The 55,941-nt window shown below is 67.5% G+C and carries 52 protein-coding genes (2 of these 52 only partly in view); 26 read left to right on the top strand and 26 right to left on the bottom strand.

Annotation, left to right across the window (positions count from 1 at the left end; translation table 11 throughout):
• The 3 genes from FHY06_RS11905 to FHY06_RS11895 form a co-directional block, all read left to right on the top strand.
• Window positions 1–830, top strand: the 3' portion of a protein-coding gene (locus FHY06_RS11905) for a magnesium and cobalt transport protein CorA (RefSeq protein WP_132750554.1). Its footprint begins 148 nt before the window's first position; only the last 830 of its 978 coding nucleotides appear in the window; the start codon falls outside the window, past its left edge; it ends in the stop codon at window positions 828–830.
• Window positions 831–902: 72 nt separating this feature from the next.
• Window positions 903–1,376 (top strand): MarR family winged helix-turn-helix transcriptional regulator, encoded by a 474-nt coding sequence (locus FHY06_RS11900; protein ID WP_019655039.1) that lies wholly within the window; start codon window positions 903–905, stop codon window positions 1,374–1,376.
• A complete protein-coding gene (locus tag FHY06_RS11895; RefSeq protein WP_019655040.1) occupies window positions 1,373–2,905 on the top strand; it encodes a DHA2 family efflux MFS transporter permease subunit in 1,533 nt (510 codons plus the stop codon). Before FHY06_RS11900 ends, FHY06_RS11895 begins: the two co-directional genes overlap by 4 nt.
• 127 nt (window positions 2,906–3,032) lie before the next feature.
• Here the strand turns inward: FHY06_RS11895 and FHY06_RS11890 are convergent, their stop codons facing one another.
• The 6 genes from FHY06_RS11890 to FHY06_RS11865 form a co-directional block, all read right to left on the bottom strand.
• Window positions 3,033–3,869: a siderophore-interacting protein gene (locus tag FHY06_RS11890; RefSeq protein ID WP_184605233.1), complete on the bottom strand. Its 837-nt coding sequence runs from the start codon at window positions 3,867–3,869 to the stop codon at window positions 3,033–3,035.
• A 58-nt stretch (window positions 3,870–3,927) separates the two neighbouring features.
• Complete coding sequence (locus FHY06_RS11885) at window positions 3,928–4,503, bottom strand: PadR family transcriptional regulator (protein WP_026346414.1); 576 nt, start codon at window positions 4,501–4,503, stop codon at window positions 3,928–3,930.
• A 95-nt stretch (window positions 4,504–4,598) separates the two neighbouring features.
• A complete protein-coding gene (locus FHY06_RS11880; protein ID WP_184605230.1) occupies window positions 4,599–5,495 on the bottom strand; it encodes a 2OG-Fe(II) oxygenase in 897 nt (298 codons plus the stop codon).
• Between the two features lie 7 nt (window positions 5,496–5,502).
• The gene (locus FHY06_RS11875; RefSeq protein WP_184605228.1) at window positions 5,503–6,114 is read right to left on the bottom strand and encodes an SEN1982 family lipoprotein; all 612 of its coding nucleotides are present in this window, start codon (window positions 6,112–6,114) and stop codon (window positions 5,503–5,505) included.
• A gap of 11 nt (window positions 6,115–6,125) precedes the next feature.
• Window positions 6,126–7,577 carry a cytochrome-c peroxidase gene (locus FHY06_RS11870; protein ID WP_184605225.1) on the bottom strand — a complete coding sequence of 484 codons (1,452 nt, stop codon included), beginning with the start codon at window positions 7,575–7,577 and terminating at the stop codon, window positions 6,126–6,128.
• The gene (locus tag FHY06_RS11865) at window positions 7,574–9,886 is read right to left on the bottom strand and encodes a phosphoesterase (protein WP_184605222.1); all 2,313 of its coding nucleotides are present in this window, start codon (window positions 9,884–9,886) and stop codon (window positions 7,574–7,576) included. The genes FHY06_RS11870 and FHY06_RS11865 overlap by 4 nt, the downstream gene beginning before the upstream one ends.
• 493 nt (window positions 9,887–10,379) lie before the next feature.
• Between FHY06_RS11865 and FHY06_RS11860 the strand changes: the two genes are divergently transcribed.
• On the top strand, window positions 10,380–11,195 hold the full coding sequence (locus tag FHY06_RS11860; protein WP_126185958.1) for a DUF1266 domain-containing protein: 816 nt from the start codon (window positions 10,380–10,382) through the stop codon (window positions 11,193–11,195).
• Here the strand turns inward: FHY06_RS11860 and FHY06_RS11855 are convergent.
• The 3 genes from FHY06_RS11855 to FHY06_RS11845 form a co-directional block, all read right to left on the bottom strand.
• Complete coding sequence (locus FHY06_RS11855) at window positions 11,168–13,063, bottom strand: sensor histidine kinase (protein ID WP_184605220.1); 1,896 nt, start codon at window positions 13,061–13,063, stop codon at window positions 11,168–11,170. The two genes, FHY06_RS11860 and FHY06_RS11855, sit on opposite strands and share 28 nt — an antisense overlap.
• A 95-nt stretch (window positions 13,064–13,158) precedes the next feature.
• Window positions 13,159–14,406: a PrsW family intramembrane metalloprotease gene (locus FHY06_RS11850; protein WP_019655050.1), complete on the bottom strand. Its 1,248-nt coding sequence runs from the start codon at window positions 14,404–14,406 to the stop codon at window positions 13,159–13,161.
• Entirely contained in the window at window positions 14,403–14,963 is a 561-nt protein-coding gene (locus tag FHY06_RS11845) for a hypothetical protein (RefSeq protein WP_019655051.1), read from the bottom strand. The genes FHY06_RS11850 and FHY06_RS11845 overlap by 4 nt, the downstream gene beginning before the upstream one ends.
• A gap of 96 nt (window positions 14,964–15,059) precedes the next feature.
• On the opposite strand from FHY06_RS11845, the gene FHY06_RS11840 reads away from it, so the two are divergent.
• A complete protein-coding gene (locus tag FHY06_RS11840; protein WP_126185954.1) occupies window positions 15,060–15,974 on the top strand; it encodes a protein NO VEIN domain-containing protein in 915 nt (304 codons plus the stop codon).
• 250 nt (window positions 15,975–16,224) lie between these two features.
• Window positions 16,225–16,779 (top strand): AacA4 family aminoglycoside N(6')-acetyltransferase, encoded by a 555-nt coding sequence (locus FHY06_RS11835; RefSeq protein WP_184605218.1) that lies wholly within the window; start codon window positions 16,225–16,227, stop codon window positions 16,777–16,779.
• A 128-nt stretch (window positions 16,780–16,907) separates the two neighbouring features.
• Here FHY06_RS11835 and FHY06_RS11830 read toward each other — a convergent pair whose 3' ends face one another.
• On the bottom strand, window positions 16,908–17,849 hold the full coding sequence (locus tag FHY06_RS11830; RefSeq protein ID WP_260310313.1) for a LysR substrate-binding domain-containing protein: 942 nt from the start codon (window positions 17,847–17,849) through the stop codon (window positions 16,908–16,910).
• Between the two features lie 206 nt (window positions 17,850–18,055).
• On the opposite strand from FHY06_RS11830, the gene FHY06_RS11825 reads away from it, so the two are divergent.
• Window positions 18,056–18,355, top strand: a complete 300-nt coding sequence (locus FHY06_RS11825; protein WP_184605215.1) for a hypothetical protein — start codon at window positions 18,056–18,058, stop codon at window positions 18,353–18,355.
• A 460-nt stretch (window positions 18,356–18,815) separates the two neighbouring features.
• Entirely contained in the window at window positions 18,816–20,042 is a 1,227-nt protein-coding gene (locus tag FHY06_RS11820; RefSeq protein ID WP_184605212.1) for a lactonase family protein, read from the top strand.
• Window positions 20,043–20,060: 18 nt separating this feature from the next.
• On the opposite strand, the gene FHY06_RS11815 is transcribed toward FHY06_RS11820, so the two are convergent.
• Window positions 20,061–20,882 carry an alpha/beta fold hydrolase gene (locus tag FHY06_RS11815; protein WP_221404235.1) on the bottom strand — a complete coding sequence of 274 codons (822 nt, stop codon included), beginning with the start codon at window positions 20,880–20,882 and terminating at the stop codon, window positions 20,061–20,063.
• 403 nt (window positions 20,883–21,285) lie between these two features.
• On the opposite strand from FHY06_RS11815, the gene FHY06_RS11810 reads away from it, so the two are divergent.
• From FHY06_RS11810 to FHY06_RS11795, 4 genes are all read left to right on the top strand, one after another.
• Window positions 21,286–21,603 carry a hypothetical protein gene (locus FHY06_RS11810; protein ID WP_184605210.1) on the top strand — a complete coding sequence of 106 codons (318 nt, stop codon included), beginning with the start codon at window positions 21,286–21,288 and terminating at the stop codon, window positions 21,601–21,603.
• 210 nt (window positions 21,604–21,813) lie between these two features.
• Entirely contained in the window at window positions 21,814–22,557 is a 744-nt protein-coding gene (locus tag FHY06_RS35040; protein ID WP_184605208.1) for an abortive infection family protein, read from the top strand.
• A gap of 74 nt (window positions 22,558–22,631) precedes the next feature.
• Complete coding sequence (locus FHY06_RS11800) at window positions 22,632–24,035, top strand: hypothetical protein (RefSeq protein ID WP_184605206.1); 1,404 nt, start codon at window positions 22,632–22,634, stop codon at window positions 24,033–24,035.
• Window positions 24,036–24,248: 213 nt separating this feature from the next.
• The gene (locus FHY06_RS11795) at window positions 24,249–24,782 is read left to right on the top strand and encodes a 2'-5' RNA ligase family protein (RefSeq protein WP_184605204.1); all 534 of its coding nucleotides are present in this window, start codon (window positions 24,249–24,251) and stop codon (window positions 24,780–24,782) included.
• Here the strand turns inward: FHY06_RS11795 and FHY06_RS11790 are convergent.
• Complete coding sequence (locus FHY06_RS11790; RefSeq protein ID WP_184605202.1) at window positions 24,752–25,174, bottom strand: VOC family protein; 423 nt, start codon at window positions 25,172–25,174, stop codon at window positions 24,752–24,754. The two genes, FHY06_RS11795 and FHY06_RS11790, sit on opposite strands and share 31 nt — an antisense overlap.
• 59 nt (window positions 25,175–25,233) lie before the next feature.
• Here FHY06_RS11790 and FHY06_RS11785 point away from each other — a divergent pair, with 59 nt between their 5' ends.
• A complete protein-coding gene (locus FHY06_RS11785) occupies window positions 25,234–26,043 on the top strand; it encodes a helix-turn-helix domain-containing protein (RefSeq protein ID WP_184605199.1) in 810 nt (269 codons plus the stop codon).
• On the opposite strand, the gene FHY06_RS11780 is transcribed toward FHY06_RS11785, so the two are convergent.
• The 4 genes from FHY06_RS11780 to FHY06_RS11765 form a co-directional block, all read right to left on the bottom strand.
• Complete coding sequence (locus FHY06_RS11780; protein WP_184605196.1) at window positions 26,001–26,588, bottom strand: nucleotidyltransferase family protein; 588 nt, start codon at window positions 26,586–26,588, stop codon at window positions 26,001–26,003. The two genes, FHY06_RS11785 and FHY06_RS11780, sit on opposite strands and share 43 nt — an antisense overlap.
• Before the next feature lie 84 nt (window positions 26,589–26,672).
• Window positions 26,673–28,016 (bottom strand): sulfatase family protein, encoded by a 1,344-nt coding sequence (locus tag FHY06_RS11775; RefSeq protein WP_019653458.1) that lies wholly within the window; start codon window positions 28,014–28,016, stop codon window positions 26,673–26,675.
• Window positions 28,017–28,149: 133 nt separating this feature from the next.
• Entirely contained in the window at window positions 28,150–29,145 is a 996-nt protein-coding gene (locus FHY06_RS11770; RefSeq protein ID WP_019653457.1) for a Bug family tripartite tricarboxylate transporter substrate binding protein, read from the bottom strand.
• A 188-nt stretch (window positions 29,146–29,333) separates the two neighbouring features.
• Window positions 29,334–30,350 (bottom strand): Bug family tripartite tricarboxylate transporter substrate binding protein, encoded by a 1,017-nt coding sequence (locus tag FHY06_RS11765; RefSeq protein WP_126184532.1) that lies wholly within the window; start codon window positions 30,348–30,350, stop codon window positions 29,334–29,336.
• Window positions 30,351–30,481: 131 nt separating this feature from the next.
• Between FHY06_RS11765 and pcaQ the strand changes: the two genes are divergently transcribed.
• Both pcaQ and FHY06_RS11755 read left to right on the top strand, forming a co-directional pair.
• On the top strand, window positions 30,482–31,423 hold the full coding sequence (gene pcaQ, locus FHY06_RS11760) for a pca operon transcription factor PcaQ (RefSeq protein ID WP_184605193.1): 942 nt from the start codon (window positions 30,482–30,484) through the stop codon (window positions 31,421–31,423).
• Window positions 31,420–32,652 carry a DUF418 domain-containing protein gene (locus FHY06_RS11755; RefSeq protein ID WP_184605191.1) on the top strand — a complete coding sequence of 411 codons (1,233 nt, stop codon included), beginning with the start codon at window positions 31,420–31,422 and terminating at the stop codon, window positions 32,650–32,652. The genes pcaQ and FHY06_RS11755 overlap by 4 nt, the downstream gene beginning before the upstream one ends.
• Here FHY06_RS11755 and FHY06_RS11750 read toward each other — a convergent pair.
• Complete coding sequence (locus FHY06_RS11750; protein WP_019653453.1) at window positions 32,625–33,245, bottom strand: LysE/ArgO family amino acid transporter; 621 nt, start codon at window positions 33,243–33,245, stop codon at window positions 32,625–32,627. The two genes, FHY06_RS11755 and FHY06_RS11750, sit on opposite strands and share 28 nt — an antisense overlap.
• Window positions 33,246–33,352: 107 nt before the next feature.
• On the opposite strand from FHY06_RS11750, the gene FHY06_RS11745 reads away from it, so the two are divergent.
• Window positions 33,353–33,817 (top strand): Lrp/AsnC family transcriptional regulator, encoded by a 465-nt coding sequence (locus FHY06_RS11745; protein ID WP_145761847.1) that lies wholly within the window; start codon window positions 33,353–33,355, stop codon window positions 33,815–33,817.
• Here the strand turns inward: FHY06_RS11745 and FHY06_RS11740 are convergent.
• Genes FHY06_RS11740 through FHY06_RS11725 form a run of 4 tightly spaced genes read right to left on the bottom strand, consistent with a single transcriptional unit; the run spans window position 33,814 to window position 38,639 of the window.
• Window positions 33,814–34,221 carry a YbaN family protein gene (locus FHY06_RS11740; RefSeq protein ID WP_184605189.1) on the bottom strand — a complete coding sequence of 136 codons (408 nt, stop codon included), beginning with the start codon at window positions 34,219–34,221 and terminating at the stop codon, window positions 33,814–33,816. The genes FHY06_RS11745 and FHY06_RS11740 overlap by 4 nt on opposite strands.
• A 7-nt stretch (window positions 34,222–34,228) precedes the next feature.
• Complete coding sequence (locus FHY06_RS11735; RefSeq protein WP_019653452.1) at window positions 34,229–35,323, bottom strand: mechanosensitive ion channel family protein; 1,095 nt, start codon at window positions 35,321–35,323, stop codon at window positions 34,229–34,231.
• On the bottom strand, window positions 35,323–37,569 hold the full coding sequence (locus tag FHY06_RS11730) for an FUSC family protein (protein WP_132750573.1): 2,247 nt from the start codon (window positions 37,567–37,569) through the stop codon (window positions 35,323–35,325). Before FHY06_RS11730 ends, FHY06_RS11735 begins: the two co-directional genes overlap by 1 nt.
• Window positions 37,570–37,571: 2 nt before the next feature.
• A complete protein-coding gene (locus FHY06_RS11725) occupies window positions 37,572–38,639 on the bottom strand; it encodes an inositol monophosphatase family protein (RefSeq protein WP_019653450.1) in 1,068 nt (355 codons plus the stop codon).
• 110 nt (window positions 38,640–38,749) lie between these two features.
• Between FHY06_RS11725 and FHY06_RS11720 the strand changes: the two genes are divergently transcribed.
• The gene (locus tag FHY06_RS11720) at window positions 38,750–39,508 is read left to right on the top strand and encodes an RNA methyltransferase (RefSeq protein ID WP_126184527.1); all 759 of its coding nucleotides are present in this window, start codon (window positions 38,750–38,752) and stop codon (window positions 39,506–39,508) included.
• A gap of 57 nt (window positions 39,509–39,565) precedes the next feature.
• Entirely contained in the window at window positions 39,566–40,369 is an 804-nt protein-coding gene (gene cysE, locus FHY06_RS11715) for a serine O-acetyltransferase (protein ID WP_311733694.1), read from the top strand.
• Window positions 40,370–40,399: 30 nt separating this feature from the next.
• Here the strand turns inward: cysE and cadR are convergent, their stop codons facing one another.
• Entirely contained in the window at window positions 40,400–40,870 is a 471-nt protein-coding gene (gene cadR, locus FHY06_RS11710) for a Cd(II)/Pb(II)-responsive transcriptional regulator (RefSeq protein WP_019653447.1), read from the bottom strand.
• A gap of 70 nt (window positions 40,871–40,940) precedes the next feature.
• Here cadR and FHY06_RS11705 point away from each other — a divergent pair, with 70 nt between their 5' ends.
• Entirely contained in the window at window positions 40,941–43,286 is a 2,346-nt protein-coding gene (locus FHY06_RS11705; protein ID WP_126184525.1) for a heavy metal translocating P-type ATPase, read from the top strand.
• Between the two features lie 110 nt (window positions 43,287–43,396).
• Complete coding sequence (locus tag FHY06_RS11700; RefSeq protein WP_019653445.1) at window positions 43,397–44,650, top strand: cation:proton antiporter; 1,254 nt, start codon at window positions 43,397–43,399, stop codon at window positions 44,648–44,650.
• A gap of 6 nt (window positions 44,651–44,656) precedes the next feature.
• On the opposite strand, the gene FHY06_RS11695 is transcribed toward FHY06_RS11700, so the two are convergent.
• Complete coding sequence (locus FHY06_RS11695) at window positions 44,657–46,003, bottom strand: heavy metal sensor histidine kinase (protein ID WP_184605187.1); 1,347 nt, start codon at window positions 46,001–46,003, stop codon at window positions 44,657–44,659.
• Window positions 46,000–46,677, bottom strand: coding sequence for a heavy metal response regulator transcription factor (locus FHY06_RS11690; RefSeq protein ID WP_019653443.1), 678 nt, complete (start codon window positions 46,675–46,677; stop codon window positions 46,000–46,002). The genes FHY06_RS11695 and FHY06_RS11690 overlap by 4 nt, the downstream gene beginning before the upstream one ends.
• A 185-nt stretch (window positions 46,678–46,862) precedes the next feature.
• On the opposite strand from FHY06_RS11690, the gene FHY06_RS11685 reads away from it, so the two are divergent.
• From FHY06_RS11685 to FHY06_RS11660, 6 genes are all read left to right on the top strand, one after another.
• Window positions 46,863–47,213, top strand: coding sequence for a hypothetical protein (locus tag FHY06_RS11685; RefSeq protein ID WP_311733682.1), 351 nt, complete (start codon window positions 46,863–46,865; stop codon window positions 47,211–47,213).
• Between the two features lie 99 nt (window positions 47,214–47,312).
• The gene (locus FHY06_RS11680; protein WP_184605182.1) at window positions 47,313–48,692 is read left to right on the top strand and encodes a TolC family protein; all 1,380 of its coding nucleotides are present in this window, start codon (window positions 47,313–47,315) and stop codon (window positions 48,690–48,692) included.
• 26 nt (window positions 48,693–48,718) lie between these two features.
• Window positions 48,719–50,113: an efflux RND transporter periplasmic adaptor subunit gene (locus FHY06_RS11675; protein WP_184605180.1), complete on the top strand. Its 1,395-nt coding sequence runs from the start codon at window positions 48,719–48,721 to the stop codon at window positions 50,111–50,113.
• A 10-nt stretch (window positions 50,114–50,123) separates the two neighbouring features.
• Window positions 50,124–53,345 carry a CusA/CzcA family heavy metal efflux RND transporter gene (locus FHY06_RS11670; protein WP_184605177.1) on the top strand — a complete coding sequence of 1,074 codons (3,222 nt, stop codon included), beginning with the start codon at window positions 50,124–50,126 and terminating at the stop codon, window positions 53,343–53,345.
• Entirely contained in the window at window positions 53,335–54,246 is a 912-nt protein-coding gene (locus FHY06_RS11665) for a cation diffusion facilitator family transporter (protein ID WP_184605175.1), read from the top strand. Before FHY06_RS11670 ends, FHY06_RS11665 begins: the two co-directional genes overlap by 11 nt.
• 60 nt (window positions 54,247–54,306) lie before the next feature.
• Window positions 54,307–54,705, top strand: a complete 399-nt coding sequence (locus FHY06_RS11660; RefSeq protein WP_020722989.1) for a hypothetical protein — start codon at window positions 54,307–54,309, stop codon at window positions 54,703–54,705.
• Between the two features lie 27 nt (window positions 54,706–54,732).
• Here FHY06_RS11660 and mog read toward each other — a convergent pair whose 3' ends face one another.
• Together mog and yjgA are read right to left on the bottom strand one after the other, a co-directional pair.
• The gene (mog, locus tag FHY06_RS11655) at window positions 54,733–55,302 is read right to left on the bottom strand and encodes a molybdopterin adenylyltransferase (RefSeq protein ID WP_405054337.1); all 570 of its coding nucleotides are present in this window, start codon (window positions 55,300–55,302) and stop codon (window positions 54,733–54,735) included.
• An 85-nt stretch (window positions 55,303–55,387) separates the two neighbouring features.
• A protein-coding gene (yjgA, locus tag FHY06_RS11650) for a ribosome biogenesis factor YjgA (RefSeq protein WP_019653435.1) crosses the window boundary here: on the bottom strand, window positions 55,388–55,941 show its 3' portion. It continues 103 nt past the right edge of the window; only the last 554 of its 657 coding nucleotides appear in the window; its start codon lies beyond the right edge, outside the window — the gene reads right to left on this strand; its stop codon occupies window positions 55,388–55,390.

The following is a 55,941-nucleotide window of genomic DNA, read 5'->3' as shown; positions in this document are numbered from 1 at the left end:
AGGAGTTCGGCCTGCATCCGCTGGCGGTGGAAGACGCCCACCATGGCCACCAGCGCCCGAAGATGGAGGAATACGGCAACTCGCTCTTCGTCGTCATGCACCTGGTGGAGCCCTCGGAAGATGGCGAGCACCGCATGAACGTGGGCGAGGTCGACGTCTTCGTCGGCGCCAACTACGTGCTGTCGGTGCGCAACCGCAGCAAGCAGGGCTTCCTGGGTGTGCGCGAGCGCTGCGAGCGCGAGCCCGAGCTGCTGCGCAACGGCGCGGGCTTCGTGCTGTATGCGCTGATGGACGCGGTGGTCGACCGCTACTTCCCGGTGATCGACGCGCTGGAGGTGGAGCTGGAATCCATCGAGCAGCAGATCTTCGGCCAGGGCGGCGCGGCGCGCGACAAGATCAAGCAGCTCTACGACCTGAAGCGGCGCAGCATGGTGCTCAAGCGTGCGGTGGCGCCGCTGGTGGAGGCGGCCGGCAAGATGCACGGCGGGCGCGTGCCGCAGATCTGCATCAGCTCGCAGGAATACTTCCGCGACGTCGGCGACCACCTCGCGCGCATCAACGCATCGATCGACGCGATGCGCGACACCATCGCCACGGCCATACAGGTGAACCTGTCGATGGTCACCATCGAGGAAAGCGAAGTCACCAAGCGCCTCGCGGCCTGGGCCAGCATCTTCGCGGTGTGCACCGCCTTCGCGGGCATCTGGGGCATGAACTTCGAGAACATGCCGGAGCTGAAATTCCGCTACGGCTACGGCGTCGCGCTCGGGCTGATCGTGAGCACCTGCGGCTATCTCTACTACCGGTTCAGGCGGGCAGGGTGGCTCTGAGCGATTCGACAAGCCCGGCTGGCCGGCATTGCTAATGCCCAACTAATAAACATGTAGACAATAAAGTCCCTTATGAAAAGGGACTTCACCCAGCGCTTCGGCTTTCTCGTCAAGAGCGTGGGCAAGCTCTACAGCGAGGAGTTCGACCGCCTCGCGCGCGAGCGCATCGGACTCACCAGCGCGCAGTGCCGCCTGCTGGGCGCGCTGGCGATGCACGGCGACGAGGAAGAGCCGCTCTCGCAGGCCGAACTCGCGCAGCGGCTCGACCTCACTCCCATGGCCGTCGCCGGCCTGTGCGACCGCATGGCGGCTGCCGGCTGGATACGCCGCGAGCCCAGCCCCACCGACCGCCGCGTCAACCGGATCCACCTGGAACCCAGCGCCGAGAAGGCGCTCGACAGCGCCCTGAGCATCAGCGACGGGCTCAACGCCCGCGTGATGTCGGTGCTCTCTCAGGCCGAGCGCGCCCAGCTGCTGGGCCTGCTCTCCAGGGTGCAGGCGAGCCTCGTGGAGATCACCTCGCCGGGCGGCCGCAAGCCATCATGAGCGCCGCGCCCGGAACCACCGTGCCGCACCGCGGCATGATCACCATCTCGATCATGCTGGCCACCATCATGCAGGCGCTGGACACCACCATCGCCAACGTGGCGCTGCCGCACATGCAGGGCAGCCTGCAGGCCTCGCAGGACCAGATCACCTGGGTGCTCACCTCGTACATCGTGGCCTCGGCCATCGCGCTGCCGCTCACCGGCTGGCTGTGCGGCCACTGGGGGCGCCGACGCGTGTTCATCATCTCGGTGATCGGCTTCACCGTGGCCTCGGCGCTGTGCGGGCTGGCGACCTCGCTGGTGGGCATCGTGGCGGCGCGGCTGCTGCAGGGCGTCTTCGGCGCGGCGCTGGTGCCGCTGTCGCAGGCGGTGCTGCTGGACATCAACCCGCGCGAGAAGGTCGGCCAGGCGATGGCCATCTGGGGCGCCGGCATCATGGTCGGGCCCATCCTCGGGCCGCTGCTGGGCGGCTGGCTCACCGAGAACTTCGACTGGCGCTGGGTGTTCTTCATCAACCTGCCGGTGGGCATCTTCGCCTTCTGGGGCATCGCGCGCTACCTGCCCGAGAGCCGGCCGCAGGGCGAGCGGCTCGACATCTTCGGCTTCGTCACGCTGAGCATCGCCATCGGCATGCTGCAGCTCTTCCTCGACCGCGGCGAGCAGCTCGACTGGTTCGAGTCGTGGGAGATCAAGCTCGAGGCCGCGGCCGCGCTGGTGGCGTTCTGCTTCTTCGTGGTCCACACATGGACGGTGCAGGGCGTCTCCTTCTTCGACCGCGACCTGCTGAAGGACCGCAACTTCGTCACCGGCCTGCTGTTCGCGTTCATCGTCGGCATGATCCTGTTCGCGACCATGGCGCTGCTGCCCAACTTCCTGCAGGGGCTGATGGGCTACCCGGTGGTCTACACCGGCGAGGTGACGGCGCCGCGCGGCGTGGGAACGATGATCGCGATGATCATCGTCGGGCGTCTGGTGCAGCGCGTCGACGTGCGCGCGATCATGGCGCTGGGCTTCGGCCTCACCGCCTTCTCGCTCTACCAGATGACCCGGCTCACGCTGCAGATGGACAGCACGCTCATCGTGGTCTCGGGCTTCATCCAGGGGCTGGGCATCGGCTTCACCTTCGTGCCGCTGTCCACCGCCACCTTCGCCACGCTGGCGCCGAGGCTGCGCAACCAGGGCACGCCCATCTTCAGCCTGCTGCGCAACATCGGCAGCAGCGTGGGCATCTCGATCGTGCAGGCGCTGCTCACCGAAGGCTCGAGCAAGGCGCACGCGCAGATCGCTTCGACCGTGGCGCCGGGCAACGCGGCGCTCGCGACCCTGCCGCAGATGATGTCGCCCGACACCGCCACGGGGCTCGCGCTGCTGAACGCAGAGGTCACGCGGCAGGGCGCGCTGATCGGCTACCTGGACGACTTCGCCATCATGATGATCATCACGGTGCTGGCGATTCCGCTGCTGTTGCTGATCCGAAGCCCCAAGCGAAGCGGGGCGGCTTCAGGGCCTGCCGAAGTGCCGCATTGAGTTTCTCCCTCCCCCGCTGGGGGAGGGCAGGGGTGGGGGCAGGCGGCCTATGCAACTGCAGCGGCTTTTCAGGCGCCGCTGGCCCCCATCCCAACCTTCCCCCAGCGGGGGAAGGAGCAAAAACCGCTCACTCGTCGTGCGAATCGTGCGTGGCCACCGCACCGCGGCGCCAGTAGCCCGAGGCCCGCGTCCACTTCGGGTTCGCGCCGCGCTCGCCCACCAGGTGCGCACGCAGCGCCTTGGCGATGGCCGATTCGCAGCCCACCCATGCGTGGAAGTCGCCGGCCGGCAGTTCGATCGCCTTCAGCGCATCGAGCAGCACGTGGCTCAGGCCCGGCTCGGTGCCGCGGCGGTGCGCCCACTTCAGGGTGAGTTCGGCCTGCGTGTCGAACGCGATCTCGTCCGCTTCGCTGTCGATCTCCGCCAGCACCACCGCGCGCGCGCCGGCCGGCAGCTCGGCCAGGCGCCGCGAGATGGCGGGCAGGGCGGTGTCGTCGCCGATCAGCAGGTGCCAGTCGAACTCCGTCGGCACGATGAACGAGCCGCGCGGGCCGCCCACGCCGAGGATGTCGCCGGCCCTGGCCTGCTCGGCCCATTGCGTGGCCGGGCCGGCCTCGTGCAGCGCGAAGTCGATCTCGAACGTGCCGGCCTTCGCGTCGTGGCGGCGCGGCGTGTAGTCGCGCATGGTGGGGCGGCCTTCGGGCCAGACCGGGCCTTCGGGGCCCATGGTGGGCAGGCTCAGCTTGCCGGTGGCGGGGTCGGGAAAGAACAGCTTCACGTGGTCGTCGAAGCCGGGGCTCTGGAAGCCCGCGAGGTCGTCGCCCGTGAGCGTGACGCGGATCAGGTGCGGCGTCACGCGCTGCACCGTCTTCACCGCGAGCTTGCGGAAGCGCAGTTCGTGGCGCACCCGGCGGGGCGTGCGGTCGGGTGCCGTGGACGCTGGTGATGTACTGAAGTCAGTCATTGCGTAGATCCTGTTGCGAGACAGGGTTGGTTGGAATTCGTGTTGCGTCGGCGGCTCCTCAGATCTTCTCGATCTGCTGCGCCGCGGCGTCGAGCACCGCGGCGAACTCGTGCGCCTGCTGCTCGGTGAGTGGGGCGCCCGTGAGGCGCATGCGCATCGCCATCTTGAGGTTCTCGATCGCGCGGGTGACCTGCGGCGGCCTGCCGCCGCGCGGACCGGCGCCATCGACGCCGCCGCCCATGCGGGCCATCATGGCGTCGGCCATCTCGCGGTTGGCTTCGAGGAACTCGCGGCCGCTGTCGGTGATGCTGTAGCTCTTGCGCCCGCTGCCGTCGGCGGTCTCGACGCTGAGATAGCCCATCTCCTCCAGCAGTGTGAGCGTGGGATAGACCACGCCGGGGCTCGGCGCATAGCTGCCGCCCAGGCGGTCCTCGATCGCCTTGATGAGCTCATAGCCGTGCGAGGGCTTGTCGGCGATGAGCCGCAGCAGCACGAAGCGCAGGCCGCCATGGCCGAACACGCGTCCGCCGACTCCGCCGCGCGCGCCGCGATGTCCGCGTCCGCCGGAAAGACCGTCTTCATGCTCGCCGCGGGCCATGCGGCAGTGGTGATGGTCGGAATGGAAATGTCTCATGGTGGGTGTCCTTCTTGAGGTATGTCTGAATTATTTTAGATATATCTAAAATAATGTCAAACCGATACCCGCCGGGATCACCCCGCCATAGAGATTCAGCCCGGCGAAACCTCTCCTGCAGCCACGAAGCGCCGCTGCCGCATCCACTTGGTCGCCACCCATTTCTCGCCGCGCAATACAGGCGCGCCCGCGTGCAGCGAGGCGTGGTCCACCTGGCCACGGCTGTTGCAGTACTCGAAGTACACGGCGCTTCCGGGTTGCGGCGACACCGACCAGCCGCTTTCGGGAAATACCGTCTCGCCGCCTTCCTCCACTTCGTTGAGATAGGTCACCAGCGTGCTCACGCGCTGGCCGCTGCGCGCGAGCGAGGCCCGGTTGGCCTCGTTCGAGGGCACCAGGAAGTCGAAGTGCGGCATGCTCCGGGCGCCCGCGGGGTAGTGCAGCACCTGCAGACCTTCGCCGTTCTCCACCGGCATGTTCATGAGTTCCGACACCCGCTGGTCGAGCCGTGCGATGAAGGCGTTCTCGCGCAGCCGGAAGAACATGCCCAGGCTGCTGCGCTGGCTGCCTGCAAGGTCGCGCCCCGTCAGCGGGTCGACGGTGGTCGACGGCGCGAGCCGCGGCCTTGCGAGCGCGATGAGCTCCTCGCACTCCTGCGCGCTGAATACGTCGTTCAGCACGGCCAGCGCCGGTTGCGCCGCGCGAGCCGCCACCCGCACGAGCCTGTCGGCGGTGCGGATCGACGTGCCCGGTGACAGCCTCGACGGCTCGTAGCTGTAGGGCGCCTGCACCGTCACCGAGTCGGTGGGCAGAGGGCTCCCGGTGCGCAGCGCGAAGACGAATGCGTCGACGATGGCCCTTGCCGCTTCGGCCGGCATGGCCTGCTCGCGCATCGCATCGACCACGTCGGCGGCCGTGCAACCCTGGCGCAGGTTGTGCACCACCCAGTCGGCCAGCGCAGGCTGGAAGCGCAGCACGGCGTCCGTGGTCACGGTGCGCTCAGATCTGCGCCGGCACCCAGCCGGTGTCGGTGCGCCTGAAGCTCTGCTTGAGCTGCATCGTGCCGGCGCCGCGCACCACACGGTCGACCATCGGGAACACCCGCTGCACTTCGGCGTCGCTGGTCCAGGGCGCGGCATCGATCCTGTAGGTGTAGGTCACCACCACCTCCGAGGGCTCCTTCGCATCCTTGGGCGCTTCCCAGCCGACGACCTTGTCCAGCGTCAGGTGGGCCGCGCAGAAGTCGCCCTGCGGCTCGCGCTCGACGAAGTACTTCCTGCCTTCCTCGGTCAGCGCGTAGCGCGTGACCTCGATCTCGCCGGCCTCCTGTTCCTTGTCGTCCTTGACCGTCGTCTTCGAGGCGCTCACCAGCCCCAGCCGCTCCAGCACCGGCATCTGCAGCGCGTTGCGGGCGCGCGTGCCGGCCTCGCGCTGCGGTACGTCGATGGGCCAGCGTGTCTTGCCCAGGCACAGGTCGCCCTTCTTTGCGAGGTAGGCGTTCATGGCCGCCGTGAGGTTCTGCAGATCGGCCTCGGGCGGCTTCGGACCGCACCCGGCGAGGGCGGCGAGGAGCGCGGCACCCAGTGCCGCAGGAAGAGTCTTCTTGTTCATGGATGCCGCAATCAATTGACGCAGGCTCCCGGCTTGACGGGCGTGGCCGGCTTGGTGTCGGCGTCGCTGAGGGTGTTCAGGAAGCAGATGAGGTCCGCGATGTCCTGCTCGGACATGGGTGGCGCCGAGCCGGCGGCGCGGCCGTCCATCGGCAGCTGCGTGTCGATGTTCGGCACGTAGGCTGGCGGCAGGTCGTCGAACTTCTTCACCTTGCCGCCCGTGTACTGCGTGGTGATGAGGCCGTAGGCCGGAAAGTCCGCGTCGTTCTTCTCCTTGGGCGTTCCGCCGACGGTGGGATACCAGAGCTCGGGCCGCGTGTCGCGCGTGTTGTAGAAGCGGATGACCTGCTCCAGCGAATGCATCACGCCGTTGTGGAAGAAGGCCTGCCGCGTCGCCACGTTGCGCATGGTCGGCGCCTTGAACATGCCGCAGAAGCTGTTCGCCGCGTTGGGTGCCGCGGGTGCGTGGTCTGTACGCAGAGGGCCGCACACACCCATGTCGAAATACTTCAGGTCGTTGTTGGCCGGAATGTTCGCGTTGCGCGGCACGCCGATGGCTTCGTACGAGAAGTCCGTGAAAAGCGCCGAGCTGCCGTTCAGTCCTGCGCCCTGGTAGTGACACGAGGCGCAGTTGCCCGTCGCCGGATTGGTGAACACCTTGAGCCCGCGCGTTTCGGCGGGCGTGAGGTTGCCGCCGATCTTGTTGGCCGCATAGAGGTCGAACTTGCTGCTGTACGGGTGGAAGCTCCTGTCTTCCAGCTGATAGGCCTGCAAGGCCTGCAGCGCCTTCGCGAAGGCGGCGTCGCTGTCGTCGAACACTTTCTCGCCGAAGGCCTTGGCGATGAGCGGGGCGTAGTCGGCGGCCTGGAGTTTCTTCACCACGTCGGCGCTGCTGGCGTTGGCCATCTCCAGCGGATCGAGCAGCGGAATGCGCGCCTGCGCGGCCAGCGTGTCGGCCCGGCCGTCCCATGCGAAGCCGCCGCCGGGGCCCGGCACGCTGATGCCGTCGGGGTTGTCCAGCAGATCGGCATAGGCCGGGGTGATGTCCTTGTAGCGCAGCGATGGCACCGCGCGCAGGCCGGCCTTGTCCATGTGCACGCCGCCGAGTTGCACCGACAGGTCGTTGGCCGGCGCGTAGGCGTGGGCGGGGTCGTGGCAGCTCGCACACGACATCGCGCCCGAGCCGGAGAGGTTCTTGTCGAAGAACATCTTCTGGCCCACCTGCGCCGCGAGACTCAGCGTGCTGGCGGGAGTGGACGCAGCAGCGGCGGCCGGTGAGCTCGCCGCCGGGGCCGGAGCGGATGCCGGAGGCAGCGCGACGGCCGAGCCGCCGCCTCCGTTTCCGCCGCCGCAGGCGACGAGCACCGCGCCGGCCAGGCCGGCCACGGCCAGCGCCGCCAGCGCGAGCCGTCCGGTGCGCGTCACCGCCGGCCCTTTCGGGCCGAAACGGCGTTCCTCGCTCATTGCTTCAGAGACCAGACGTTCAACTGGTTCGCATCGGGTCCGACCTGCGCCGTGGTCGCCACGTCAGCCGACTGCTTCTGCGTGTAGCCGGCCGGGATCACGAAGGCGTGATTGATCGGGCGCACGCTGTCGAAGTGGGTGTCGGCGCTGCCGGCGTACTCGGGCAGGTTCACGATGTTCTGGGCGATGAAGGCCTCGGTGTACTTCGAACGGTTCATGTACGAAGCGTCGTTGACCGGGTCCGCCAGCTGGAACATGTCCTGCAGCGTGCGCACGAACGAGAAGTGGCTGTAGGCATCGCTGTCGGACACGCCCTTGGGTGCATTGGGCTGGTTGGTGAGGATGCCGAAGATGCTCTCGCCGTGGCCGCGGTTGCCGTTGGTGTAGTTGGTGATCGTCGCATCGACGGACCACGTGCCGTCGGCGTTCTGCCGGATCGGGTTGGCCACGGCGCTGTTCGCCACGTTCCAGCCGCAGCAGGAGTTGAAGCCGCTGGTCGCATTGCCCTCGTCGAACATCAGCACGATGGCCACGCGCTTCTGCGTGTTCTTCCACAGCGGCGATGCCTGGATGCGCTTGACCGTGTAGTCCACGTAGTTGTCGCCGCGCGTGATGATCGGCGAGACGGCCGTGTTCGACACGTTGTTCGCCACGCTGCTGCAATCGCTGGCGGTGCCGGCAGTGCCGCCGCTCGTGCCCTTCACGCTGATGCCGTGCATGTCGTCGCACTGGTCGGGCACCAGGAAGTTCAGGTTGCCCACGTTGCCGCTGGCCAGGTCGGTGCCGAGCTGGTCGTAGTCGTAGTTCGCGGGAATGGCGTAGTCGCTGCTGTTCTTCAGCGCCGCGTCCCACTGGCCGCCGCCCATGGTGCGGTTGCTGTACTTCCACTCCGGCGCGCTGCGCACGTTCTGGTAGGCCATCCCCGGGTGGTGCTTGGTCTTGTACAGGCCACCCGGCAGCGGCAGCACGAGGTTGGGGTCGCCGATGGCCGCGGCGTTGCCGCCGAGCGTGCCCGGGGCGTACACGTTGTCCTTGGCGGTGACGGCGGTGTCGGCCACGCTGTCGGTGCGGAAGTCCTGTCCCGGGTTCATCGACTCGCTGTAGGTGCGCCATGTCAGGCCGGCGCTGGTCATGGCGTTGAAGAGGTTCGGCTTGCCCACGATGTTGTGGTTGGTCCCCTTCTGCGTGCAGGTGGCCGCGAACGGCGACTTGGCGAGGCCCGGCTGTGTGTTGTCCGGCACGGGCAGGTCCTGCACTGCGTTGGCGCCGGTGGCGTCGCAGTTCCACTGGCTGTCGTCGGTGATGCCCCAGTCGTCGGCGCCGCCCAGTGCCGTGTAGTTCGGCTCGCTGGGGTTGCCGGTGGCGTAGTAGCTCACGAGCTGGTTGCCGGCCTTCAGGTAGCCGTTGATCTTGGGCGCGTAGGCCGAGTTCAGGATCGACGACGTGGCCTTGTTCTCCAGCATCACGATGAAGATGTTGTCGTAGCGCGGAATGCCTTCCAGGTTGAAGGCGGCCTGCTGCGACTGCAGGAAGGTGATCTTCTTGCGGGTGTCCACGGCGCCGGCGGTGGCGGCTGTCACGCCGACCAGGCTGCTCAGGCGCGGATCGCCACCGGGGTTGGCGAGGGCGTCGGGGTACATGTCGCCGCGGTCGAGCTTGGTGGTGGCGTAGGCGAAGCGGTTGTTCAGCGCGTTCGACTCGGCCAGCATCGCCGTCTGCGTGCTGCCCGCCGCGGCGTTGACGTCACCCAGCACGGCATCGGCCGACACGCCCAGGCGAGCTGCCAGATTCTGCTTCTCGACCGCATAGCTCGTGCCGTTGGCCTCGATCAGGCGCGCCACTTCGGACGACAGCGGGCTGACCACCACCGCGGTGCCTTGTTCCTTCACCTGGTCGAGCGTCACGCGCAGCACTTCGCGCGTGGGCACGCTGGCGCCGGTGGCGGTGTTCTTTGCGCTGGTGCCGATGTCGGCGATGAGCGCCGAGGGGCCGCTCAGCGACAGGCTGAACTTGCCGCTGGCGTCGGTCACTGCGGCAGGCTCGCCGCTGTCGCAGCGGCCGTTGCCGTTGCTGTCGACGCAGACCGTGGCGCCCGCGTAGTAGCCGGCGGCGATCACGGGGTCGGTGCTGCTGCCCGCCTTGAAGGCCGTGGCCGTGAGCACGCCGCTGAACGTGGTGTTGCCGGAGCTCGCGGGCGGCTGGCTCGTGGTGGGCGGCGGCAGGAAGGCGACAGGGCCCGAGCCACCGCCGCCACCACCGCACGCGGCCAGCAGCGAGGCGGCGAGTGCGGTGAGGGTGGGGTAGAGCAAGCCGGATCTGATTTTTGGAGTGGCTTTCAATTTCTGCTTTCGAGCGTGGAGGGGAACACTTGCACAGCAGCTGGATGAGGCGACTCCACGGCCGATGGCCGTTGCCGTTCGTCTCCCTCGCCACTGCGTATCGCGGGTGAATCTAGGTTTGCCCTGTGTCAGTCAAAAGGCAAAAGACTTAGCGGCGAATTAGGAGAAGTGGGTTGAACGCGGCTCGAAGACGAGAGCGGAAAAACAGGCGAAAAAGCCCGCTGGCACGCCTGACCGAGGCCTGACTTTCCTGCATGTCGAACGCTCGAAATGCATCTGCCGGTTGCGAATGCGAAAGTTCTCGCGCTTCGAACCCGGGCATCTTCACGCGGCCGCGAGTGAAGAATTCGTCAGAGTTCCTGGCGGTCGTTCTGTGTAGCATCGCCCCTTTTTGGGCTGCGGAGTGCGACTCGCGCCGACCCGGCGTCAAGATGCGCGCCCGCTTCAATCAGGAGGGATTCCAATGGGGATGATGGATGCGCTCGGCCATGCGCTGATGGACAACCAGGAGCTTCACTTCGGCACCGCCAACGCTGCAGGTGCCGAAGGGCTCACCAGTGAAGAGCGGTGGCTGGTCACGCTCAGCGCACCGCTGTCGGCCTTCAACGGCGACTATGTGGATGCGGTGCTCACCGGCAAAGACGACGACGTGCTGCGCGAGGGCATCGCCGATGTCTGGAGCGTGCACGACCGGGCGAGCTTCGAGCAGACCGCGCGCTGGCTGGTCGATGAAGGGCAGCGCTCGACGTACGCGCCGCTGTGGGAGGCTGTCGGCGCGATCGACAAGGCCACGCAGGAGACGCCGATGCTGCTGCGCATGGTCATGGACGCCTTCTTCCCCGCGTTCTTCCAGATCAAGGCGCGCAAGAGCCTGGACTACCGCGAGCTGGGCCAGCGCAGCGGCAAGTCGACGCAGGAACTGGCCGCGCTGATGACGGGCAGCCCGAGCTGGGTCGAGGCACTGCGCAAGCACTTCCATGTCTCGCAGGCCGAGGTGCCCAGCCTTGTCGCCTGGGACGCCGTGCGCCTGGCGAGCCTCTCGCGCTGGGCGGTGCAGCTCGGCTACATCGAGCGCGCGGAGTTCGCGGGCTTTGCCGGCGGCCTTGCCAGGCAGGTGCGCGAGGCGTACGGCAACTGGTCGCAGGTGAGTGCGGCGTACATCGCGGGCGGATTGATCTGGAAGTACTCGGACGCGCGCGAAGAGAACCTGCTGCGCACCAACCGCCTGCTGCTGAGCGACGCGCGCAGCCCCTATCGCAGCGTGGCGTTCGCGGGCTGACCCAGTCCGGGGGCGGCTGGCTCGTTGCGTGCCATCGGTGCCGCCGGCACCGGCAGGTGCAGCAGCAGGCTGGTTTCGCCCGGCTGCGAGCGCACGGTGAACGTTCCTCCCAGCGCCACGGCCCGGGTACGCATGTTCGCCAGGCCCTTGCCTGCGAACGCGGCCTGCGCATCGAAGCCCCGCCCGTTGTCGCTCAGCTCGATGTCGATCGCGCGGTCTTCGGCAGCGCCTTCCACCAGCCGCGCGCTCAGGCTGGCCTGCGTCGCGTGCGCATGGGCCACCAGGTTGCCGAAGGCCTCGAACAGCAGCATTTGCAGCTGGTGCGATTCGCGCGCGGTCCAGCTCGTCATGGTGGGCAGGGAGCCCACGTCCCAGCGCAGGTCGATGCCGGCGGCCTGCAGGCGGGGGCCGAGGCGGTAGCGCACGCTGCCGAGTGCGGAGGCCACGTCGCCTTCGCAGCCGTGCATGGCGTCCACCGTGAGCTTGAGCTGGTCGACCGCGTCGCGCAGGTGCAGCGCCACGTCGTTCATGGCGGTGCCGGGCTGCTGCGCCATCTGCAGCAGGCCGACGAGCTGGCCGCCGAGGCCGTCGTGCAGATCCTGCGTGAGGCGCTGGCGCTCCTCGAGCGCGCCGCGCGCCTTTTCGCCTTCGCGTTCGCGGGCGAAGACGGCCTCGAGTGCCGCGTTGCGCTCGGCCAGTTCGGCTTCGAGCGATGCGTTCATCTGCGCCACGGCGCGCACGTCCTTGCGCATGCGCTCGGCGATCACCCAGGCCAGCGAGATCGCGAAGCCCACCCATGCGAAGCGGATCCACGGCACCACCGCGTAGGCGTCGGGCGATGTGCGCATCACCCAGTTGTCACGCGCGGCGCTGAGCACCACCAGCACCACCGCAACGCCCAGCACGCGGTGCTCCAGCACCGAACTGCGCACCGCCACGCGCACGACCATCACCACCATGCCCAGGCCCGCCGTGAAGCACAGCAGGTTCCACGCCGGCATCAGCCACAGCAACGGCACCGTGATGCCCAGCGTGGCCGTCACCGGCGCGAAGAGCGCCAGCAGGCCCAGGAAGCGCGCGAGCCGCGTGTCACCCTTGCCCACCACCGACAGCGCGAAGCGGCAAAGCAGCGGCACTGCCGCCTGGAACGCCGCCAGCGGTACCACGCCCCACCAAGGCCAGGGCAGCGGCGCATGCGTGAAGAGCACCCGCGCCGTCTGCACCGACCAGAAGAGCTCGCCCAGCCCGTAGTAGAGGTACAGCGATTCGCGCTGCCGCAGCCACACCAGCAGCGACAGCGCCCCGAGCACGCCGCTCACGATGGCGATGAAGCGCCCGCCGCTGATCTGCCAGAACAGCGCGTTCTCATACATCGGCTGGAGCTCGGCCTCCGTGCCCGCCACTACCGGCGAGAGCCCGCCCTGGCGTGCGGCCTGCGCGGCGACGACGATCTCCACGCGCCGCACCGCAGCCGAGGAGGCCGGCAGCGCGAAGTATTGCGGGGTGAAGGAGGCATCGTCGTAAGGCCCCGGCGGAAAGGTGCCGAAGCGGGCCAGCTCGTGGCCGTCGACCAGCACCCTGAAGCTGTTGCCGATGCGCGGCACGAAGAGCGCCTGCGGCACGCTCGCGTCGGTGACGGGAACATCGAACGAGAACGCAGCCTCGCCGTCGACCGCGCCTTGCCGCTGGTCCCAGTTGTAGGGCAGCTGCACTGCGTGCGGCTCCGGCGGCTGGGCGGGGGAATGAGGGCCATGCAGGGTCAGCGTGAGCTGCGCCTGTTCGATGAGCGTGACGGCATGTGCGCGGAAGCTCCAGCCGGTGCCCAGCAACACGAGCACCAGCAGCGCCAGCAGGCGCAGTCCAAGCATTTCTTGTTGTTGTCGTCGCATGACGCGTACGACTTTAGCAATCTTTTTTCACAATTCGGAGCAGGGTTGCCCCGGCATCGCGAGAAACCAACGCCTCAGGTTCCCGCCGTGGTGCCTGCCGCCGTTCGGGCCGCGATGATCGGGTCGAGCTTGGCGCGCAGGCGCCTCACGGCCGTTTCGTGCTTCAGCGTCTGCGGCCCTCGCCCGTAGGTGGCGGCCTTGCGGATCAGCCGCAGCTGCTCGCGCTGCAGATGCGTCTTCAGGCGCCTCGCGCGCCAGCCGTAGGTCCAGCCCATTTCGCGGCGCACCTTGTAGCGCTGCATCGGCGCGCCCAGCCGCACCCATTCGTCGTCCTGGATCAGGTCGCGCTCGGGTACGAACCAGGCTGCCAGCGCGTGCAGGTAGGTGCCGTTCTCGCGCGCCGCCACGTGCCAGAAGAGGGCGGCCACGATGACCGCGGGCAGGCCCTTGATGACGAGCATCACCGCCATCTCCGCGTAGCCGCCGTCGAACAGGTCTTCGAGCAAGGGCGAGTTCCAGATGAAGTGCATGCCCCACGCGAGCAGGAAGCACAGCACCGCCACCGCGATGCGCGCCGCCATCGGCCGCCGCGGTTGCAGCAGGAACCAGGCGATGCCGAAAGACGCGATCGTCGTGTACGCCGCATGGCTCCACAGCCCGGCGAGCAGCCCGCGCGTGAACAGGTTCAGCAGCACCGGGTAGACCTGGTTCTCCAGCGGAAAGTGCACCGCCGACTTCACTGTGTAGCTCAGGTTCTCGACCACCTGGAAGCCCAGCCCCACCATCGCGCCGACGATCAGCACCGACAGGTACGTCTGGAACTGGTTGCGCGCCACCAGCACCATCAGGATCACGCCCGCGAGCTTCAGGAACTCTTCCGTCACCGGCCCCGCCACCGCCGCCCCCCAGGTCGCGACGAACTCCGGCGACACCAGCTTGGCGCACAGGCTCTGGATGGCCACGTTGGCCGGCGCCGCGAAGTACACCGCGCCCATGCCGCCCCATGCGAAGGCCAGCACGTAGGCCTCCGTCGGGTGCTGCTCCAGCAGGTCGAGCGTGCGGAACGCCTGCACGAAAAGCATCGTGTAGATGCCCCACACCGTCAGTCCCAGGAAGGCCGTGACCGGCACCACCCGCACGCCCAGCCAGAACATGTAGCCCGTGTAGAACAGCCCGTTCAATATCAGCGCTGCCAGCACCCAGAAGGCTGCGCGCCGCGGCTGGAAGAAGGAATCGGTGCCCACGGGCCAGCCGGCCACTTCGGTCACCTGCTGCCCGCTCGGGGCCTCCTGGCCACCCTGGTCGAACACCGGCATGTTCATTGCGGCGCCTCCAGGTCCATCGAGTCGAGCATCGAGCGCGCCTCCTGCAGCGCCTCGTCCATGCCGTCGTCGGAGCCCCAGAAGTCGATCTGCACCAGCGACTTGCGCCGCACGTCCACCACCTGCCAGAAGCGGCCCGCCAGCTTCGAGCCGTAGTAGGCGAAGGTCTTGCCCTGCAGGCCCCAGGAGGTGATGAAGTCCGACACGTCGCCGTCGACCTGCAGGCGCTGGCCGCGCTCCATCAGCCGCTGCTGGCGCACCAGCGGGCCGTCGGGGCCGCCCGCCCATGGGAAGGTGCTCACCAGGAACTTGTGGCCGCCCTTGAAGAGCATCAGCGACTGGCCCGCCCTGGAGCGAGAGACGTCCATCTCCCATCCCTCGGCCGGCACGAACCGGGCCTGGCCCGCCTCCACCGTCTCGCCCGGCGGCAGCGGCCGGTTGCCCGGGGTGTGGCGGTCCCAGAGGGTGAGGCCGCCCACGTAGGCGGCAATCGCGAGCAGCACCGCCAGCGCCCCCGGCCAGGTGCGATACGGTATGCGGCGGGAGGGCTCGTTCATCCTTCGATCGTGCCATACGATTGCCCGAGCCCGGGCGTCTGCGCCGGGCGATGCGGCATACTCCCCACCCCCTCAAACTCAGCAGAATTCCACTGAATGGACAAGGAAGTCGACCCCCGCGTACTCACTGTGATCGACGAGATGCGGCTCTCGGGACCGCGGCTCACGCCGGTCGAGATCGTCGCCAAGATGGGTGTGTTCGACGCGCGCGACAAGCCATTCGAGCACGCATGGCTCGCCACCGGCGACAACGTCATCGCCACCATCTGGGCCGAATGGGTCAACGTGGCCGCCAACGGCCGCTGGTTCTACCTCGAATCGCTCGACGTCCACCACCGCGCCGGCGGCGGCGAGCGCAGCGCCCAGCAGGTTCAGCGCGCCAAGGACAGGCTCGCGCTGCTCAAGCGCAGCCACGACGCCGGCAACGGCTTCCGCGCCTTGCTGCAGACCAACCGCATCGCGATCCTCGAAGTCGAGAGCAACAAGGACGCCAAGGTGTCGACCCGCGTGCGCGACGACGACGAATGGCACGTCGCCAGCTGGGAGCCCGACCACAAGTTGGCCGTGCTCGTGCGCGGCCCGCGCGGCTGGTCGCCCAGCGAAGCCGAAGTGCAGACCGCCCGCGAACGCGGCAACGTGCCGCAGAAACTCTCCGCCGCCGCCAAGGCCGCCGACGACGAAAAAGCCACGCCCCAGGCCGTGCAGGCCGCCGCCCTCGAATACGTGGTGAAGCACTTCACCGGCTACGGCTACAAGGCCGAGAACATGACCGGCAAGGGCTTCGACCTCGAGGTGTCGAACGCCAAGGGCCAGACCCTGCTGCGCGTGACCGTCAAGGGCACAGCGCCCGGCGTGCCCAGCTTCAAGCTCAGCAAGGAAGAAAGCGACTGCTCCAAGCGCGAGCCGCTGTGGCGCCTGCTGGTGGTGACCGATGCGGGCAGCGGGGTGGCGCAGCACAAGATCTACAAGCCGACCGAGATCACGTCGGCGCCGGGGTTCGATCCTTCCTGATTCAACGGTGCGCGGCAATGCGTCGCGCTACTCACGTACCCGCGGTCATCGGCCCTGCTCGGAATTCGCATTCCGTTGTGCAAATTTCCGATAGGGAAGCCCGTCGATGCGCGCTGTGCGAGCAGTGGGTTTGCGCGCATGATCGTGCCAGGACCGCGCGGCATTCTTCGCGCCCTGGCGCAGTGCAGCCAAGGATTCGGACTAGGCCTCACCTTCCTAACGGAGCCTTCAACTGACGAACCAGGATTCCATGCACGCCAGCGACTCCAAAGTCACTCTGCGCTTGATGACCGAGCGTGACCTGCCGATGCTGCACGAATGGCTGAATCGGCCTCATATTGTCGAGTGGTGGGGTGGAGAGGACGAACGCCCGACTCTCGACGAGGTACTTCGGCACTACATGCCAAGAGTTTTATCTGAAGCGTCCGTCACTGCCTACATCGCGATGCTGGGAGACGAACCCATTGGCTACGCCCAGTCGTATGTCGCCCTTCGAAGTGGTGATGGATGGTGGGCCGACGAAACTGATCCTGGAGTTCGCGGGATTGATCAGTCTCTGGCTGACCCGGCGCAATTGAGCAAGGGGCTGGGAACAATGCTCGTCCGTGCCCTTACGAGCATGCTCTTCTCGGACCCGACAGTGACAAAGATTCAAACCGACCCCGCGCCCCACAACCACAGGGCCATCCGTTGCTACGAGAAGGCGGGGTTTGTTCAGCAAAAGGTAGTCACCACGCCTGACGGTCCCGCTGTTTATATGGTTCAAACACGCGAGGCCTTCGAGAGGTCGTGCAGTGCCACCTAGCCCCGTGTCAAAAAGCGAGCGTCATTCGAGTCCGACGTGCAGGCCTTACGGGCACAGCTGAACTCGCTGCTGTGGTGCTGTCATGGCGACAGCAACGGTTGGTCCGAGGAGGTGGGGGAGAAGCCCGGCTACTCCCATCGAGGCAACTGCTCCAGCAAGAACTCGTAAAGGCACTTAGCCGCTCGTGGCAATTCACGATCCGCTCGCTCCAGCCACATTTCGGAAGAGGGCAGTGCGGGAAAGCCATCGTCCGGTCCCAGGCTGCGTAGTTCGGCCGCCTCGCTGATCGTCGCTTCCTGAAAAACGCCGACTGCCAGGCCGGCCAGCACGGAAGCCCTCAGCACTTCCACGCTCGAACTCTCCTGCAAGACCACCCAGCGCTTGCCGGCGGCCGTCAGCGTCTCTTCCGCCCATCGCCTGAGAAGCGAGCCCTGCGGAAGCAACGCCAGCGGGACGGGGTGCTTGAGGTGTGGCGCCGCCTTCCTCGAAACCGCCCAGACCACCGGGTCCTTGCGCAGCAGCACGCCGTTTCCTTCGCCTCCGCGGAAGGCGTTGATCGTGAGATCGAACGCAGGCCCGAGCTTTCGCTGCATCTCGTCTGCCACGCCGACTTGCAGGTCGATGTGAATGGCCGGATAGATCTCGGAGAACTCGGCCAGCAGCGAAGGAAGCACCCTGGTGGCGTAGAAGTTCGTCGCGCCCATCCGGACTTTGCCGCTGACGACTCCGGGCCGCAGCTTTTCCATGGCCTCGCTGTTCAGGGCCAGCAGGCGACGCGCGTAGTCGAGCAGCACCTTGCCTTGTTCCGTCAGCTGCAGTTGACGCTTGGGCTTCTCGAACAGGTCGAAGCCGATGCAGTCTTCCAGACGCGCGATCTGCTGGCTGATCGCGGCCTGAGTGCGATGCAGGTAGCGGGCCGCGGGCGTGTAGCCGTTGCACTCGACCACCGCGACCAAAGCGCGCAGCAACTCGGGCGCGAGCAAGCGGCCCCTGAGCATGCCTTTGCAATCCGCAAGCTCGTCATCTGCACCTGGGCGTGGTGCCGGGGTTGATTGGTCGTCCCGTTGCATTTGTCTTTCTTCCCCGGCAGCAGGCTGCTGATCCATGAAAGATCAGTTTACGTGAGCCAAAGACCACTGAAATGAGCCGCGATGGAGGCTCGATCAAGAGTCGTTATGCGCCCCATAAGGACTATTTGTTTGCCCTCGCCGACACACGTCAAATAGCATTCCTCGCGAAATCTTGCAGCTGGGCTGCTTCATCTAGGCGGTGGTGAATGATCAATAAAACGGTGATCCTGTGCGGCGGACTTTTCTGGACTTCGGTTGCGTCGTCGGCAACTGCAACACCGCCAACACCGCTCGACAGATTCATCTCAGATCGAGAGTTCTGCGCCTACATGGCATCGCCGCCCGAGAACGAGTCCGAGGAGTTCCTGGCCCGATACCAGGCTGCAATGCATGCCGCAATCTCTTTCGTCAGGCAGAAGAAGAAAACGAAAACCCAGACGCAGGCAATATTTGAAGTCAGGGCCAAATGCGATGCGGCCTTGAATTCGCTGCTCCACTACAAATAGACCCATCCAAGCATTTCACCAAGGCAGGCCGGCTCCTATTCGAGGGCCGTCTACCAGTTTTCGGGTATGGCGCAATTGGTGGAGGCTCGACACACTTGGAAACGCCTCGTGCAAGTTCCGGCGTTCCAAGCAGATCACATACATGTTCGCACCTCTCCCGTCTCGTGGCTCTTTCAATCAGCGCCGGTGCTTTTTGCCCATGTCGGTGGATAGCGTGCAGTCCTTGTGGAGTTCTCGGCCGGCCCGCGTGAGCCGTGCCGCGCTGGGCGGCTTGTTGATCGTCGGCGTGGCCGCCTGCGGTGGGGGTGGAAACGGCGGTGGCTTTGTTCCGGCCTTCCCGGTGGCAACGACTGCCCCGGCACCCGCTCCGGCTCCTTCCTCATCGCCTGAAGCACCGCCACCCGTACCCCCGCCCACAGGCCCTGCGCCCACCTACAAGGTTAGCGGCACGGTCAGTGGCTTGCTGGGCACGGGCCTGGTGCTGCAGAACAACGCTGGCGACGACCTGAGCATCGCAGCCAACGGCAGCTTCAGCTTCGCCACCCAACTGGCCAGCGGCGCGGGCTATGCGGTCACAGTCAAGAGCCAGTCCAGAATCCTGACCAGAGTCTGCACCGTCAGCAATGGCACCGGCACTGTGGCGAATACGGCCGTCGTCAACGTGGACGTGGTCTGTGCCGCGCCCCCGGTGCGCTACGCCTATGCGACGAATGCAGGGTCCAACAACCTCTTTCCCTACACCGTCGACACCAGCACCGGCGTGTTGGGATCGATGGCCGCGCCCATGTCGGGCACAGGCAGCACCCCAAGCGGCATCGTCGCGGACCCCGCGGGCCGCTTTGCCTACGTGGCGAATCGAGGCGACAACACCGTGGGGGCCTATTCCATTGGCGCAGGCACCGGCTTCCTGTCTCCGGTCGCAACCGTTGCCACAGGTTCTGCGCCCCTGTCCATCGTCGCGGACCCCACGGGCCGCTTTGTCTACGTGGTGAATCAGGGTATCGACAGGGTGTCGGGCTACGTCATCGATGCCGGCACCGGCAACCTGACCCCGATGGCCGTGCCGCAGGTGGCAGTGGGGTTCATTCCCAGCGCCATTGCCCTGGACTCCATGGGCCGTTTTGCCTACGTGACGAATCAAGGCAACAACACCTTGTCGGCCTTCTCCATCGATGAAAACTCCGGCGCCTTGAGCCCGCTGCCAGTGCCGACGGTGACCACAGGGAACTCCCCCAGCGCAATTGCCCTGGATCCCCTGGGCCGGTTCGTGTACGTGACGAACTCGGGCGACAACACCGTGTCGGCCTATTCCATCGATGCAGGCTCCGGCGTCCTGACTCCGTTGGCAACGTCCGCCACCGGGACGCTTCCCCGAGCTGTCGCCGTGGATTCCACCGGCCGCTTTGCCTATGTGGCGAATACGATCGAAGGCACTGTCTCGGCCTACAACATCGACTCCAGCACCGGCACCTTGACGCCGATGACCATTCCGAAGGTGGCCGCACGGGTTTCGCCCGGCGCCATCGCCCTGGACCCCAAGGGCCGCTTTGCCTACGTCACGAACACCAATTCCAAAGACATCTCTGCCTACACCATCGATGCGAATACGGGGGCTCTGACTCCCATGGCCGTGCCGACGGTCGCAACCGGGGGGAACAGCGCATGGTCTCTGGCCCTGTCTCGATAGCGCCTGCAGGCCAGCTGCTCACAAGCCTTCGAGATACCGCTGCAGAACCGAGTTGAACCGCTGCGGCGCCTCGAGCGCAGGCAGGTGCGCAGTGCCCTGAAGCACGAAGCTCTCGGCCCCGGGTATGCGCTGCGCCAGCACGCTGCATCGCTCCTGCAGAAGCGGAAGGTCGAGATCGCCCCACAGCACGAGCGTGCGTGCCTGGATCGCTTCCACGCGTTCCCAGGCTGAAGGCTCCTCGGTTGCCGCACCGGGGTTGGCGGCATGCAGGGCCTTGTCGTTCATCGACAGGAAGAGCTGGCGAGCGTCGCCTCTCACTCGCCCTTCCGGGCTCGAGGGGCCGTCCAGCCACAGGCGCGCGCGAAGCTCGTTCTTCGCATCCAGATCGCCCAGCGCCTCGGCAGCGCTGATCGCGTCCATGATCGCCTTCACCGGCTCGCCATGCTGCGGGGCGGGCGCGCCGCTCACGCCCGGTGCAACAACGACGAGCCCGCTCACCCGGTCGGGCCGCGCCAATGCCGCATCGATGGCAACACGGCCTCCCAGCGAGCAGCCGACCAGCACCGCCTTGCGGTAGCCCAGCGAATCCATCACCGCCCAGAGATCGGCCACGTTGGAATGAGGCGTGGGGTGCAGCGTGCGCGAATCGCCGAAGCCCCGCCGGTCGTAGCTCGCTACCGGGTGCGCCGGCGCCAGTGCGCTCCATTGATCGTGCCACATGCGCCGGTCCGCAACGTTGGCGTGCAGAAAGAGAACAGGCATGCCGGTGGCGCTGGCGTCTGCCTGATGCTCGACAGCAAGCGATGCGCCTGGCACTTCAATCCATTCCAGTTTGCTCATGCCCGCGACGATAGTGATCAAGGGCCGTGTTGACCAGCGAACGAGGCCGCCTTCAGCCTCCAACTGTCAGAGCTTTGTGTCCCGCTGCAGCGCCCCGGCAGATATCTCGCCGATTCGAGAATTTCTCGACGAAATCTTTTCTCTTGCGCGGCTTCGCTTCTCTAAAGTGAATGCCCCTGTCGCAAGACGCCCCTCCTTGTGGGCGACGACCACCGATCGTGAAAGGAGCTTCCCCAACCAGTTGACCCACTGACCTGATGAACCGCCCGCCTCACGGCGGGTTGCCGGTGCTCCTCGGGACACTGGTGCGAACGTGAGGCACAAAAGGCGACGGCCAGGGTGCGTGAACACCCTGACCGTCTGACCACATGACGTGCATTACCTTGGAAGGAGAGCACACCAAATGGCTAAGCGAATTATGGCCGGGCGTTCTACGCCCCAATCTTCCCGCCGCAGCGGCAGCAGCAACAGCAGCACCACCACCAACAACACGCGCGGCACCACCACCAAGCCCACGGCGCCCACCCCGACGCCCGACGAGGCAAGGGAACTACTCGAAATCAAACTCTCGCAGCTGAACTCGCTGCTGTGGTGCTGTTATGGCGACGGCAATGGGTGGTTTGAGGAGGCGGGGGAGAAGCATCGGGATCACATGCTCTGGATTGCTGCGGATCTGGCTCGGGAGGCGGAGATGTTGTTGGAGGTGAGTAGGCGGGTGTAGGGCGGACTCTGCCCTCTTCCTCGGCATCGGCTGGGCATCCCACAAAGTGGGGATGCCCATCACCTTTCACCCCCGCTACCGTAGCGCTGGGAGTACCCCAGGGGTATGGGAAGCCGAAGATGCCTTGGAAAGCCGTTCCCTGCCGTCTCGCCTGGCCGACCTAGACCCTACGCGCCTGTGCGGTTTCCCCTACGATAGGTTGCAGAAAAAGTGAATGAGCTTTTCGAACAGGTCGAATCCCTGCAAGGCCTTCTGGTGTCTCATGCAACTGGGGGGCAGGAAGACGAGGCCGAATACACGCGGCTTCGCCAAGTCGTGCTCGCACAAGCCGCGCTTGAGCCGGTTGCTCCTCGATTCCTCCGGACGTCTCGCAGCTTGGGGCAGTTTTGGCAATTCATCAAAAGCAAGTACGGAACCTATGCAGAGCGAAGGACTTACCTGTGGGACGAGTTTCGCCCAATGTTGGAATTGCTAGAGCGTGGTTCTATTACGCCTTCAGACCAAATTGTCACAGTCGCGATTGAGCGGTTTGATTCTGCCAATGTGCAGGCCGCTTGGTCCAAAGCACTAGATCGTCGTTCATCGGATCCAGAAGGTGCGATCACGATGGCCCGCACGCTGCTGGAGTCAGTTTGTAAGCACATTCTCGAAGAGGCCGAAGTCAAACACGACGACAGCCCAGATATCAGCAAGCTCTATAAGCAAACCGCAGAGAAACTCAGCCTCGCCCCAACTCAGCATACCGAGCAAGTTTTTAAGCAGATATTGGGTGGCTGCACTTCGGTAGTAGAGGGCCTTGGTGCACTTCGAAATCGTCTTAGCGATTCTCACGGCAGAGGAAAAGTTGGTGTCAAGCCGGCCGCGAGACACGCCGAACTTGCTGTCAATCTGGCTGGTGCCTTGGCGGTATTTCTTCTGGCAACTTGGGAGGCCCGGCGCGAGGCTACGACCTAGGTGGTCATTGCAGCTAGCGCTCGAAAACGCTACAGATTTTCTTTGTTGGCCATGTCAAACGAGTTAACCGAGCAATGATCACATTCTCAACAGAGTTTCCGCTCGATCCCAAGAACACGACTGCCGACGTATTGCACCTCGCTTGCGAATGGTTGGCAGGTAGTCCACATTCGTCACTGCCTGACGAAGATCTGGAGTCTCTTCCCGTCGATGATGTTCGGGAGGTTCGTGTAGGGCATGAGACAGCCGTTCTAGGTTCAGTTTCAGCTGATGGTCAGGAAATAGCAGGTCTTCAGTACCGTCGGATGGAGGGAGAACTTGAATGGGTCACCTCCATAGTGGCAAGAAAGGACGCGACAGAAACACTCTTTAGTCTGCAGGTGTCGTGCGAAGCATTGGGCACAGCCGTGCGTCTACCTGTGCCCAAGAAGCCTTACTTCATCAAACAGGCTCTCTCCGCATTGGGCGGTGGTTCAGATGGCGAGATTCCCGTGGGAGACAAGCCACTTTTTCTTAGCGATGGCGACATGCATATTGCGGCAGCGCTTATCAAGGGAGAGGCAAAAAATCGGTTGCCGATTGTCTACTTGAGCGTGGACTTCAGGGGGCAAGTTGCGGTTGATCCAGCCGTCTTAGCCAAATTTATCGCTGGCCTCGCCCACGTTGTCGTTGAACCTTCAAGAGCTTTTTCAGCCGCCTTGCGGCAGCTGGTCGATGGAAGAAATGTCTACGGGGGAGCTCTGGGGGTTTATTGGCCTTATAGCAGCGCGCGCAAGTCGTACTACTTGGATCGCTTCTCGCAGGATGCTCGCGCAATGCAGAGAGCCATTTCCGACGATCTTCGGGTTGCACTCGCAAATCGCCGGCTTTCAAGTGGTTGTACGTGGTCCCATCTTCAAGAACAGATTTCCCGTCGACGGATTGATCGTCTCCGCAGCACCGGATCGGCATCGGTAGACGACTACATCACTGCTTTCGACGCGGAGATAAAAGCGAAGGACCAACGGCTTGGCGACGCTGATGCAGAAATCAGGCGACTTAATGCCGACCTACGCCGGATGAGCGCAAGTGCAGGCTCAAGTTCTGCCGGGCTGCTGAAACTCGGTACAGAGCATGACCTTTGGCCGAATGAAGTTCGAGACTTAGTCGTCGCCGTTTTGCATGATGCGGTGCGCAACTTGAAAGACGGAAGTCGGAGACAGCACGTTGTACAGGATTTGCTTGAAGCCAATCCAGAAGGTACCGAGGCAGCCTCAATGGCCGCAGATGTAAAGGCGGCATTGAGGACATATCGTTCGATGGATGCAAAAGTCCGTGGGGCACTTGCAAGCCTGGGCTTCACCATCGCTGAAGATGGAAAACACTATAAGGCGATTTTCCGCGGCGATTCCCGGTACATGTTTACTCTGCCGAAGACTAGCAGCGATCATCGAGCCGGTAAGAATGTGGTCAGCGATATCACAAGCACGCTGTTCTAACTCAGTTTGCGGACACCAAGTGCAGGGGGTAAGGCGCCACAGCGGCGGCGCGGATGCCGTGCATGAACTGACTACGGTGCACGGGATTCATGAGAAATGCGGCATGAGTAAACAGGGCCGTGGCGCCCGGTGTCCAATGACACCATGTGCGTCACCCCCGTCGCCCCCTTCACCCCCGCCGACGCCGCACGCCGCGCGCGCCTGGAAATGCCCATGCTCTACGCCTGGCTCAAGCCCGAAGAGGCAGTACAGACCGCCATCGCCGAGCACCGCGCGCAGTGGGTCTGGCGCACGCAGCCCAAGCCCAGCTTGCCCAAACCGAACCGGTTGCACATGACGCTGTGCCACATCTCGCCACAGGGCGATGCCGCCGTCGAAGGCATCCGGCAGGCATTGGGCGAGCTGCGCATGGAAGAGGGCTTCGATCTGCTGCTGGACTGGTCCGGCGTCTGGCCGCACAACGGCATCGCCGTGGTGCGCCCGCAGCCGAACGCTGCGCTCGACCGGTTGCAGCAAGCCGTGGTGCGTCAGCTCGCGCCGTGGCTGTCGGGCCGCCACGATGACTGGGCGCCGCACATCACCATCGCCCGCAAGGCATCAGGGGCCACCGCGCCGGCCATGCCGCCAATTCGCTGGCCGGTGCGCGAGTTCCTGTTCGTGCGTTCGTGGCTGAAGACGCGGCCTGTGTGGCATGAGGTGCTGGCGTCCTACCCGCTTCAGTCTTCCGGCAGGAATGCCTCGTTGTAGACCACTTCCCACAGATGCCCGTCCAGGTCCTGGAAGTAGCCTGCGAAGCCGCCCCAGAAGGTCTTCTGCGCGGGCTTCACGATGGTCGCGCCGGCGGCCTCGGCCTGCGCCATGGTGGCCTGCACTTCGGCTTCGCTGTGCACGTTGTGGCCGATGGTGAAGTCGGGCGAGGCGCTGCCGCGGCGCGCGATGCCGCTGTCGTGCGCCAGGCTGTCGCGCGGCCACAGCGCCAGCTTCAGGCCGGGCTGCAGGTCGAAGAAGGCGACCGCGCCGTGTTCGAATTCCTGGCCGATGATGCCCGGCGTCGCCAGGCCCAGGCCGTCGCGGTAGAAGCGCAGCGCGCGCTCCAGGTCGTCTACGCAGATGGTGAGAACGGAAATACGGGCTTTCATGCGGGTGGCTCCTGCTTCGCAGTTGTTGTTCAATGGAAGCCCCGAGATTGCTCCACGCCATGTCCGCCGACTTGAACAAAACGGCCACGCCGCCGCTCGCGCAGGAGGTCGGCCGTTATGCCGAAGTCCCGGTGCCGCCTTCCTTGCGCGGCATCTTTGCCTGCCAGTGGATGCATGTGCTGCCCGCTGATGGGGTGGGCAGGCCTCTGCTGGTGGTGCCCGATGGCTCGATCGATCTGCAGTGGATCGATGGCGTGGTGCGTGTGGCCGGCCCCGACCGGCAGGCGCATGCCGAAGCACTGAGGCCCGGCGCGCAAGTGCTGGGCCTGCGTTTCCGCCCCGGTGCAGCTGCCGCGTGGCTGGGCATCGACATGAGTGCGCTCGCGGATCGCCGCGTTGCTCTGCGCGATCTGTGGGGTGCGCGCGCGGCGGCATGCCTCGCCGCGGATTCGCCTTCCCAGTTCTTGCACAGGGTAGCTGCGCTGTCGCAGCCGGCTGCGAATCTCGCGCCCGATGGCGCAATGGCCGAGGCCTTCCGCTTGCTGCAGTCCGGCATGGCCCCTGAAGACTCGCCACTGCGCTGGCTCTCCGAGCGCCTGCAGCAGCCCGAGCGCACGCTGCGCCGCCGTTTCGTGAAGCACTTCGGCTACGGCCCGCAAACCCTGGCGCGCTTGCTGCGCTACCAGCGCTTCCTGCAGTTGGCGCGCGCGGAGCCATCGACGCCGCTGGCCCAGTTGGCTGCCGAGGCCGGTTACGCCGACCAGCCGCATCTGGCGCGCGAGAGTCGTCGGCTGGCGGGCCGCCCGCCCTCAGCGCTGCCGCGCGATCAGGCTTCCACCACTTTGACCTTCGGCCAGCGGGACGCGTAGTTCTTCTGCAGCACGCGCTGCCGATAGGTGTCCAGGCTCACACGCGCGGGGTTGCGGCGCACGACGCAGCCGAACAGGTCGCCGAGGCCGTGCGGCGCGATGACGGTGATCGAATCGTCTTCATTGAGAGTCAGCCCGACGCAGGTGGCGTATTCGGGCCACGAGGCCACCGCATCGTGCAGCGAGCGCAGCGGCTCGACGGCATGCCCGAAGTACCCCTCGAACCAGCAATGCACCGCTGCCTGGTTGGTGACTTCCCAAGGCGTGCCGGGCAGGGCAGAGCGCAAGCGATGTTGAATCTCTGTGTCGCGCTCGGGAGTGAGGTCCGTCGCGTCGAAATACGCGACATCCACGTCGGCCAGGGGTGTGGGTGTCGAGTAGCGGTGCAAGGCGTCCCACACCAGATTGCGTACCGCACCGGCCCCGATGCACCACGAGGCCAGGCCTTGGTCACGCACCGCGCGCAGGGCGGGTGCGAACCACGGGGAGCGTCTCGCAAGTTCGCGAAGGCGCTCCTCCAGTTCTTCGGTTGATGGTGTCGGCATGCAGGTCCAGCTTCCCTTGCCGCAGAGATGCCGCTCCGCGTCTCTGAGCAAAGCGCAGAATGGTAGCCCTGCCGCCGTCGCCGATCACCTCTGCGGCATATCCTTGACCGAATACCCCAGGCTCACAGTCGCATCCTCCGGAATCGCCGGCATCGTCGCATTCCAAGCCTGCCAGTCCGCCCGCATCGCAGCCAGCCGCTCCGGCTCCTTCTTCGCCAGGTTCGCGCGCTCGCGTTCGTCGCCGGGGATGTTGAACAGGTACTCGTTGCCGTCGACCTTCAGGTACTTCCAGTCGCCGTCGCGCAGCGCCTCTTGTCCGCGATGGTTCATGCGCCAGTGCAGGGGGCGGCGGAAGGTTTGCTTCGCGTCCTTCAGCACGGGCATGAGCGAGACGCCGTCCAGCGGGTAGTCGGGGTGCGCGGCCACGCCGGCTGCGTCGAGCATGGTGGCCGACCAGTCCATGGTCATGCACAGCTGGGTGCTCTCGCCGCCCTTGGCGATCACGGCGGGCCAGTGGGCGATCCATGGCACGCGGATGCCGCCTTCGGTCAGGTCCATCTTGCCGCCGACCAGCGGCCAGTTGTCGGAGAAGCGTTCGCCGCCGTTGTCGCTGGTGAACACCACCAGGGTGTTGTCGGCCATGCCGTGCTTCTTGAGCGCGTCCATGATCCAGCCGATGCCTTCGTCCATGTGATGGATCATGCGGCGATACACGTGGATGTTGCCGCCGGCCAGGTCGAACAGGTTGTTCTTGATGTTGGGGGCCTTGGCCGCGTCGTCGCGGGTTTCCCAGGGCCAGTGCGGGGCGGTGTAGTGCAGGCTCAGGAAGAAGGGGGTGTCGTCCTCGTTCTTCTCTTTCTTCTTCTGAAGCTCCGCCATGCGCTCGACGTAGTCGACGGCGCGCTTCGAAAGGATGTCGGTGAGGTAGCCGTCTTCCTGCTTGTCTTCCTCGCCGAACCACAGGTCGTGGCGGCCGGTGGAGTCGCAGTGGGTGAAGTAGTCGACGCCGCCCGACATGGGGCCGAAGAATTCGTCATACCCCGAGCGCAGCGGGCCGAAGGTGGGCGGGTAGCCCAGGTGCCACTTGCCGATGAGGGCGGTCTGGTAGCCGCTGGCCTTCAGCAGCGAGGGCAGGGTGGGGTGGTCGGTGGGCAGGCCCAGGGTGGTGCTGCCACGGCTGCGGCTGTTGATGGGCTCTTCGGCCGCGCCGCGCAGGCGGTACTGGTAGCGGCCGGTGATCATGCCGAAGCGCGTGGGCGAGCACACGGGCGAGTTGGAGTAGCCCTGGGTGAGCTTCAGGCCGTTGGCGGCCAGGCCGTCGAGCACGGGCGAGACGGGGCCGAACACCGCGTCGCGGCCGCCGTAGCAGCCGAGGTCGGCATAGCCGAGGTCGTCGGCCACGATGAAGATGATGTTGGGTCTGGTCATAAGTTGATCGCGCCTTCGAGGCTCGGGGTCTGTTCGGGGAACACCGCGGAACCGGCTTTGCCAGGCCGCCGGTGTTGCCCCCTGCAAGGGGGTTGGCGAAGCGACACGAAGTGCGCGAAGACTGGGGGTTTGCTTAAGGTTGGTAACCGGACTTCTGCACAACCGGCGCCCACTGCGCGCGGTAGGCCTTGAGCATCGCGGCGGTCTGCGCCTGGGTGCTCACCACGGGCGTCATGCCCGAGTCCTTGAACTTGCGCTGGGTGTCGGCGTCCTGCATGACTTCGCGGATCACCACGGCGAGGCGCTCGACCTTTTCCTTGGGCATGCTGGCCGGCGCGAAGAAGGTGTTCCAGCCGGTGGCGGCGAGGTCGAGGCCGGCCTCCTTGAAGGTGGGCACGTCGGGCACGAAGGGCGAGCGCTTGGTGCCCGAGATGGCGAGGATGCGCGCCTTGCCCGCGGTGTGCTGGGGCACGACGACGTCTTCGGTGTCCACCGCGATCGGGATCTGTCCGCCGATCAGGTCGTTCAGCAGCGGGGCCGAGCCGCGGTAGCCGATCACCTGGGTCTGCACCTTGGCCTTCTCTCCCACCATGAGGCCGAAGAAGTGCGGCAGGCTGCCGGTGGCCGGCACGCCCACGTTGGCCTGGTTGGGGTTGGCGCGCATCCAGGCCAGCAGGTGGTTCAGCTCGCGCACGGGCAGGGTGGGCGACACGGCGAGCGCGAAGTTGTAGTCGTTGACGTACGACACGGGCACGAAGTCGTGGTCGGGGTCGTAGTTGTTGTCCTTGAAGACCAGCGGCGCCACGATCATCACGGCGGGGTTGGCGAGCATCAGCACGTTCTGGCTGGCGGGGGTGGTCTTCACCTGCTGTGCGGCGAGGCGGCCGCCCGCGCCGGGCTTGTTGTCGACCACCACGGGCACGCCCAGGCGGGCGGTGAGCTTGTCGCCCACGATGCGCGCCACGCGGTCGGTGGCGCCGCCGGGGGCGTAGCCCACCACGATGCGCAGGGGCGTGTCGAACTTCACCTCGGCGGCCGTCGCGCCGGTAGCGAAAGCCGTTGCGAGGCCGGCGATGGCCAGCAGACCGGCAAGGCGGCGGGTGATGGGGCGGAATGGGGTCGGCAGCATGTTGGGCAGGTCCTTGTGTCGTCGTTCAGGCGATGGCTATCGATGGCAATCGAGTATGGCCGCGGGATCCGCAGTTGCGGACGATTCTGAAGAGGCCGCGCTCGATTGTTCAAATCAACCATTCACCGGAATTACCCTTCCTTCGCAGCTGTTCTGCCTGTGCCTGTCTTCCTTGCCTGCCGCCGTTTTCAGTCGACCTTCATGCCGGTGGCCTTCACGATGCGGCCGTAGCGCGCCTGGTTGGCGGCCAGGTGCTCGCTGGCGGCGGCGCCGGTTTCTCCGAGCGGCACCATGTCGAGCGTCGCCAGGCGCGACTTGATCTCGGGCAGCGCCATCGCCTTCTGCAGCGCGGTGCGCAGGGTCTGCGCAACCGGCTCGGGCGTGCCGGCCGGCAGCATCGAGACATAGAGCACCTCGAACTCGAGGCCCTTCAGGCCCAGTTCGCCCACGGTCGGCACCTGGGGCAGCAGCGGCGAGCGCTGCTTGCCGGTCACGGCCAGGGCGCGCAGCTTGCCCGACTGCACCTGCGGCAGCAGGCCCGGCGTGGCGAGGATGCCGGCCTGCACCTCGTCGCCCATCAGCGCCAGCACGGCGGGCGCGTTGCCCTTGTAGGGCACGTGCGTGATCTTCGCGCCGGTGTCGCTGGCGAAGATTTCGGCGGCGATGTGGCCCGGGCTGCCGTTGCCGGCCGAGCTGAAGGTGGCGGGCTCGGTCTTGGCCTGCGCAATGAAATCGGGCAGCGTCTTCGCCTTCACGCCGGGCGCCACGCCGAAGGCGAGACCCGAGGAGCTGAAGATCATCAGCGGCTTCAGGTCCTTGGCCGCGAAGGGCATCGAGGCGTACAGGTGCGGGTTGATGGTGAAGGTGCTGTCGATGCCCAGCAGCACCGTGTAGCCGTCGGCCGGGCTCTTGGCGACCAGGTCGGCGCCGATGTTGCCGCCCGCGCCGGGGCGGTTGTCGACGATGAAGGGCTGCTTCAGGTCCTTCTGCATCGCGTCGGCCAGCGCGCGGGCCAGGATGTCGATGGGCCCACCCGCCGGGAAGTTGACGAGCAGCCGCACCGCCTTTGTGGGGTAGGGTGCGTCGGCGGCCAGGGCCTGCACGGGCGCGGCGGCGCCGAAGGCAAGGGCGGCGCAGGCCGCCAGGGCAGCGGCGAGGCGGCGGCGCGTGCCGCCGAAGGAGTTGCTGGGCGAACCGGTGGTCATGTCGTCATGTCTCCGTTGTCCGGGCAACTCTAGGTGCGCGGCGGAGGCGGCACAACTGAAAGCTCTTCTGCCAGCTATTCCAGTTGGTTATATTGAAGCTGCCATTCTCCTGAGGAAACGCCGTGTCAGACATGAACTTTGGGCGCCTGAAGATGCGCCACCTGCAGTGCCTCGTGATGGTGGCGCAGGAGCGCAACCTGGTGCGCGCGGCCAAGGCGCTGTCGCTCACGCAGCCGGCCGTCTCCAAGACGGTCGCCGAGCTGGAAGAGATCGTCGGCCGCCAGTTGCTGCTGCGCCGCCGGCGCGGCGTGGAGCTCACGCCGGCCGCCGAGGTGCTGGTGCGCCATGCCGTCTCGGCGCTGCGCGGTCTGCGCGAAGGGCTGGGCCTGGCCACGGACCAGCCGGAGGCCGACCAGTTGCGCGTCGCCGTCGGCGCGCTGCCGAACATGGTGGCCAACCTGCTGCCCGAGGCCGTGGCCTCGCTGCATGAATCGCAGCCCGCGCTGCGTGTGCGCGTGGTGAGCGGCACCAACGCCCAGCTGATGACGCAGTTGCGCCAGGGCGAGATCGACCTCGTGCTCGGCCGCCTCGCGCAGGCCTCGGCCATGGCCGACCTGGCCTTCGAGCAGCTCTACAGTGAGCCGCTGCTGCTGGTGGCGCGGCCGGGGCATCCGCTGGCGGCGCGGCGCAAGCCGCCGCTCGACGCGCTGGCGGGCCATCCGCTGGTGCTGCCGGTGTCGGGCACCTTGATACGGCACACGGCCGACGCATTCCTCATCGCGCAGGGCATGGCGCTGCCCGGCCGGCTGGTGGAGGCGACGGACACCAGCTTCGTGCTGGGGCTGCTTCAGCGCTCCGATGCAGTTTGGTTCGCGCCGCAGGGGGCTGTCGAAGGGCTGGTCGAGCGCGGCGAACTCAAGCGGCTGGCCATCGACACCACCAGCACCGAAGGGCCGGTGGGGCTCACCATGCGGCGTGGCGACGAGCCGGCCGAAGGCACGCAGCTGCTGATCGAGGCCATCCGCGAGATCGTTGCGGCAAGGCACCGAGCGATCGAGGGAGTGCAGGCATGAGCGGCAGCGAAAAGACGATGCCCGGCGAGCGCCAGTCGCTGGTCGACGCCCTGCGCGGCTTCGCGCTGCTGGGCATCCTCGTGGTGAACATCGCGAGCTTCTCCTCTACTTACTACGGGGTGGGCATACCCGACCCGATGGCGCAGTCGGTGCTCGAACGCGCGGCGCTGCTGGTGCGCACGCTGGTGTTCGAGACCAAGTTCTACCTGCTGTTCTCCTTTCTCTTCGGCTACAGCTTCACGCTGCAGATGCAGTCGGCCGAGCGCGGCGGCAAGGCTTTCGCGCCGCGCATGGGGCGGCGGCTGGTGGGGCTGTGGGTGCTGGGCCTGGTGCATGCGGTGGTGCTGTACCACGGCGACATCCTCACCACCTACGCGGTGCTGGGAGCGGTGCTGCTGATGCTGCGGCGTCGCAGCGACGTGTTCATGGCACGCGCCGCGGTGTTCCTGGTGCTGGCGACTTCGCTGCTGTGGGCGGGCATCGGCTACCTGCTGGTGAAGGCGGGCGTGTCGAACGACACGCGCACGGCCTATGCGGATGCCGTCGCGGCGCTGGCGGCGTATCGCGGGACGCCCTTCACCGTGATCGTGCAGCACTTGCGCGAGCTCTCGCAGATCTGGTGGATCACCGGGCTGGTGCAGGCGCCGACGGCGCTGGCGATGTTCTTCGCGGGCTTCATCGCGGGGCGGCGCGAGCTGTTCGCCAATGCCGATGCGTATCGGCCGCTGTTCAAGCGCCTGCTGCGCTGGGGGCTGGTCATCGGACTGCCGGGTGCTGCGGTGTACGCCTTTCCTTCGATCCGGCTGGACAACCCGGTGCGCGAGCTCTACGGCCTCGCGGCCACGCTGCTCACCGCGCCATTCCTCACGGCAGCCTATGCGGCCGGCTTGGTGCTGCTGATGCTGTCGCCGCGCGGCCGGGTGATCGAAGACGTGCTCGCACCGGCAGGCCGCATGGCGCTGACCAACTACCTCATGCAGTCGCTGGTGTGCGCATGGCTCTTCCTGGCCTACGGCCTGCGCTGGATCGGCACCGTGGGGCCGACGGCCGCCACCGGCATCGCCTTCGCGATCTTCGCGGCGCAACTGGTGCTGAGCCGCTGGTGGCTGGGCCGCTTCGTCTACGGGCCGGTCGAGTGGGTGCTGCGCGCGTTCACGAACCTGGAGCTTCCGGCGATGCGGCGCAAGCCCGAGGCTCCAGGTCAGCGCGGCAGCAGCGTCGACAGCTGATACACCGCGAAGGCCAGCAGGATCGCGCCCGACAGCCGGTTGATCCACTGCATGGTCTTCGCGCTGAGCTTGTGCCGCACCGACGACACCATCGTCGACAGTCCCAGCCACCACAGCGCTGAGCCCAGGAACACGCCGAGCACCATGGTCGCGGCCTGGGTGCCGCCGGTGGTGCTGCCGGTGGAGATGGAAGCGAACACCGCGACGAAGGACAGGATCGTCATCGGGTTCGCGAGCGTCAGCACGAAGACCGAGAGCGTGGCCTTCAGCGGCGTGGTGGCGTCGGCGGCCTGACGGGCTTGCGTGGCGACCGGCGCGCGAAGAAGCTGCACGCCCATCCAAGCGAGAAATGCCGCGCCGCCCAGCGCCAGCGGCACGCGCGCGGCCACCATCGAGGCGATGACGGCCGACACGCCCAGCGCACCGATGGCGCCATAGAACGCGTCGGCCAGCGCGGCGCCGAGCCCGCTGAGAAAGCCGATGGTTCGGCCGTGCGCGAGGGTGCGCTGGATGCAGAGCAGGCCGATGGGGCCGACAGGTGCTGCGATGGAGAGGCCGATGACGAGGGCCTTGAGGAAGAGGGTAGAGTCCATTCGTAAATTGTCTTTACGACTTGGCCTGAAGAGAATGGCGAAGCTCAGGCGGAATGCGCTTTCCGCCTTAAATTCAAGACGAATCGATCGGCTGAAGCCTGAAATCCATGGAAATCGACAGCAAGAACTGGCAGATCCTCGAAGTGCTGCAGGCCGATGCCCGCACCTCGCTCACCGCGCTGGCGCGCCAGGTCGGCCTGTCGGTGCCCTCGACCTCGGAGCGCGTGAAGCGGTTGGAAGAGGCCGGCGTGCTCGCCGGCTATCGCGCCGTGGTGCCGCCGCGCCATGTGGGCTACACGGTGATGGCGCTCGTCGGCATCACCACGCCGCAGCCCGACAAGGCGCGGCTGCTGAAGCTGCTGGAGGGCAGGCGCGAGGTGCTCGAATGCTTCCACGTGACCGGGCAGGACTCGTACGTGCTGAAGGTGGCCGCACGCGACATCGAGCACCTGGAAGCCTTCGTGAGCAGCATCAACCACCTGGGCGAGACGCGCACGTCGATCGTGATGTCGGTGCCGATTCCTGCGCGCCCCATCGCCGCGCCTGAACTGGAAAAGCCGCCGCGCCGCTAGACCGGAGGCAGCGGCCGCGACCACAGCCACGCCAGCACGCAGGCCATGCACCCGATGGCCAGGCCGGCGAGCCACGCGCGGTGCGCGGTGAACGAGACGATCACGGCGCAAGCCGCCATCGTCACGGTCGCGCTCCACTTGGCGCGCCGGCTCACGGTGCGGCCGTTGTCCCAGTTGTGCAGCAGCGGGCCGAAGAGGCGGTGGTTCAGCAGCCAGGCATGCAGCCGGGGCGAGCTGCGCGCCGCGGCCCAGGCGGCCATCAGGATGAACACCGTGGTCGGCATGCCCGGCACGACCACGCCGATGAGGCCCAGCACCAGGCACAGCACCGCGAAGGCATAGAGCAGCGCTCGCGTGAGCGCGGACTTGCGTTCGGGCGCGGGGGCCGGCTCGGGCTTGTTCAAGGCAGGGTCAGGCCGGGGCCTGTCCCGGTTGCGGTTGCTGCGGCAGCTGCTCGCGCTCGGGCAGCCCGTCGGCCGTGATGCGCATCTTCGGCAGGAACTGCGGGTATTCGCGCTGCATGAAGTCGATGAGGCCTTCGCGCACGGTGCAGCGCAGGTCGAAGGTCAGGCCCGAGGTGGCGGCGGTGCAGAGCACGCGGATCTGCATCGTGCGCTCGGTGGCGTCGGTCACGCGCAGGTTGAAGAAGCGGCCGTCCCACTCGGGCGCGGCCTTCACGATGCGCTCGACCTCTTCGCGCAGCGGCGCGAGGGGCATGCCGTAGTCGACGTAGATGAACACCGCGCCCAGCAGCTGTGCCGAATGCCGCGTCCAGTTCTGGAAGGGCTTCTCGATGAAGTAGGTGAGCGGCAGGATCAGGCGGCGCTCGTCCCAGATCTTCACGACCACGAAGGTGCCGGTGATTTCCTCGACGCGGCCCCATTCGCCTTCGACCACCAGCACGTCGTCGATGCGGATGGGCTGCGCCAGCGCGATCTGCAGGCCGGCGATGAGGTTGCTGAACACCGGCTTGGCCGCCAGGCCGGCCACGATGCCGATCACGCCGGCAGAGGCCAGCAGGCTTGCGCCCACCTGGCGCGCGCCCGGGAAGGTCATGAGCATCATCGCGCCGCCCGCCACGACCACCACGGTCATCGCGGTGCGCGCGAGCACGCGCGTCTGGGTGAGCACGCGGCGGGCCTGCAGGTTGTCGGCGACGTCGGAAGGATGCTGCGCCAGCACGCCTTCCGCGAAGCCGCTGATGGCCTTCACTGCCAGCCAGGTGGTGGCGGCAATGAGCAGCAGCCCGGTGAAGTGGCGCACGTTGCCGATGAAGCGCAGGTCGTCCGGCGCGCCCTGCCACACCATGGTGAGTGCCACCAGCGGGAACACGAGCCGGGCGGGCGCCCTGCAGTTGACCACCATCGCATGGATGGCCGGTGCGGGGCGGGTGATCCGCCTGAGCACCATGCCGACGATGCGGTGCGCGAGAAGAGAGAGGGGGACTGCGATCAGGGCGGCAAGCCAGGTGCCGAACCAGGGGTGGGCAAGTATCTCTTTGGTCATCAGGCGGGAGTCGTCTTCGCTTGTTCTGTTGTCTCGTTCAGAGGTTGAAGAATGCGCGCTGCGTCGTCGCGTAGCTGCGTGGCGAGTGCCGTGGCCAGGTCGAGCCGGCGAAGCAGCCAGGGGCTGATGTCGTTGTCGAACGGGTCGGGCAGGGGGATCGGGCCGCCGACCGTGGTCGAACCGGCACTCTCGGGGTGGGAGGGACCGGTGGTTGGAATAGTTCCGATGGCGGCCTCGATGCGCTGCGCGGTGCGGCCGATGGGGCCTTCCACCTCGGCGGGCGTGAGGCGGTCGCGCCGCAGCACCAGCATCGACTTCACCGCGCTGAGCTGCGCGAGCAGCTGGTAGCTGTGGGCCTGCAGGTGCTCCAGCGGCTCCAGCGGCGGCTGCACCGCGCGCGGCTCCGACAGCGAGCGCTGCGTGGCCTGCACCAGCGCCGAGAGGCTGTCGTAGGCCTCGCGGCGTGCAAGGCGCCATTCGAGCTCGGGGCTGCTGTCGATGGCCTTGAGCTGGCCCAGGCCCAGTGCCAGCCGCGCATGGCGGGCCTGCGCGGTGAGCACGCGCGCGACCAGCGCCGGCAGCTGCGTGCGCTCCCACGAAGGCAGCACGTAGCAGAAGGCCCAGGCGAGCGCGGCGCCGATGAGCGTGTCGGCGATGCGCTCGAACAGCGCGAAGATCGGCGCCACGCCCACGTTCAGCATGTGGGCCTGCACCAGGCCCAGCACGGTGGCGGCCACCGCGGTGATCAGGTAGCGCCGCACCGCGAAGCTGTGCGCGATGGCCTGCGACACCGTGACGATGACCAGCAGCCATAGCGCCGACGGATGCGCCGACAGCAGCCCCACCGCGAGCACGCAGCCCAGCAGCGTGCCGGCCACGCGGGCGTTGCGGCGCTCCAGCGTCTGCGAGAGGCTGCCGCGCAGCACCACCACGATGGTCAGCAGGATCCAGTAGTCGTGCGAGCCCCACGGCATCGACACCGCGATGGCGTAGCCGGCCGCGATGGCCAGCGCGGCGCGGATCGCGTGGCGCAGCGGCGGCTGGTCCCAGCTCCAGAGCGTGAAGAAGGGGCGCAGCGACCAGTCGGTGGGGCTCACGAAGAGCTGCCAGTTGGCACGCACCACGGCCAGGTTGGGCTCGACGTCGCCGCGCGCCATGGCCGACAGGCGCAGCACCTCGTCGTTGATGTGGCCGATGCGGCTGGCCAGCCCGCGCGCGAGCATCGCGGCGGTGGGGCCGATGTGGCCGCCGCCGGCGGTGCCGTCGTCCGCCGAGACGTGGATGGCCGCCAGGCGCGGGCGGCGGTCGGCCACCGCGTCGGGCTGGCGGCCGAACATGAGGGCGTCGGCCAGGGCGACGGTCTCGTCGGCCAGCTCCTCGAGCACGCGGCGCATCTCGACGAGCGCCTCGGCATGCGCGGGGTGGGCGCGCAGGGTGTCGAGGTCGAGCTCGCTGGCCAGCAGCTGGTCGCGCATCTCGAGCACGATCACCAGCATGGCGGCAAGCCGCTGGCGGCGCGGGGTGCGCGGCGATTCGAGCACGATGTCGCGCGTGGCCTGCAGCTGGTCGGCCAGCGCGGCCTGCTCGCGCAGCAGCCGCCCCAGCATGGGAGCGGGCGTGTCGCGCACGTCGCGGGTCTCGTCCTGCGGCAGGAACTGGCTGGCCTCGGTGCGCATGAGCGCCGCCAGCGAATACAGCACGTCGGCGATCGACTGGGTGCGGAAGCGCCCGTTGAGCGCCAGGTTGGCCAGCGTGGCCCAGATCACGTACAGCCCCGCGCCCAGCCCGAAGTGCCAGGTGCGCTTGATGGCGTCCGCCATGTCGGGCGGCGCCTGCGTGGCCATGGAGAACACCATCGAGAACATCACCGCGATGGCGATCGGGATGCCCCGCTTGCCCCAGGCCATGGCCAGGAAGGCCATGAAGGTGGCGGGCACCAGCAGCAGCCCGAGGCGGATGGGGGCGCTGTGCAGCATCTGCACCGCGAAGAACAGCGGCAGCCCGATGAGCGGCGCCGGCAGCATCTGCAGGAACTTGCCGCGGCGCGGGCCGGGCAGGTCGGGCGGCGCGGTGACGATCACGCCGGTGGCGGCGGCCGAGGCCGCCATGGTGCCCAGCCAGAAATGCATTCCGGCGGAGATGAAGAGCAGGCCCAGCGCGACGGTGAGCCCGCTCGCGACGTAGTGGCTCAGCGCGATGCGCAGAGCAGCACGGACCCGGGGCGCGGCGCTGCTGGGCCCCTGCATCGTCACTTGGCGGAGGAGTTGCCTTCGGAAGGCGCGCCGTTGGCGGGGGCCTCGCGGCGCACGCGCGTGAGCTTGCGCGGAGCGGGTGCCGCCGCCGGCGCGGCCGGGGTTTCGGCTTCGGCTGCCTCGTCGGCGAAGCCCGGCACCGTGCTGCGGGCGTAGAGGTCGGCCGAGGCGTCGGCCGCGGTGCCGGCGCTCGCCTTGGCGGAGGCCGAGACGGCGCGCACGCGGTCGCTGGCGCGCAGCTTCTCGTCGACGGTGGCGAACTTGGAGTACTTGGACAGCAGCGGCACCAGCTGGCCATACACGCGCGGGGCGCCGGCCAGGCATTCGCGCTGGTCGATGAACTCGGGCTCGCCCGTGAAGTTGCCGATCAGGCCGCCGGCCTCGGTGACCAGCAGCGAGCCCGCGGCCACGTCCCAGGGGTTCAGGCCGGTTTCGAAGAAGGCGTCGGTGAAGCCCGCGGCCACGTAGGCCAGGTCGAGCGCGGCGGCGCCGGGGCGGCGCAGGCCGGCGGCGCGGGGCATCATGTCCGCCATGATGGCCAGGTACTGCTTGAAGTTGTCGCCGGTACGGAAGGGGAAGCCGGTGGAGATCAGGCACTCGTTGAGGCGGGTGCGCTTCGAGACGCGGATGCGGCGCTCGTTCATGTAGGCGCCGCGGCCCTTGGTGGCGGTGAAGAGGTCGTTGCGGGTGGGGTCGTACACCACGGCCTGCTCGATCTTGCCGCGCACCGACAGCGCGATCGACACGCAGTAGACCGGGAAGCCGTGGATGAAGTTGGTGGTGCCGTCCAGCGGATCGATGATCCAGACGTAATCGGAGTCCTTGGCGCCGTACTGGCTGCCGGATTCTTCCGCGAGGATGCCGTGCCCCGGGTACGCGCCGAGCAGCGTCTCGATGATCGCTTGCTCGCTGGCGTGATCGACTTCGGTGACGAAGTCGTTGACCTGCTTCTGGGAGATGCGCACGGCCTCCACGTCGAGGGCGGCGCGATTGATGATGGCGCCGGCGGCGCGTGCGGCCTTGACGGCCACGTTGAGCATGGGATGCAGGTTGGGGGACGACATTGGATTGTGGGAAGAACGGTGGGGAGGGCCCCCGGAGACGGCCCGGCGATGCGGGCGGCGAGAATCGGGGGATTTTACCGGCTCCGCCCGTTAGTGTCCGCCAACCCCCCATGCGCACCCGTTTCATCCTGATCCAGACCAGCCACGCCGGCAACGTGGGCGCTGCCGCCCGCGCCATGAAGACCATGGGTTTTTCCGACCTGGTGCTGGTGGCCCCGCGCTGGGCCAACGTGCTGCGGCGCGAGGAAACCATCCAGCGCGCGAGCGGCGCGCTCGACGTGCTGGCCAACGCCCGCCTCGTCGAGACGCTCGACGAGGCCCTTGACGGCGTGACCCACATGTGCGCCACCGCCATGATCCCGCGCGACTTCGGCCCGCCCACGCGCTCGCCCCGGGAGCACCTGGAGCCCCTGGCGGAACAGGGCGACCAGCACGTGGCCTTCCTGTTCGGCTCCGAGCGTTTCGGCATGCGCAACGAGGACGTCTACCGCTGCAACGTGGCCCTGAGCATTCCCACCGACCCGAAATTCGGCTCGCTCAACCTGGGCGCAGCCATCCAGGTGATCGCCTACGAATGGCGGCTGGCGCTGGGCGGCTACGAGGTGCGCGAGGCCGTCCAGCCCGTGCAGGCGGCCGACGCGCAGGCCGTGGCCGGCATGCTCGACCACTGGGAGCGCTCGCTGGTGGAGATCGGCTTCCTCGACCCCGGGGCGCCCAAGAAGCTCATGCCCAGGCTGCAGCAGCTCTTCAATCGGGCCCAGCCCACGCCGGAGGAGATCCACATCCTGCGCGGCATCGCCAAGGCGATGAGCGACGCAACCCGGCCGCCCAGGGCGGACAAGGGCGGAAAGGCGCCCGAGAGCGACTAAAACCTTATCGTTCGTACGCGAAGACACCCGGCCTTAGACTGCGCGGCCCCTATCGATATAACGACAACAGACAGAAGGCATAAGGCAGCGATGTTCTCCAGACTGCGCGCCGACATCCGGTGCATCCTCGAACGCGACCCGGCCGCTCGAAGCGCCTGGGAAGTGATCACGGTCTACCCCGGCTTCCACGCCGTGGTTCTGCATCGCTGGGCACACGCCTGTTGGACCCATGGCTTCAAGTGGCCCGCGCGCGCCATCGCACACTGGGCCCGCTGGCTGACCGGCATCGAGATCCACCCCGCCGCCAAGATCGGCGAGCGCGTGTTCTTCGACCACGCCATGGGCGTCGTCGTGGGCGAGACGGCCGAGATCGGCGACGGCTGCACCATCTACCAGGGCGTGACCCTGGGCGGCACCTCGCTCTACAAGGGCACCAAGCGGCACCCGACGCTGGGGCGCGACGTGGTCGTGAGTGCCGGGGCCAAGGTGCTGGGCGGCTTCGTCGTGGGCGACGGCGCCAAGATCGGCAGCAACGCGGTGGTGATCAAGCCGGTGCCGGCCGGCGCCACGGCAGTGGGCATTCCGGCACGGATCATCCCGTCGAAGGCGGGCGAGAGCGCCGACGTGGCCGCGCCGCAGAAGTTCTCCGCCTACGGCATCACGCAGGACGACGATCCGCTGAGCCAGGCCATGCGCAGCCTGATCGAAAACGCATCGAGCCAGGAGCACCAGATCGCGCTGCTGTGGCAGGCCATCGAGAAGCTCTCGGCCCAGCCCGGCAGCAGGGACTGCGTGCCGGGCGAGGCCGCGCGCGACCAGAGCTTCGAGGCCGACAAGCTCACGCAGCTGATCGGCAAGTAGAAGAAAGAAAGCCGCGCAGGAGTCGCGCGCTCAGCCGCCGCGCTTGGCCGGGGCGTGCAGCGCGCCGTGCACGTGGCCCGCATGCTGCCCGAAGGTCTCGGGCGCGAGCGCCGCGGTGTCGAGCTCCTGCAGGATGCCGCAGGCGTTCGCCGATTCGGGGCCGCAGCACTGCTGGCGCAGCGCCTTCAACTGCTTCTCCAGTGTCTTCAGCTCGGCGATGCGCGCGGCCACGTGGCCGATGTGGTCGTCCAGCAGCCGGTTGACCTCGCCGCAGTCTTCCTGGGGCGCATCGCGGAATTTCAGCAGGCTGCGGATCTCGTCGAGCGTCATGTCCAGCGAGCGGCAGCGGCGGATGAAGCCCAGGCGCTGGGCGTGGTCCTCGTCGTAGATGCGGTAGTTGCCCTCGGTGCGCGCGGGCTCGGGCAGCAGTCGTTCGCGCTCGTAGTACCGGATGGTTTCGACCGGCGTGTTCGCGACCTTGGCCAGTTCTCCGATTTTCATGATGCGGCAAATGGACGAGTGGACATGAGCGGTTGACTCTACACCTGCTTCAGGGTTTCCAATCGATTCCATGACGAACCAGAACGCCCTGAATCCGGCCGTGCCGCGCTCGCACGCGCACTCTCATCCGCATGCACACGAGGAGGGGCACGGCCACGATCACGGCCATGGACATGGCCACGCCCACGAGCATCCGGAGGCCAAGCCGGCCGACGCCTGCTGCGGCTGCAGCAGCACCGCCAGCCACGGCCCGATTCCGCTGGCGTCCGATGCCGGCGACGTGCCCACGGGCGCCTTGCTCTTTCGGATTCCCACCATGGACTGCGCGGTGGAGGAGTCCGAGATCCGCCGCGCGCTGGAGCCCATCGCGGGCGTCAAGGCGCTGCGCTTCCGCCTCGGCGAGCGCACCATGGCCATCACCACCGACGACGGCGTGCTGCCCGAGGCGCTTGCCGCCATCCGCAAGGCGGGCTTCAAGCCCGAGCCGCTGAATGCGCCTGGCGTGCAGGCCGCTCCTGCTGCACCCGCGAAGATCGCCGGCATGAGCGCCGGGCTCGCGCGGCTGGTCGCGGCGCTGGTGCTGGCGATCGCGGCCGAGTCGGTTTCGTTCATGGGGCTGGAGGGCCGGGGCTTCATGGTGTTCGAGATGGCACTGGCGCTGGGCGCCATCGGCCTCGCGGGCCTCGACACCTACAAGAAGGGCTTCGCGGCGCTGGTGCGCGGGCGCCTGAACATCAACGCGCTGATGGCGGTGGCCGTCACCGGTGCCTTCATCATCGGACAGTGGCCCGAGGCTGCCATGGTGATGGCGCTCTACGCGATTGCCGAACTCATCGAGGCCCGTGCCGTGGACCGCGCGCGAAACGCCATCCAGAGCCTGCTGGCCCTCGCGCCCGAGCAGGCCGAGGTGAAGCAGGCCGACGGCAGCTGGAAGACGGTGATGGCGAGCGAGGTGCCGCTGGAGGCCATCGCGCGCATCCGCCCCGGCGGGCGCGTGCCGCTGGACGGCATCGTCACCGAGGGCACCAGCGCCATCGACCAGGCGCCCGTCACCGGCGAGAGCATTCCGGTCGACAAGACCGTCGGCGACCAGGTGTTCGCCGGCACCATCAACCAGACCGCTGCGCTCGAATTCCGCGTGACGGCCGTGGCCGCCAACACCACGCTCGCGCGCATCATCCACGCGGTCGAGGAGGCGCAGGGCTCGCGCGCGCCCACGCAGCGCTTCGTCGACCGGTTCGCCGCCATCTACACGCCCGCCGTCTTCGTGCTGGCGCTGGCCGTCGCGGTGCTCACGCCGTTCTTCATGGACTGGACCTGGACGCAGGCCATCTACAAGGCGCTGGTGCTGCTGGTCATCGCCTGCCCGTGCGCACTGGTCATCTCCACCCCGGTCACGGTGGTGAGCGCACTGGCCTCGGCTGCGCGGCGCGGCATTCTCATCAAGGGCGGCACGTACCTCGAAGAGGCGCGCAAGCTGAAGGCGGTGGCACTCGACAAGACCGGCACCATCACCGAAGGCAAGCCGAAGCTGGTGGCGTCGTCGCTGGTCGGCGAATCCTCGGCCGGCAACCAGGCGGCGGTGTTCGCCATTGCCGCCAGCATCGCGGGCCGCTCCGACCACCCCGTGTCGAAGGCCATCGCCGAAGGGTTGAAGGGCGAGCAGGGCGAAGTCGCCGACTTCACCGCGCTGCCCGGCCGTGGCGTGCAGGCCGTGCACGCGGGGCAGGCGTATGTGCTGGGCAACCATCGCTTGATCGAGGAGCGGGGGCTCTGCACCCCGTCGCTCGAAGCCGAGCTCCAGCGCCACGAGGAGGCCGGCCGCACCGTCACGCTGCTTGCTTCGAACGAGGCCGTGCTCGCGCTCTTCGCCGTGGCCGACACCATCAAGGAATCGTCGCAGGCGGCGGTGGCCGAACTGCGCTCGCTCGGCGTGGTGCCCGTGATGCTCACCGGCGACAACATCGCCACCGCCAGGACCATCGGCGCCCACGCCGGCATCGAGGACGTGCGAGGCAACCTGCTGCCCGAGGAGAAGCTCGACGCCATCAAGGCCATGCAGCAGCGCTACGGCGCGGCGGCGATGACCGGCGACGGCATCAACGACGCCCCCGCGCTCGCGCAGGCCGACATCGGCTTCGCGATGGGCGGCGCCGGCACCGACACCGCGATGGAAGCGGCCGACGTGGTCATCATGAACGACGACCTGCGCCGCATCCCCGAGACCATCCGCCTCTCGCGCCGCGCGCACTCGGTGCTGTGGCAGAACATCACCCTGGCGCTGGGCATCAAGGCCGTGTTCTTCGTGCTCGCGGTGTTCGGCAGCGCGACGATGTGGATGGCGGTGTTCGCGGACATGGGCGCGAGCCTGCTGGTGGTGGCGAACGGGCTGCGGTTGATGCGCACGCCGAAGTGAGCGAGGGGGCGCACGGGCAGTCCGGGAGGGCCAGGCCCGGCTGGCTGCGCGAGGTGGCTTGGGACTAACATAGGCCGGATATCCCTTCCTTCTCCAGCCAGAGTCCTTCGATGTCCGTCACCTCGCTCCTGCTGCAGCTCATCGTCATCCTGGTCACCGCGCGGCTGTGCGGCTGGGTCCTTCGCCACGTCGGCCAGCCCGGCGTGGTCGGCGAGATGGCGGCGGGGCTGATGCTCGGGCCGGTGGTGATGGGGGCGCTCTTTCCCTCGCTGCATGCGCAACTCTTCTCTAAGGAGTCGCTTCAGGGGCTGTCTTCTCTTTCCACGCTGGGGCTGGTGCTCTTCATGTTCGTCGTCGGCCTGGAACTGCGGGCTTCCAAGGGCGTGCGCGAGCAACTGCGCTCCGCGGGCTACGTGGGCGTGCTGAGCGTGGTCGTGCCGATGGCGCTGGGCATCGCGATCGCTCCGGCGCTGCATCCCGCGCTGGCGCCGGCCGGCGTGGGCTTCTGGCCCTTCGCGCTTTTCATTGCGGCGGCGCTGTCGATCACCGCCTTTCCGGTGATGGCGCGCATCCTGAAGGACCGCGGCATGACGCGCACGCCCTTCGGGCAGCTGTCGCTGAGCGCGGCGGCCGTGGTGGACGTGTTCGCCTGGATCCTGCTGGCGGTGGTGATCGCGCTGGTCGGCGCGGGAGAGGGCTACCAGGGGCTGCTGAAGACCACGCTGGGCATGGCGGTCGTGCTGGCGGCGCTGTTCCTCGGGCTCAAGCCGGCCTTCGCGTGGCTGCTGCGCGTGAAGGCGCCAGAGGGCGAGCCTTCGACCACCGTGATGGCGGCGCTGATGATCGGCCTGCTGGCGACCTCGCTGGTCACCGAGTGGCTGCACCTGCACGCGGTGTTCGGCGCATTCCTGTTCGGCGCCTGCCTGCCGCGCGACGACCGCCTGCTGAAGTCGCTCACCGAGCGCATCGAGCCGATCTCCATCGTGGTGCTGATGCCGCTCTTCTTCGCGCTCGCCGGGCTGGGCACCACGGCCAACGCCTTCTCGGGTGCGAGCCTGGGCGCGATGCTGCTGATCGTGGGCGTGGCCACCGTGGGCAAGATCGCCGGCGGCGCGGCCGGTGCGCGCATGGCGGGCTACGGATGGCGCGACAGCCTCGCCACCGGTTCGCTGATGAATGCGCGCGGACTGATGGAACTCATCGTCATGAAGATCGGCCTCGACGCGGGCCTCATCGGCCCTGAGCTCTTCACCATGCTGCTGGTGATGGCGCTGGCCACCACCGCGATGACGGGGCCGCTGATCAACCTGTTCATCGGTCGCAAGCAGGCTGTGGCGGCGGACGCCGCGCACGCGAAGCCCTGAGTTCGATCAGCGCTTGGCCACGGTGAAGCCGATGCGCGTCTCGCCGCCACGGCTCGCGGCGAACACCCGCCCGCCGTGCATGCGGGCGATGGCTTCCACGATCGACAGGCCCAGGCCGTGGTGGCGCGTGGAGCCGTCGCGGGCCTGCGCGGCGCGGTAGAAGCGCTCGAACAGGCGGGGCAGGGCGGCCGGGTCGATGGGCTCGCCCTTGTTGACCACGGCCACGGCGAACTCCGTGGCGCCTTGCGTTGCGACCTCCTCGGCGACCTCTTCGGCGATCTCGATGCGTATGGTCGAGGCGGGCGCGGCGAAGCGGATCGCATTGCCCAGCAGGTTGAAGAGCGCACGGCGCACGAGCGCTGCGTCCACGTCGGCCATGGCGTCGCCGTGCACTTCTGCGCGCAGGCCGGATTCCTCGAGCATCGCGTCGTAGAAGTCGATCACGTCCGCGGCCTGCGCGGCGATGCTCGTCACGGCCCGGCTGCGCATGGACGCGCCGCGCTCGGCCTGCGAGAGGAACAGCATGTCGGTGACGATGCCCGAGAGCCGGCCGACCTCCTCGAGGTTGGAGGCAAGCACGGTCTGCAGCTCCTCGTTGCTGCGCGGGCGAGTGAGCGCGAGTTCAGTGGAGCCGATCAGGTTGGCCAGCGGCGTGCGCAGCTCGTGCGCCACGTCGGCATTGAAGGACTCGAGCTGCACATAGGCGCGCTGCACCCGCAGCAGCAGTGCGTTGAACTGGGTGATCCAGGGGCGCAGCTCCTGCGCGAAGTCATCGGCGTCGATCGGCTGGTTGGCCTTGTCGGGCGCCATCGCCGCGGTGCGCTCGGTCAGCGTCTTCAGCGGCCTCAGGCCGCGACGCACCAGCCACATGCCGGTGAGCGAGACCAGCGCGGTGCCCAGCACCACGGCGCCCAGCAGTGTCCACGCGAGGCGGCGCAGCAGCTGGGCTTCCTGCGCGGTGTTCACGCCGATGCGAACGGCGAGCTGGGTGGTGGTGCCGGCCTGCGTCCATGGCACCTGCACGTCGCGCAGCATCCACTTGCCGCCGGCCAGCGGACGCGATTCGAAGAGCTGCCTGCCGCCGGCGGAGATCGACAGGGTCACGTCGTCCTGCATCGAGAAGAAGTCGTCGAGCTTGTGGCGAAGGAAGACGAGGTCGCCGCCTTTTTCCGCCTCCTGCAGCAGGTGCTGCACCAGCACGGCCTTGTTGGAGAGTTCCTCTTCCTGCTTCTGTCCGAAGTTCCAGGCCGTGACGAGATAGATGGCGAAGCAGATCACGCTCAACCCGAACAGGGTCTGCGCGGCGAGCCAGAGTGACAGCCGGCTCTGAAGTGATCGCGGCCGGGGGCTCAATGCCAGGAGCGGTCTTCGAGCACGTAGCCCATGCCGCGCACGGTGTGCAGCAGCTTCACGTCGAAGGGGTCGTCGAGCTTGCTGCGCAGCCGGCGGATGGCCACTTCGACCACGTTGGTGTCGCTGTCGAAGTTCATGTCCCACACCTGCTCGGCGAGCGTGGTGCGCGAGAGGATCTGGCCGCGCCGGCGCAGCAGCACCAGCAGCAGCGTGAATTCCTTGGCCGTGAGATCCAGGCGCATGCCGTTGCGCATGCACTTGCGGCTGATCAGGTCGACCTCGAGGTCGGCCAGCCGCAGCACCGTGGATTCCTGCGCCTTGCCCCGGCGCAGGAGGGCCTGCACGCGCGCCAGAAGCTCGGAGAAGGAGAAGGGCTTGACCAGGTAGTCGTCCGCGCCCTGCTGCAATCCGAGCACGCGGTCTTCGACCTTGTCGCGCGCCGTGAGCACCAGCACCGGCACGTTCTTCGTACGGCGAAGGGCCTGGAGAACAGAGAAGCCGTCGATGCCGGGAAGCATCACGTCGAGCAGGATCAGCGCGTAGTCGCCTTCGGTGGCGAGGTACTTCCCCTCGATGCCGTCTCGGGCTACGTCGACGACGTAGCCGTTCTCCTCGAGCCCCTTCTTGAGGTAGTCGCCCAGCTTGGGCTCGTCTTCTATGACCAGGATACGCATTGCCGGATCGTATCGAAGCCCTCATGGAAACAGGGTTACGTTTCGGTAATCCGCTTGACGGACAAAGCCTCGCCTTCGCGTCGTACAGTGCGCCGGGCCTGCGCCCCGAAGGGCCATTGCCACGAGGGCCGACGCAGGCCGCCGATATACTTTTTGCCTCCATGCGCCGCTGGTTCCTCATTTTCATGCTTGCCCTGCTGCCGTTCCAGTTCAGCTGGGCGTCGGCATCGGCGTACTGCCAGCATGAGCGCGATTCGCGGCCCGACCACTGGGGCCACCACGAAAGCGAGACGCGCGGCACCGACCGCAGCCACAGCGGCGAAGGCGCGCAGAAGAACTCCAGCACCCAGCCCAATGCCGTGGTCGGCGACTGCGCCGTCTGCCAGTTCGGTCATGCCCAGCACGCCGATGCGCTGGACGAGCCCGCGCAGTCGCCAGCGCACGAGCGTCAGCTGCTGCGTGCGACGGCCGACGAGCGCTTCGCCTCGCACGTCTCCGACGTTCCGGTGCGCCCCGACTGGTCTCTCGCCGCCTGATTCGGCGAGAGAACACAACCCCTTCCTGATACCCACCATCAGCTAGCCGAGCTCTCGCCGAATTCGTCCGTCCGTTGTTTCGCAACCCAGGAGAATTCGATGCGCACGCTCTTCGTGCCGCTGGCCGTGCTGGCCATGGCGGCGCCCCCGGCTTTGTCACAGGTCGCGCAGGTCGCGCAGGCCTCGTCGGCCGGGCCCCTTCATTCACAGTCTTCAATGTCCGCGCCGCCGGGCACGGCCGCTGCCCGCGTGCAGGAGCCCGCGGGCCCGCTCACGCTTCGCAGCGCCGTTGCCATGGCGCTGCAGGCCAACCCCGGCCTGTCTTCCGCGCTGCGCGAACAGGAGGCGACCGAGGCCGCCATCGTGCAGGCCGGCGCCTGGCCCAATCCCACGCTCGACGCGCAGCTCGAAGACCTGCGCCGCGACAACCGCACCACCACGCTGCAGCTGAGCCAGCCCATCGAGCTGGGCGGCAAGCGCGCGGCCCGCGTCACGGCGGCCGAGCGCGCGCGCGACCAGGCCGCTTCGGCTCTGGCAGGGCGCCGCGCGGAGATCCGCGCGGCCACCGTCACCGCCTTCTTCGACGTGCTCACCGCGCAGGAGCGCCTGCGGCTCGCGCAGGATTCGGTCGGCCTCGCGCAGGCTGCCACCCGCGCAGCAGCCAACCGCGTGGCGGCGGGCAAGGTCTCGCCGCTGGAGGAAACCAAGGCGCGCGTGGCCGAGGCCGGCATCCGCGTCGAACTGATGCAGGCCGAGGGCACGCTGCGCTCCGCGCGCCAGCAGCTCGCAGCGCTGTGGGGCAATCCGAGCCCGCGCTTCACGCAGGTGGATGGCGCGGTCGACCAGTTGCCCGCGATGGCCTCCGCGCAGGACATCGCCAACTTGTTGGCCGATGCGCCGGTGGTGCGGCAGGCCCGGCTGGAGGTCGAGCGGCGCAAGGCGCTGGCCGAACTGGAGCGCGCCAGGCGCATCCCCGACGTGACCGTTTCGCTCGGCGCCAAGCGCGTACCGGCGTCCGAGGGCGAGAACGGCGGCAGCCGGCGCAACCAGGTGGTACTGGGTCTGTCGGTGCCGCTGCCGATCTTCGACACGAACCGGGGCAACGTCGCCGAAGCCCTGAGCCGCGAGGAAAAGGCGCGAGACGACCTCGCCGCCGCCGAGCTGCAACTGGGCACCGACGTGGCCCAGGCCACCGAGCGCCTGCGTTCCGCGCATGCCACTGCCGAGACGCTGCAGCGCGACGCGCTGCCCGGCGCCGAGAGCGCCTACAAGGCCGCCACCAAGGGCTTCGAGCTGGGCAAGTTCAGCTTTCTCGAGGCGCTGGATGCGCAGCGCACGCTGTTCCAGGTGCGCGCGCAGTACCTGCTCGCGCTGGCCGATGCGCACCGTGCCGCGGGCGAACTCGACCGGCTGCTGGGCAATGAAGGCGAAGCCATCCCTGCCGCGACGCTGACCACCGCCACGCCCGCCGCACGCTGAAAAGCAATCAAGGAATTCCACAGATCATGAACACAGAAGAACGCAAGAACTTCGCCGAGCGCATCGGCAAGAAGCAGCTGATCGCCATCGCGGCCGTGCTCGCACTGGGCGTGGGTGCGGGGGCGCTGATCCTGCGCAGCGCACCTGCCAAGCCCGAGTCGGCCGGCCATTCAGAAGCCGCCGGCCACGGCGACGGCGAGCACCACGAGGAGGGCGGCCACAAGGAAGAGGGCCACAAGGAGGCCAAGGCGGGCGAAGACCACGACCACAGCCACGGCGAGGCCAAGGGCCACAGCGACAAGGAACACCACGCCGAGGAGGGCAAGGGCGAAACCAAGGCCGCCGCGGGCGAAACCAAGGGCGAGGAGAAATCCGCCGCGCACAAGGAAGACGAGGAGAAGATCGCCTTCACCGACGACCAGATCAAGGCCGCCGACATCTCCGTCGAAAGCGCCGGCCCCGCGCGCATCAAGCTGTCGCTGCAGCTGCCCGGCGAGATCAAGTTCAACGAAGACCGCACGGCCCACGTGGTGCCGCGCGTGGCGGGCGTGGTCGACAGCGTCTCGGCCAACCTGGGCCAGGAAGTCCGGCGCGGACAGGTGCTCGCGGTGCTGTCGAGCCCGGGGCTTTCGGAGCAGCGCAGCGAGCTGCAGTCGGCGCAGCGCCGGCTGGAGCTGGCCCGCACCACCTACGAGCGCGAGAAGAAGCTGTGGGAGGAAAAGATCTCGCCGCAGCAGGACTACCTGCAGGCCGAGCAGGCCATGCAGGAGGCACGCATCGCCGTGGCCAACGCCAACCAGAAGCTGCTGGCGCTGGGCGCCACGCCCGGCGCGTCGGCGCTGGGCCGCTACGAGCTGCGCGCGCCTTTCGACGGGATGGTGGTCGAGAAGCACATCTCGCTCGGCGAATCGGTGGGCGAGGCGGTCAACGTCTTCACCATCTCCGACCTGTCGACCGTGTGGGCCGAGATCAGCGTGGCAGCCAACAACCTGAACCTGGTGCGCATCGGCGAGCAGGTGAAGATCCGCTCGACCGCCTTCGACCAGACCGCGACCGGCAAGGTCTCGTACGTGGGCTCGCTGATCGGCGCACAGACGCGCACCGCCACCGCGCGCGTCACGCTGACCAACCCCGAGCGCATCTGGCGCCCGGGCCTGTTCGTGAACGTCGAGCTGGTGGCCTCGGAGACCGAGGCGCCGGTGACGGTTGCGGCCGACGCGGTGCAGACGGTGGAAGACAAGCCCACCGTGTTCCTGCGCGTGCCCGGCGGTTTCATGCCGCAGCACGTGCAGACGGGGCGCAGCGACGGCAAGCGCGTCGAGATCGTCGGCGGGCTGAAGCCCGGCGCAGCCTACGCGGCCAGCGGCAGCTTCGTCGTGAAGTCGCAGCAGGGCAAGAGCTCGGCCACGCACACCCACTGAGGAAGCCCGCATGTTCGAACGAATCATCCGCTTCTCCATCGAGCAGCGCTGGCTGGTGCTGCTCGCCGTGTTCGGCATGGCGGCGCTGGGCATCTTCAGCTACCAGAAGCTGCCCATCGACGCCGTGCCCGACATCACCAACGTGCAGGTGCAGATCAACACCGCCGCGCCCGGCTACTCGCCGCTGGAGACCGAGCAGCGCGTGACCTACCCGATAGAGACCGTCATGGCCGGCCTGCCGGGGCTGCAGCAGACGCGCTCGCTCTCGCGCTACGGCCTCTCGCAGGTGACGGTGATCTTCAAGGACGGCACCGACATCTACTTCGCGCGGCAGCTCGTCAACGAGCGCATCCAGTCCGCGCGCGAGAGCATGCCGCGCGGCATCTCGCCGGTGATCGGGCCGATCTCCACCGGCCTCGGCGAGATCTACCTCTGGACCGTCGAGGCCGAGGAGGGCGCCAGGAATGCGGAAGGCAAGCCTTACTCGCCCACCGACCTGCGCGAGATACAGGACTGGATCATCAAGCCGCAGCTGCGCAACGTGCCGGGCGTGACGGAGATCAACTCCATCGGCGGCTTCGCCAAGGAGTTCCAGATCGCGCCCGACCCGGCCAAGCTGCTGGCCCATGGCCTGACGATGAGCGACATCGTGCTCGCGCTGGAGCGCAACAACGCCAACGTGGGCGCGGGCTACATCGAGAAGCGCGGCGAGCAGTACCTCATCCGCGCGCCCGGGCAGGTGAAGTCGGCGGAGGACATCGGCAACGTGATCCTGGGCAACGCCAACGGCATCCCGCTGCGCGTGCAGGACGTGGCCGAGGTCGGCATCGGCCGCGAGCTTCGCACCGGTGCTGCCACCGACAACGGCCGCGAGGTGGTGCTGGGCACGGTGTTCATGCTGATCGGCGAGAACAGCCGCACCGTGTCGCAGGCCGTCGACAGGAAGATGCAGGAGATCAACCGCACGCTGCCGGCCGGCGTGAAGGCGGTGACGGTGTACGACCGCACGGTGCTGGTCGACAAGGCCATCGCCACGGTGAAGAAGAACCTGTTCGAGGGCGCGGTGCTGGTCATCGCGATCCTGTTCCTGTTCCTGGGCAACATCCGCGCGGCCATCATCACCGCGCTGGTGATTCCGCTGTCGATGCTCTTCACCTTCACCGGCATGGTGAACCAGAAGGTCAGCGCCAACCTCATGAGCCTGGGCGCGCTGGACTTCGGCATCATCATCGACGGCGCGGTGGTGATCGTGGAGAACTGCGTGCGGCGCCTGGCCCACGCGCAGGCCCACAAGGGACGGCCGCTCACGCGCAGCGAGCGCTTCCACGAAGTGTTCGCGGCTTCGCAGGAGGCGCGGCGCGCGCTGCTGTTCGGGCAGCTGATCATCATGATCGTGTACCTGCCGATCTTTGCGCTCACGGGTGTCGAGGGCAAGCTTTTCCACCCGATGGCCTTCACCGTGGTGATCGCGCTGCTGGGCGCGATGATCCTGTCGATCACCTTCATCCCTGCCGCCGTGGCGCTGTTCATCGGCAACAAGGTCAGCGAGAAGGAGAACCGCCTGATGCTGTGGGCCAGGCGCGCCTATGAGCCGCTGCTGGCGCGCGTGATGTCGGCCAAGCCGCTGGTGATCACCTTCGCGGTGGTGGCGGTGGTGCTGTCGGGCCTGCTGGCCACGCGGCTGGGCACGGAGTTCGTGCCGAGCCTGAGCGAGGGCGACTTCGCCATCCAGGCGCTGCGCATTCCGGGCACCAGCCTCACGCAGTCGGTGGAGATGCAGAAGCAGCTCGAACGCACGCTGAAGCAGAAATTTCCGGAGATCGAGCGCGTGTTCGCGCGCACCGGCACGGCGGAGATCGCTTCCGACCCGATGCCGCCCAACATCTCCGACGGCTACATCATGCTCAAGCCCGAGAGCGAGTGGCCCTCGCCGAAGCGTTCGCGCGCCGAGGTGCTCGCGGCAGTGCAGGAAGAAGTGGAGAAGCTGCCGGGCAACAACTACGAGTTCTCGCAGCCCATCCAGCTGCGCTTCAACGAGCTGATCTCGGGCGTGCGAAGCGACGTGGCGGTGAAGATCTTCGGCGACGACATGGACGTGCTGAACAAGACCGCGGCAGAGGTTGCCGGCGTGCTCAATGGCATCGCCGGCGCAGCCGAGGTGAAGGTGGAGCAGACCACCGGCCTGCCGATGCTCACGGTGAACATCGACCGCAGCAAGACCGCGCGCTACGGCCTCAACGTGGGCGACGTGCAGGACGCGATCTCCGCCGCCATCGGCGGGCGCGAGGCGGGCACGCTGTTCGACGGCGACCGGCGCTTCGACATCATCGTGCGCCTGCCCGAGGAACTGCGCACCGACCTCGAAGCCATCAAGCGCCTGCCGGTGGCCCTGCCCAAGGGCGCGGGCGCCGAAGCCCTGCGCACCAGCTTCATTCCGCTGGGCGAGGTGGCCACGCTCGACATCGCGCCGGGCCCCAACCAGGTGAGCCGCGAGGACGGCAAGCGCCGCATCGTGGTCAGCGCCAACGTGCGCGGCCGCGACCTGGGCTCCTTCGTTGCCGAGGCCGAGGAGGCGATGGGCAAGGTGAAGATTCCCGCGGGCTACTGGACCGTGTGGGGCGGGCAGTACGAGAACCTGGCCTCGGCCACTCAGCGGCTGCAGGTCGTGGTGCCGGTGTCGCTGCTGCTGGTGTTCACGCTGCTGTTCGCGATGTTCGGCAACATCAAGGACGGGCTGCTGGTGTTCACCGGCATTCCGTTCGCGCTCACGGGAGGCATCGTGGCGCTCTGGATGCGGGGCATTCCGCTGTCGATCTCGGCGGCGGTGGGCTTCATCGCGCTGTCGGGCGTGGCCGTGCTCAACGGGCTGGTGATGATCTCCTTCATCCGCAACCTGCGAGAGGCCGGCCTGCCGCTGGACGCGGCCATCCGCGAGGGCGCGCTCACGCGGCTGCGGCCGGTGCTGATGACCGCGCTGGTCGCCTCGCTGGGCTTCGTGCCGATGGCCATCGCCACCGGCACCGGCGCCGAGGTGCAGCGGCCGCTGGCCACGGTGGTGATCGGCGGTATCCTGTCCTCGACCGCGCTGACGCTGCTGGTGCTGCCGCTGCTCTATCGCATCGCGCACCGGCGCGACGAGGAGGAGTTGCAGGTGCAGCAGCAGTCCCACGGCGCACCGCTCGATCCTTCAGGTCCTACAGATCCTTCACTGCGAGGTTCGCATGGCACATGAGCATTCGCACGCCACCGGCGGCAACGAGAAGGCGCTTCGCTGGGCGCTGCTGCTGACCTCGGTCTACCTCGTCGCCGAGGTGGTGGGCGGACTGGTGTCGGGCAGCCTCGCGCTGCTGTCCGATGCGGCGCACATGTTCACCGACACGGTGGCGCTGGCGATATCGCTGGTGGCCATCCGCATCGGCAAGCGGCCGGCCGACAGGCGACGCACCTTCGGCTACTACCGCTTCGAGATCCTGGCGGCAGTGCTCAACGCGGTGCTGCTCTTCTTCGTGGCGATCTACGTGCTGTACGAGGCGTACAGGCGCATCTCGCAGCCGGCCGAGATCCAGTCGACCATGATGCTGCTGGTGGCCGCGGGCGGCCTCTTGGTCAACTTCATCGGCATGCGGCTGCTGGCGTCGGGCAAGGAAGAGAGCCTCAACGTGAAGGGCGCGTACCTGGAGGTGTGGGCCGACATGCTGGGCTCCGTCGGCGTGATCGTCGGCGCCATCGTGATCCGCTTCACGGGCTGGGGCTGGGTCGACTCCGTGATCGCCGTCGCCATCGGCCTCTGGGTGCTGCCGCGCACCTGGCGCCTGTTGCGCGAGAGCCTCAACGTGCTGCTCGAAGGCGTGCCCGACGAGGTGGACCTGCCGGCGGTCGAGAGCGCGCTGCTGGGCAGCGACGGGGTGGCGAGCCTGCACGACCTGCACGTGTGGGCGCTGTCCAGCGGCAAGGTGAGCCTGAGCGTGCACGTGGTCTGCACGCCGGATGTGGGCGACCTCGCGCCGCTCGTGCAGCGGCTGCGCGCGATGCTGGCCGAGCGCTTCGACATCCACCACTCGACCGTGCAGGCCGAGCGGGTGCCCTGCGAGCTGGCGGCGGAGAGCCACGGCTTCGGTCCGGCCCCGGCCTGAACCCGCGACAGCGGGGCGGCGGATATCGGACAATCTGCCCGATTCAGGACACGCAGATCGATGAGCCGCAACCCCAAGTCTTCTTCCGCATCGAACCGAACGGCCGAGGCCCGCGCGCCGCAGCGCCGCGCGATTCATGGGGGATCGTCGACCCGGGTGCCGATGGCTTTCGACGTGGGCGCGGTTGCTGCGCCTGCCGCAGTGTCCGCCTCGCCGCGCAGCACTTGGCGGTCCACCGTGGTCGGTTTCGCGATCGGCTTCGGCGTCGTGCTCGCGTTCGCCATGAAATGGCTCATGAGCTATCAGATCGACACCGCGCAGGAGCGCCAGGAGCAGCACAAGGCGATGCGCGCCGCCGCGGTGCGCTGCTACGAGCTCACGTCGAACTCGGCCATCAACGCCTGCCTGAAGGACATCGAGGCGAAGAGTGCCCAGGCGAGCGTCCAGGCGGCCCGTTGAGGGCGCCGGCAAACCGCTCTTGAAGGCTCAGCGGGCGCGGATCGCCGACTTCGGCCTGAAGGCCTTGCAGACCGAGTCGTCGGTTTCGAGGTAGGGCCCGCCGATCAGGTCGATGCAGTAGGGCACCGCCGCGAAGATGCCCGGCACCACCTGGGCGCCCTCGGCGTCCTTCAGGCCTTCGAGCGTCTCGGCGATCGACTTGGGCTGGCCGGGCAGGTTGATGATCAGGCTCCTGTCACGGATCACCGCCACCTGGCGCGAGAGGATCGCGGTGGGCACGAAGCGCAGGCTGATCTGGCGCATCTGCTCGCCGAAACCCGGCATTTCCTTGTGCGCCACGGCCAGCGTGGCCTCGGGCGTCACGTCGCGCAGGGCGGGTCCGGTGCCGCCGGTGGTAAGCACCAGCGAGCAGCCTGCGTCGACCAGCTCGATCAGCGTGGCGCTGATGCGCTCGGCTTCGTCGGGAATGAGTCGGGGCTCGAATTCGATGGGGTTCTTCAGCGCGCGGCCCAGCCATTCCTTCAGCGAGGGCAGGCCCTTGTCTTCGTAGGTGCCGCTGGAGGCGCGGTCGCTGATGGAGACGATGCCGATGCGCACCGGGTCGAATGCGCCTTCGCTCATTGGAATACCTTCGTTCTTCGCACTGCGGTGCGAGCTTGCTCGGGGCGGCCCGGCGCGGCGCTCATGCGTCTTCCTCGCGGTCCTGCGCGGCGGCAGCGGCTGCGTGGTCGTCGCTGCCGTGCACGGCCAGCTGGGCGCGCACCAGCTGGAAGATCTCGCGGTAGGCCTTGCCCTGGCGGGGGGCTTCGCCTGCGGGGCCGGTCTTCATGTCCTTGCGGGCCTGGCGGACGAGGGCGCGCAGCTGCTGCGAGTCGGTGGCGGGGTGGGTCTCGATCCAGCCGCCCAGCGCGTCGTCGTCGGCGATCAGGCGGTCGCGCCAGCGCTCGGCCTCGTGCAGGGCCGCCACTTCGGCGGCGGGCACGGTGTTCTGCTCCAGCAGGGCCTGCTTCACGGCTTCGAGCACCTCGGGCTCCAGCTTGCGCATGAGCTTGCCGATGTACTGCATCTGGCGGCGCTTGCCCTCGAAATTGGTGATCCGCCTGGCCTCGGCGATGGCTTCGACCAGTTTCTCGTCGAGCTGGAGGGCGTCGAACAGGCCGGCGCGCAGGGTGAGCAGTTCGGCGCCCAGCTTCTGCAGCTCTTCGCTTTCGCGCTTCAGGTCGGTGCGGCTGGCGT

Source organism: Variovorax atrisoli, assembly GCF_014195185.1.
GTDB lineage: Bacteria > Pseudomonadota > Gammaproteobacteria > Burkholderiales > Burkholderiaceae_C > Variovorax > Variovorax atrisoli.
This window is presented reverse-complemented; position numbering and strand designations above follow the sequence as displayed.

Coding starts and splice junctions, on each gene's coding strand:
- FHY06_RS11900 (WP_019655039.1), top strand. CDS start 903: ATGAAAAGGGACTTCACCCAGCGCTTCGGCTTTCTCGTCAAGAGCGTG.
- FHY06_RS11895 (WP_019655040.1), top strand. CDS start 1,373: ATGAGCGCCGCGCCCGGAACCACCGTGCCGCACCGCGGCATGATCACC.
- FHY06_RS11890 (WP_184605233.1), bottom strand. CDS start 3,869: ATGACTGACTTCAGTACATCACCAGCGTCCACGGCACCCGACCGCACG.
- FHY06_RS11885 (WP_026346414.1), bottom strand. CDS start 4,503: ATGAGACATTTCCATTCCGACCATCACCACTGCCGCATGGCCCGCGGC.
- FHY06_RS11875 (WP_184605228.1), bottom strand. CDS start 6,114: ATGAACAAGAAGACTCTTCCTGCGGCACTGGGTGCCGCGCTCCTCGCC.
- FHY06_RS11870 (WP_184605225.1), bottom strand. CDS start 7,577: ATGAGCGAGGAACGCCGTTTCGGCCCGAAAGGGCCGGCGGTGACGCGC.
- FHY06_RS11860 (WP_126185958.1), top strand. CDS start 10,380: ATGGGGATGATGGATGCGCTCGGCCATGCGCTGATGGACAACCAGGAG.
- FHY06_RS11855 (WP_184605220.1), bottom strand. CDS start 13,063: ATGCTTGGACTGCGCCTGCTGGCGCTGCTGGTGCTCGTGTTGCTGGGC.
- FHY06_RS11850 (WP_019655050.1), bottom strand. CDS start 14,406: ATGAACATGCCGGTGTTCGACCAGGGTGGCCAGGAGGCCCCGAGCGGG.
- FHY06_RS11845 (WP_019655051.1), bottom strand. CDS start 14,963: ATGAACGAGCCCTCCCGCCGCATACCGTATCGCACCTGGCCGGGGGCG.
- FHY06_RS11840 (WP_126185954.1), top strand. CDS start 15,060: ATGGACAAGGAAGTCGACCCCCGCGTACTCACTGTGATCGACGAGATG.
- FHY06_RS11835 (WP_184605218.1), top strand. CDS start 16,225: ATGCACGCCAGCGACTCCAAAGTCACTCTGCGCTTGATGACCGAGCGT.
- FHY06_RS11830 (WP_260310313.1), bottom strand. CDS start 17,849: ATGCAACGGGACGACCAATCAACCCCGGCACCACGCCCAGGTGCAGAT.
- FHY06_RS11825 (WP_184605215.1), top strand. CDS start 18,056: ATGATCAATAAAACGGTGATCCTGTGCGGCGGACTTTTCTGGACTTCG.
- FHY06_RS11815 (WP_221404235.1), bottom strand. CDS start 20,882: ATGAGCAAACTGGAATGGATTGAAGTGCCAGGCGCATCGCTTGCTGTC.
- FHY06_RS11810 (WP_184605210.1), top strand. CDS start 21,286: ATGGCTAAGCGAATTATGGCCGGGCGTTCTACGCCCCAATCTTCCCGC.
- FHY06_RS11800 (WP_184605206.1), top strand. CDS start 22,632: ATGATCACATTCTCAACAGAGTTTCCGCTCGATCCCAAGAACACGACT.
- FHY06_RS11795 (WP_184605204.1), top strand. CDS start 24,249: ATGCTCTACGCCTGGCTCAAGCCCGAAGAGGCAGTACAGACCGCCATC.
- FHY06_RS11790 (WP_184605202.1), bottom strand. CDS start 25,174: ATGAAAGCCCGTATTTCCGTTCTCACCATCTGCGTAGACGACCTGGAG.
- FHY06_RS11785 (WP_184605199.1), top strand. CDS start 25,234: ATGTCCGCCGACTTGAACAAAACGGCCACGCCGCCGCTCGCGCAGGAG.
- FHY06_RS11780 (WP_184605196.1), bottom strand. CDS start 26,588: ATGCCGACACCATCAACCGAAGAACTGGAGGAGCGCCTTCGCGAACTT.
- FHY06_RS11775 (WP_019653458.1), bottom strand. CDS start 28,016: ATGACCAGACCCAACATCATCTTCATCGTGGCCGACGACCTCGGCTAT.
- FHY06_RS11770 (WP_019653457.1), bottom strand. CDS start 29,145: ATGCTGCCGACCCCATTCCGCCCCATCACCCGCCGCCTTGCCGGTCTG.
- FHY06_RS11765 (WP_126184532.1), bottom strand. CDS start 30,350: ATGACCACCGGTTCGCCCAGCAACTCCTTCGGCGGCACGCGCCGCCGC.
- pcaQ (WP_184605193.1), top strand. CDS start 30,482: ATGAACTTTGGGCGCCTGAAGATGCGCCACCTGCAGTGCCTCGTGATG.
- FHY06_RS11755 (WP_184605191.1), top strand. CDS start 31,420: ATGAGCGGCAGCGAAAAGACGATGCCCGGCGAGCGCCAGTCGCTGGTC.
- FHY06_RS11750 (WP_019653453.1), bottom strand. CDS start 33,245: ATGGACTCTACCCTCTTCCTCAAGGCCCTCGTCATCGGCCTCTCCATC.
- FHY06_RS11745 (WP_145761847.1), top strand. CDS start 33,353: ATGGAAATCGACAGCAAGAACTGGCAGATCCTCGAAGTGCTGCAGGCC.
- FHY06_RS11735 (WP_019653452.1), bottom strand. CDS start 35,323: ATGACCAAAGAGATACTTGCCCACCCCTGGTTCGGCACCTGGCTTGCC.
- FHY06_RS11730 (WP_132750573.1), bottom strand. CDS start 37,569: ATGCAGGGGCCCAGCAGCGCCGCGCCCCGGGTCCGTGCTGCTCTGCGC.
- FHY06_RS11725 (WP_019653450.1), bottom strand. CDS start 38,639: ATGTCGTCCCCCAACCTGCATCCCATGCTCAACGTGGCCGTCAAGGCC.
- FHY06_RS11720 (WP_126184527.1), top strand. CDS start 38,750: ATGCGCACCCGTTTCATCCTGATCCAGACCAGCCACGCCGGCAACGTG.
- cadR (WP_019653447.1), bottom strand. CDS start 40,870: ATGAAAATCGGAGAACTGGCCAAGGTCGCGAACACGCCGGTCGAAACC.
- FHY06_RS11705 (WP_126184525.1), top strand. CDS start 40,941: ATGACGAACCAGAACGCCCTGAATCCGGCCGTGCCGCGCTCGCACGCG.
- FHY06_RS11700 (WP_019653445.1), top strand. CDS start 43,397: ATGTCCGTCACCTCGCTCCTGCTGCAGCTCATCGTCATCCTGGTCACC.
- FHY06_RS11690 (WP_019653443.1), bottom strand. CDS start 46,677: ATGCGTATCCTGGTCATAGAAGACGAGCCCAAGCTGGGCGACTACCTC.
- FHY06_RS11685 (WP_311733682.1), top strand. CDS start 46,863: ATGCTTGCCCTGCTGCCGTTCCAGTTCAGCTGGGCGTCGGCATCGGCG.
- FHY06_RS11680 (WP_184605182.1), top strand. CDS start 47,313: ATGCGCACGCTCTTCGTGCCGCTGGCCGTGCTGGCCATGGCGGCGCCC.
- FHY06_RS11675 (WP_184605180.1), top strand. CDS start 48,719: ATGAACACAGAAGAACGCAAGAACTTCGCCGAGCGCATCGGCAAGAAG.
- FHY06_RS11670 (WP_184605177.1), top strand. CDS start 50,124: ATGTTCGAACGAATCATCCGCTTCTCCATCGAGCAGCGCTGGCTGGTG.
- FHY06_RS11665 (WP_184605175.1), top strand. CDS start 53,335: ATGGCACATGAGCATTCGCACGCCACCGGCGGCAACGAGAAGGCGCTT.
- FHY06_RS11660 (WP_020722989.1), top strand. CDS start 54,307: ATGAGCCGCAACCCCAAGTCTTCTTCCGCATCGAACCGAACGGCCGAG.